This is a genomic window from Streptomyces sp. NPDC026301, from assembly GCF_055567935.1.
Genome location: NZ_JBVHPN010000014.1, coordinates 1 through 56,425, shown reverse-complemented (window position 1 = coordinate 56,425; position 56,425 = coordinate 1). Strand labels below are relative to the sequence as shown.

Below are 56,425 nucleotides of genomic sequence, written 5' to 3'. Positions count from 1 at the left end.
CGCCCTGTCGCCGCAAGTGGTCGCGTACGCCTTCGACCATGGGCGGCGGCCCGCAGACGTACACGTCCACGTCACCGTCGTGGAGGTGCTTCGGCTCCAGCCGCTCGGTCACGTACTCCTTGACGCAGGTGTCGTAGGTGAATCCGGGGATCACCGCTGCGTAGTCGGCAAGGGTCTCCAGGCGGACCAGGTCCCGCTCGGACGAGACGCCGTACACGAGGTGGACGGGGTGCCCTGGCGGCTGCGTGGTCAGCTTCTCCAGCATCGACAGCAGCGGGGCGAGTCCGGTGCCGCCCGCCAACAGCAGCGCGGGACGGGTGAGTTCGCGCAGATAGAAGCTGCCCATCGGGCCGGTGAAGTCGATCCGGTCGCCGAGCTCGGCACGGTCGCGCAGATAGCTCGACATCGCGCCGTCCTCGGTGAGGCGGACGAGGAAGGAGACCAGGCCCTCGGCGGGGCCGTTGCTGAAGGAGTACGACCGGGTGACGTCCGTGCCGGGCACGGCGACGTTGACGTACTGGCCGGGAAGGAAGGCCAGCGCGCCGCGGTCGTCGAGTTCGAGCGTGAAGGCGACGGTGGACTCCGACAGCTTCTCCAGTGCGACCAGGGTCGCGCCGTGCGTGGCGGCCGCCGTCTTCGCGGCGTCGGAGGTGGTGGGGATGCGGAGCACCAGGTCGCTCTGCGGGGTCATCTGGCAGGGCAGTGCGTACCCCTGCGCGGCCTCCTCGTCGGTCAGCGCCTCCTCGATATAGTCGCCGCCGTCGTAACTGCCGCTCTCACAGAGGGACTTGCAGGTGCCGCAGGCGCCGTCGCGGCAGTCGAGGGGGATGTTGATGCGTGCCTTGTACGAGGCGTCGGCGACGGTTTCGTCCGGTCCGCAGGTGACGAACCGGGTGATGCCGTCCTCGAAGCTCAGGGCGACCTGGTAGCTCATGGTGAACTCGATTCGGGGAGGATGGGCGAGTGATCAGATGTGGTAGATGTCGACCACGTGGTGAATGCGGTCGTTCTTCAGAACGACCTTCTTCTTCCTGATCAGTGGGGTCTCGCCCGAGAAGTCGATGGTGTAGAACGACGTCCCGAAGTACGGGTCGATGTTCTGGTAGCGGTAGTACAGCGTGTGCCAGTTGAAGCGGATGTCGATCTCGTCGCCGCGGCGCTCGACGACCTCCACGTTGGCGATGTGGTGGCCGGTGCGCGGCTCGGGGAGGCTGGTGGCGCTGGAGCGGTCCGTGCGGATGCGGAAGACCCGGTCCTCCAGGCCGCCGCGGTTGGCGTAGTAGATCAGCGAGATCTCCGTCCGCGGGTCGCGGGTCAGCTCGTCGTCGTCCGCCCAGGCCGGCATCCAGAACTCCACGTCCGGGTGGTAGCACTCCAGCCACTTCTCGAACTCGCGGTCGTCGAGGTAGCGGGCCTCGCGGTAGAGGAACTGGCGGATGTCCTCAAGGGTGACGGTGGCCGTCTCGGCGATGGTGGTCATGATCTCGCTCCTTACCGGCCGGTCTGCTGGGTCGCGGCGTCCTCGGCGGCCACCGCGGCGCGCATGGTGTCCAGCCAGTACCCGTGCTGGATCGGGTAGAGGGTCTCGTCCTCGGTGCGCGCGCCACTGGCGATCGGATTGATGCCGAGCTTCTTTGCGTCCTCGTCCGGGCCCTCGATCTTGTGCGCCACGCCGCGGCTGAGGTCGTTCCAGGGCGCAGCGCCCGCCAGGTAGGTCTTCTGGCAGGAGCGGAACTCCTCCAGGTCGTCCGGGGTGGCCATGCCGGAGGCGTTGAAGAAGTCCTCGTACTGGCGGATGCGGTTGGCGCGGGCCTCGGCGCTCTCGCCCTTGGGGGCGATGCAGTAGATCGTGACCTCGGTCTTGTCCACGGAGATCGGGCGGAAGTGCCGGATCTGGGAGCTGAACTGGTCCATCAGGTAGACGTTCGGGTACAGGCACAGATTGCGCGAGTACTCGATCATCCAGTTGGCCTTGTCCTCGCCGAACTCGGCGACCAGCTCTTCCCGGCGCTCGTTCAGCGAGCGGTTGGAGGGGTCCTCCCAGCGGGTCCACAGCAGCAGGTGGCCGTGCTCGAAGGAGTAGTAGCCGCCCTTCTGGCGGGCCCAGGTGCCGGCGTCCATGTTCTTGGTGTCGTTGGTGGACTCGCCGGAGGAACGGCGGGCCGTGGTGGCCGCGTAGTTCCAGTGGGTGGCGGAGACGTGGTAGCCGTCGGCGCCGTTCTCCGCCTGGACCTTCCAGTTGCCGTCGTAGGTGTAGGTGGAGGAGCCGCGCAGCACCTCCAGGCCCTCCGGGGACTGGTCCACGATCATGTCGATGATCTTGGTGGCCTCGCCGAGGTGCTCGGTGAGCGGTAGGACGTCCGGGTTGAGGCTGCCGAAGAGGAAGCCGCGGTAGTTCTCGAAGCGGGCGACCTTGGTCAGGTCGTGCGAGCCGTCCTTGTTGAACTGCTCCGGGTAGCCGGCGCCGCGGCCGTCCTTGACCTTCAGCAGCTTGCCGGAGTTGTTGAAGGTCCAGCCGTGGAACGGACAGGTGAAGGTGGTGCGGTTGTCCGTCTTGCGGCGGCAGAGCATCGCGCCGCGGTGGCTGCAGGCGTTGATCAGCGCGTTGAGCTCGCCGTCCTTGCTCCGCGAGAGCACCACGGGCTGGCGGCCGATGTACGTCGTGAAGTAGTCGCCGACCTCGGGGAGCTGCGTCTCGTGGGCGAGGTAGACCCAGTTGCCCTCGAAGATGTGCTTCATCTCCAGCTCGAAGATCTCCTCGTCCGTGAAGATCTTCCGCCGGGCGCGGTACACACCGCGCTCCTCGTCCTCCACCAGGGCGTCGTCCAGGATCGCCCGGGTGCCGACCGACGTCTGCGTCATGGTCCCTCCAAACCTGCGCCCGGCCCCGTCGTCCCGTCGGGGTTCTTACGGCCGCTTTTCAGCACCATGGCAGCGGGATGGCGACGCCACCCCGGGCATTTCCCCAGGGTTAACCCAGGGCCTCATCCATATTCCTTGCATATCAATCAGCGGGAAAAGAGTATTTCTCTCGTCTGAGACCGGCTGCCTACGATGAGCCGCATCCGGCGGCAAGGAAGCCAAGGAGGCCCTCATGGAACTGCGCCACCTGCGCTATTTCGTCGCCGTCGCCGAGACCCGCCACTTCGGCCGGGCCGCGGAGAACCTGCACATGGCACAGCCCCCGCTGTCGCAGGCGATCCGGCAGCTGGAGGCGGATCTCGGGGTCGAGCTCTTCACCCGTACCACCCGCCAGGTGGCCCTGACCGGGGCCGGCGAGGTCTTCCGTACCGACGCGCTGCGCATCCTGCAGTCCGTCGACGAGGCGACCACCCGCGTGCGGCGCTTCGCCAAGGGCGCGGAGGGCATCCTGCGGCTCGGCCTGACCGGGACCGCCTGCTACCGGCAGCTCCCCGCGATCGCCCGGCTGGTCAAGGAGGAGATGCCGGGGGTGGCGCTGGAGATCCAGACCGAGCTGCTGACCCCGGCGCAGGAGCTGGCCCTCAGCGAGAACCGTCTCGACGTGGGCATGCTCCGGCCGCCGGTCCGCCAGGAGGGCATCGTCTGCCGGGAGGTCGCCCGGGAGCCGCTGGTACTGGCGGTCCCCGAGGACCACTGGCTGAGCGAGGCGGAGACCGCCGAGGTCGCCCAGCTGCGCCACGAGAACTTCATCATGTACGCGGTCAACTCCCGCTCCGTCGTCAACGACGCGGTCACCAGGAGCTGCCTCGCGGCGGGCTACTACCCGCACTGCGCACACGATGTCACCGAGACCTCGACCGCGCTGGCGCTCGTCGCCGCCGGTCTGGGCATCGCCCTGCTCCCCGACTCCGTCCGCTCGGTCTCCCGCGACGGCGTCGTCTTCAAGCCCGTCCGGGGCGCGGAGACCGTCGGACTCGCCCTCGCCTGGCGCGAGAACGACGCCTCTCCCCTGCTGGAGACGCTGCTCGGCGTCCTGGAGTCGCACGACGTATTCGTCCCGGACCGCGCCGCCGAGGACCGATAAGACCACCGCAATCGAGGACCGATGAAGATCACCGCCATCGAGGCGATCCCGTTCGCCATCCCCTACAAGAAGCCGCTGAAGTTCGCCAGCGGCGAGGTCCACACGGCCGAACACGTCCTCGTGCGCGTCCACACCGACGACGGCCCGGTGGGCGTCGCCGAGGCACCGCCCCGCCCCTTCACCTACGGCGAGACCCAGGAATCGATCGTCGCCGTCATCGACAAGGTCTTCGCGCCGCAGCTCACGGGCCTCGCCCCGACGGCGCGCGAGGCCGTGCACGCCCGGCTGAACCGTACGGTCGGCAACCCCACCGCCAAGTCGGCCGTGGACATGGCCCTTTGGGACGTCATCGGGCAGTCGCTCGGCATCTCCGTCACCGAACTGCTCGGCGGCTACACCGACCGGATGCGGGTCTCGCACATGGTGGGCTTCGCACCGCCGGAGGAGATGGTCGCCGAGGCGCAGCGGATCCGCGACACGTACGGCATCACTACCTTCAAGGTGAAGGTCGGCCGCCGCCCGTTCCAGCTCGACGTCGAGGCCTGCCGCGCACTGCGCGCGGAACTGGGCGACGAGGTCGAGCTGTACATCGACGGCAACCGCGGCTGGACGGCGTCGGAGTCGGCCCGCGCGCTGCGCGCCATGGACGGCCTGGACCTGACGCTGGCCGAGGAGCTGTGCCCGGCCGACGACGTGCTGGGCCGCCGCCGGCTGGTCACGCACACGGACATCCCGTTCGTCGCCGACGAGAGCGCCACCCGCCCCGGCGAGGTGACCCGCGAGCTGCTGTCCGGTTCGGCGACGGCCATCAGCATCAAGACCGCCCGTACCGGCTTCACGTACTCCCAGCGCGTGCACCACCTCTGCGAGGGGCTGGGCGTCGAGGCGGTGATGGGCAATCAGATCGACGGTCAGATCGGCACGCTGTGCACCGCGGTCTTCGGATCCGCTTACGAGCTGACCGCCCGCCGGGCCGGCGAGCTGTCCAACTTCCTCGACATGAGCGACGACCTGCTCGCCGAGCCGCTGCGGATCGAGGACGGCACGCTGCGCGTCCGCGAGAGCGCCGGCCTCGGCATCGAGTTGGACCCGGAAAAGCTGGCGCGTTACCGCCAGGACACCTGAACGACCAGAGGAGCAGAGCCATGACTGACAGCACTCAGGCCACCGCCGCCGCGTCCGGCGCCTCGGCCACCGAGGCGTTCCGCGCCAAGCAGCGGTCCGAGGCAGCCTCCAGCAAGGAGCGCGTCGACACCCTGGCCACCGAGGTCATCACCGCGGTGCACGACGTCATCCGCCGCCACAAGGTGACGTACGCGGAGTACGACGCGCTGAAGGCGTGGCTGATCGGCGTCGGCCAGGACGGCGAATGGCCGCTCTTCCTCGACGTGTGGATCGAGCACGTCGTCGAGGAGGTCGCGAACGAGAACCGCGAGGGCAGCAAGGGCACCATCGAAGGCCCCTACTACGTCCCCGACTCGCCGCAGCACGAGGCCGAGACGACCCTGCCGATGCGCGCGGACGAGGCCGGCACGCCGCTGCTCTTCCAGGGCCAGGTCACCGACGTCGAGGGCAAGCCGCTGGCCGGCGCGCACGTGGAGATGTGGCACGCCGACGACGACGGCCTGTACTCGCAGTACGCGCCGAACCTGCCGGAGTGGAACCTGCGCGGCACCGTCGTCGCCGACGACCGGGGCAACTTCAGGATCCACACGATCCAGCCCGCGCCGTACCAGATCCCCACCGACGGCTCCTGCGGCAAGCTGATCGCCGCGGCCGGGTGGCACGCCTGGCGCCCCGCGCACCTGCACCTGAAGGTGTCCGCGTCCGGCCACCAACTCATCACCACCCAGCTGTACTTCCAGGGCGGCAGCCATGTCGAGGACGACATCGCCTCGGCCGTGAAGCCCGAGCTGATCCTCGACCCGAAGCCCGCCGCGAGCGGCACGGGCAACGAGGTCACCTACAACTTCGTGATGGACCGGAGCTGAGCACATGCTGTTCGCAGTGAAGATGGACGTGAACCTCCCCACGGACCTGGACCCCGAGCTCAGGGCCGACACGATCGCCCGCGAGAAGGCGTACTCCCAGAAGCTCCAGAAGGCCGGGAAGTGGCCGCACATCTGGCGGTGCGTCGGCCAGTACTCCAACCTCAGCGTCTTCGACGTCGAGTCCAACGACGAGCTGCACGACATCCTCTGGGGCCTGCCGCTCTTCCCGTACATGTCCCTCGAGGTGACGCCGCTGGCCGTACACCCCTCCGACATCAACGCCTGACGGAGCGGTCCATGGACAAGGTCGTGGCCACCGCCGCTGCAGCGGTGGCGGATGTACGGGACGGCGCCTCGTTCGCCGTCGGCGGTTTCGGGCTCAGCGGCGTCCCCGACGTGCTGATCCAGGCGCTGTACGAGACCGGCGCGGGCGGGCTGGGCGTGGTCTCCAACAACTGCGGCGTGGACGGCGGCGGTCTGGGCATCCTGCTCGCCGCCGGCCGGATCGCCCGGGTGACCGGCTCCTATGTCGGCAACAACAAGGAGTTCGCCCGCCAGTACCTCGCCGGGGAACTGGAGTTGGAGCTCACCCCGCAGGGCACGCTCGCCGAGCGGCTGCGGGCCGGCGGCTGCGGCATCCCGGCGTTCTTCACCCCGGCCGGGGTGGGCACGGACGTCGCGGACGGCGGCATGGTGCTGCGGTACGCGCCGGACGGGACAGTGGCCGAGGCGTCGCCGCCCAAGGAGGTACGCGAGTTCGACGGCGTGCCGTACGTGATGGAGCGCGGCATCACCACCGACTTCGCGCTCGTCCGGGCCGCGAAGGGCGACCGGCACGGCAACCTCGTCTTCAACAAGGCGGCGCGCAACTTCAACCCGCTCGCGGCGATGGCCGGCAGGGTCACCGTCGCGGAGGTGGAGGAGCTGGTCGAGCCGGGCGTGCTGGACCCGGACGAGGTGCACCTGCCCGGCGTGTTCGTCCAGCGGGTGGTCGAGCTGACGCCGGCGCAGGCCGCCGACAAGCACGTGGAGAAGAGGACGGTGCGCGCCTGATGGCTTGGACCAGGGAAGAGATGGCCGCCCGGGCCGCGGGCGAGCTGCGCGACGGCGACTATGTGAACCTCGGCATCGGGCTGCCCACGCTGGTGCCCAGCTTCCTGCCCGAGGGCGTGGATGTCGTGCTCCAGTCGGAGAACGGGCTGCTGGGCGTCGGCCCGTACCCGGCCGAGGACGAGGTCGACCCGGACCTGATCAACGCGGGCAAGGAGACCGTCACGGTCCTTCCCGGCGCGGCGTTCTTCGACTCCGCGCTCTCCTTCGGCATGATCCGCGGCGGCCACATCGACACCGCGATCCTCGGCGCCATGCAGGTCTCGGCCCGCGGCGACCTGGCGAACTGGATGATCCCGGGGAAGATGGTCAAGGGCATGGGCGGCGCGATGGACCTGGTGCACGGCGCCCGCCGGGTGGTCGTGGTCATGGACCACACCGCCAAGGACGGCAGCCCGAAGATCGTCGCCGACTGCTCGCTGCCGCTGACCGGCCGGGCCTGCGTCCACCGGATCATCACCGACCTGGGCGTCCTGGACGTCACCGAGGACGGTCTCGTACTGGTGGAGACCGCGCCGGGGGTGACGCCCGAGGAGATCGCCGCACGCACGGCGGCCCCGGTCCGCGTGCCCGCCCCGCTTCCGCAGGAGAGCCCGTGACCAGCACCGATGTTCAGCTGCTCCACCACCGCCTGGACGGCCCCGAGGACGCGCCGCCGCTCGTGCTCGGCCCGTCGCTGGGCACCTCGCTCGCCGTGTGGGAGCCGCAGCTGGCCGAACTCACCCGCACCCACCGCGTGCTCCGCTTCGACCTCCCCGGGCACGGCGGGACGCCCGTCGGCGTGCTGGCGGACCCGACGCCCGGCAGCACGACCGTCGCGGACCTCGCCCAACTCGTCCTGGACCTCGCCGGCCACCACGGCTGGCGCGCCTTCCACTACGCCGGCATCTCGCTCGGCGGCGCGATCGGCGCGCACCTGGCCGTGCACCACGCCGACCGGCTCGCCTCGCTCGCGATGATCTGCTCCTCGGCCCGCTTCGGCGACCCGGCGGGCTGGCGGGAGCGCGCCGCCACGGTGCGCGCGCACGGTACGGCGGCGCTGCTGCAGCCGACGCCGGGCCGTTGGTTCGCCGATCCCGGTACGGCGGCGGGCCCGCGCGGCACGGCGCTGCTCGCCGACCTCGCGGCCGCCGACCGGGCCGGGTACGCGGCCTGCTGCGACGCGCTGTCCGGCTACGACGTGCGGTCCGGGCTGTGGTCCGTCGCGGTCCGGACGCTGGTGATCGCGGGGCGCCAGGACCCGGCGACGCCGCCCGCGCACGCCCGCGAGATCGCCGACGGGGTGCCCGGCGCGGCCCTCGTCGAGGTCGCGGGCGCCGCCCATCTGGCGGGCGTCGAGCGGCCGGACGCGGTGAACGCGGCGCTGCGCGTCCACTTGGACGCGGCGACGCGCGGACGCTGACGCACCGTCACGCCTTGTGCTGACGGTGCGTCACCCCAAGGCGGCCGACCGCGCTCCGTGCTGCTCGCCCCGGGGCAGCGGAAGGCCGCCCGGCGGACCCGCGAGTACCCGCCCCACGCGCTGCCCCGGCAGTTCGACCAGCCGGTGCGCGAGCATGGCCAGCGGCAGCAGCAGCGCGAGGTACGCGGCCATCAGCAGCGGCGTGTCGTGCCGCTGCCACGGCACGGCCAGGTCGCACACCTCCAGGACGAGCGGGTGCAGGAGGTAGAGCGAGTAACTGATCACGCCGCAGAAGGCGAGCCAGCGCGGTACGCGGTGCCGCCGCAGGGCCATCGCCGCGCCGAACGTGAGCAGCGCGAGCCCCGCCGTGACCGCCCAGATCCGCACCGCGGACCGCGGGTCGCCGCCGCCCGTGACCGCGTCCGCGCGGGTGCCGATGTGCAGCGCGGCGGAGAGCACGCAGGCCGCGAGCACGATGCCCGCCGCGGTCAGCCCGGCGGCCCTGCCGAGCTGCCCGCGCTCGACCCGGTACAGCACGGTCCCGGTGAACATCAGGGACAGCAGCGCGAGGCCCTGCCAGGGCGGGATGCGGCCGTTGCAGAGGACCAGGACGATCGCCAGCGCGCCCCCGAGCAGCGCACCGGCCCGGTTCCACGGCGCCCGCCCGCAGGCCACGGCGCACAGCGCGACGGCCGCCCCGAGCGCGGTCGCCGCGATCACCGGTGTGCCGCCCAACCCCCGCGTCAGCGCCGCGACGGGCAGCGCCCCGCCGGCCGCGACGCCGAGCGCGGCCAGGCCCAGGGCCATCGGCGCGGAGCGCCGGTGCAGCCGCACCGCGAAGAGCGCCGCGACCAGGAGGTAGAACACCATCTCGTACGAGAGGGTCCACAGCACATTGATGGCGTTGGGCACCCCGAGCAGGTCCTGCAGCATCGTCCCGTGCGCGACCAGGGCACTCAGCGGGTCGCGCTCCCCCAGCCCCGCCCGCAGCCGCCCGGGCCCCCACAGCACGAGCAGCGCCGTGGCCGCCAGCGCGACGCACAGCAGCGGGTAGAGGCGGCAGATCCGGCCGACCCAGAAGCGGCGCAGCGAGCCGCGCCGCTCCAGGGAGGCCGGGATGATGTAGCCGCTGACCAGGAAGAAGACGATGACGCCGTACGTACCGGGGTTGACGTACCGCTGCACGATGGCGGACAGCTCCGGCAGATAGCGGGGCCCCGCGTGGTGCAGCGCGACCATCAGCGCCCCGATGCCCCGCAGCGCGTCGAGCCACGCCAGCCGCCGGTCCGGGTCCGGCCCCGGTCCCGCGCCCGGCAGGTCGGGCACGTGTGCCGGCCGGGACGGCTGGGAGGACATCAGCCATGCCACATCACTCATCGTCACACCGTACGCACGGTGCGTGTCTGGCGCACGCCGAACTGACGCCGTATCAGTCGGACGGGTCACGGTCGGCCGCCCGGGGCGCTCGCCGCGCGCCGCATACCTCTGCCTAGACTGTGCCGACCAGTGGACCGTTCGCGAGGAGCCAGCCGTATGACCGCCGTTCACCCGCCGGCCCGTGCCGCAGGGCGGCAGCGCGACGCGGCGCGGACCCGGGCGGAGATCCTCAAGGTCGCGACGGAGGAGTTCGCGCGGAGCGGGTACACGGGTGCGCGGGTCGACGAGATCGCCGCCCGCATCCACACCACGAAGCGGATGATCTACTACTACTTCGGCGGCAAGGAGCAGCTGTTCACGGCCGTGCTGGAGCACGCGTACGCGGGCATCAGGCAGCAGGAACAGCAGCTGGACGTCGAGCATCTGGACCCCGCAGCGGCCATCCGCCGGCTGGCCGAGCTCACCTTCGACCACCACGAGGCGCACCCGGACTTCATCCGCCTGGTGAGCATCGAGAACATCCACGAGGCGGAGCACATCACCGCCTCGGAGACGATCGGCCGGCTCAACTCGCCCGCGATCGAGGTGATCGGGCGGATCCTCGACGAGGGCCGCGCGCAGGGCGTGTTCACGGCGGACGTGGACGCGGTCGACCTGCACGCGATGATCAGCGCGTTCTGCTTCTTCCGGGTCTCCAACCGGCACACCTTCGGCGCCCTCTTCGCGCGCGATCTGACGGCGGCGGACCGCCGGGAGCACTACCGCACGATGCTCGGTGACATGGTCCTCGGCTATCTGACCGGCGCCGCGGCGGTCTGAGCCGCGCGGCCGGCGCACGGGCGGCACACGGGCGGGAATTGTTTCCGCGAGATGTCTTGACAGTGACCTGTGGGCGGTTCACGATCGCTGCACCCCCACAACTAACTATCTAGTACGTTAACTCGCCGCCACCCGCCGTCCGCGAAGGTGGCTCTTCCCCACTGGAGCAGGCATGTCCGCTCTCTCCGCCGAGGCCGCGGCCCCACCGCCGGGACGCCCCCGCAAGGCCGCCGTCGCCGCCTGGATCGGCAGCGCGCTGGAGTACTACGACTTCTTCATCTACGGCAGCGCCGCCGCCCTGGTCTTCCCCAAGGTCTTCTTCGACCCGAGCGACCCGGCGACCGCGACGCTGATCTCGCTCGCGACGTTCGGCGTCGCCTACGCGGCCCGCCCCATCGGCGCGCTCTTCCTCGGCCATTTCGGCGACCGGCTCGGCCGCCGCAAGATCATGGTGTTCACCCTGATCCTGATGGGCCTGTCGACCTTCGCGATCGGCTGCCTGCCGACGTACGCGCAGGTCGGGACCGTCGCGCCGGTCCTGCTCGTCCTGATGCGGGTGCTGCAGGGCCTCTCCGCCGCCGGCGAGCAGGCCAGTGCCAATTCGATGACGCTGGAACACGCGCCGGAGCACCGGCGCGGGTACTACACGAGCTTCGCGCTCAACGGCACCCAGGCCGGCCAGATCCTGGCCACCCTGATCTTCATCCCGGTGGCCGCGCTGCCCGAGAAGCAGCTTCTGACCTGGGGCTGGCGACTGCCGTTCCTGATCAGCGTGGCCGTCACGGTCGTCGGCTACCTCATCCGCCGCAAGCTCTCGGAGACCCCGGTCTTCGAGCAGGCGGCGGCCGAGGACGCGGTGGCCAAGCTGCCGCTGGCGGACCTGCTGCGGCACCACTGGGCCGACGTGCTGCGGGTGATCGCGGCGGCCCTGATCGCCACGGTCAGCACGATCTTCACGGTCTGGGCCCTGTCGTACGCCACCAGCGACGCGGTCGGCATGGACAAGACGGCGATGCTCTGGGTCGGCGTGCTGTCCAACGCGGTGGCGCTGGCCGCCATCCCGCTGTGGGCCAAGCTCTCGGACCGCGTCGGCCGCAAGCCGGTCTTCCTCATCGGCTCGCTCGGCTCCGCCGTGCTGATCTTCGTCTACCTGTGGGCGATCTCCACCGGCAGCTATCCGTTGGTCTTCGTCACCGGCATCGTCTTCTTCGGCGTCGTCTACAGCGCGGCCAACGCCATCTGGCCGTCGTTCTACGGCGAGATGTTCCCGACCCGGGTCCGGCTGTCGGGCATGGCGATCGGCACGCAGATCGGCTTCGCGGTGGCGGGCTTCGCCGTGAGCATCGCCGAGCGGATCGCGGGCCCCGGCGGCGACAACTGGCTCGGCGTCGCCACCTTCACCGCCGCGACCTGCGTGATCTGCTCGCTCGCCGTGCTGACGGGCCGGGAGACGCACCGCGTGCCGACCGCGCTGCTGGGCGAGAAGCCGGCCGCGTCCGAGGAGGAGCGCGGAAGCCTGGCCCGGGCGTCCTCCGCCTGACGGCCGCGCGGGCCGCCGCTCGCCAGGGGGCCGCGGGCCGAACTTTCGCCCGCGGTCCCTTGCGGCCATAATTAACTAACTAGTACGTTCATAGCGCACCACCAGGGAGTCGCGTTGTCCACGCCCTCGTATCTCACCGGCCTCATCGGTTCCGGCATCGGCCCCTCGCTGAGCCCGGCCCTGCACGAGCGGGAGGCCGACCGGCACGGCCTGCGGCTGCTCTACCGGACGCTCGACCTCGACACGCTGGGCGTCGACGCGAAGGATGTCGGCGAGCTGATCCGCGCGGCCCGTACCCTCGGCTTCGATGGACTCAACATCACGCACCCCTGCAAGCAGCTGGTGATCGAGCACCTCGACGCGCTCTCGCCCGGCGCCGCCGAGCTGGGCGCGGTCAACACCGTCGTCTTCCGGGGCGGCCGGACGATCGGCCACAACACCGACGTCACCGGCTTCACCCAGTCCTTCGCGCGCGGCCTGCCCGGCGCCGCGACCCGCGAGGTCGTCCAGATCGGCGCGGGCGGCGCCGGCTCCGCCGTCGCGCACGCCATGCTCTCGCTCGGCACCGACCGCCTCACCCTCGTCGACACCGACGCCGTACGGGCCGGGGCGCTCGCCGACGCGCTCAACGCCCGCTTCGGCACCGGCCGCGCCACCACCGCCGCCCCGGACCGGCTGGCCCTCGTACTGCCCGGCGCCGACGGCCTGGTGCACGCCACCCCCACCGGCATGGCAGCGCACCCCGGCCTGCCGCTCCCCGCCGCGCTGCTCCGCGCCGACCTGTGGGTCGCCGAGGTCGTCTACCGGCCGCTGGAGACCGAACTGATCCGAACCGCACGGGAGTTGGGCTGCCGGACGCTGGACGGCGGCGGCATGGCCGTCTTCCAGGCCGCCGACGCCTTCCGGCTCTTCACCGGCCTGGAACCGCACGCCGAAGAGATGCTCGCCGACCTCGCCGACCTGGTCGGCACCGCCGCGGTCTGAGGAGGCCCCTGATGCGCAAGTCCATCGCCACGGTGTCGCTGAGCGGCTCGCTCTCCGAGAAGCTCAGCGCCGTCGCAGCGGCCGGGTTCGAGGGCGTCGAGATCTTCGAGAACGACCTGCTGGCCAGCCCGCTCAGCCCCGAGGAGATCCGGCTGCGCGCCGCGGACCTCGGCCTGTCCATCGACCTCTACCAGCCGTTCCGCGACTTCGAGGCGGTCCCGGACGAGGTCTTCGCGCGCAACATGCGGCGCGCTGAGCGGAAGTTCGCCGTCATGGAGCGGCTCGGCGCCGACACGATGCTGGTGTGCTCCAGCGTCTCGCCGGACGCCGCCGACGACGACGCGCTCGCCGCCCGGCAGCTGCGCGCCCTCGCCGAGCGCGCCGCCGCGCACGGCATCCGCCTCGCGTACGAGGCGCTGGCCTGGGGCCGGCACGTCAACACGTACGACCACTCCTGGCGCATCGTCGAGCAGGCCGATCACCCGGCGCTCGGCGTCTGCCTGGACAGCTTCCACATCCTCTCGCGCGGCTCCGACCCCAAGGGCATCGAGGACATCCCCGGCGAGAAGATCTTCTTCCTGCAGCTGGCCGACGCGCCCAAGCTGGCCATGGACGTCCTGCAGTGGAGCCGGCACTACCGCTGCTTCCCCGGCCAGGGCGGCTTCGACCTCGCCGGAATGCTCGGCCACGTGCTGCGCGCCGGCTACGCGGGCCCGCTCTCGCTGGAGATCTTCAACGACGTCTTCCGGCAGGCGGACGCGGGACGCACCGCGGTCGACGCGATGCGCTCGCTGATCGCCCTGGAGGAGGCCGCCGGGCTCAGCAGCCTGCCGGCGCCGGTCGTCCCGGACGGTGTCGCCTTCGCCGAACTCGCCGCCGCCGACACCGAACCGCTGCGCTCCCTGCTCGGCTCGCTCGGCTTCGTACGGGCGGGCCGGCACACCGGCGGCAAGCCGGTCGAGCTGTGGCAGCAGAACGAGGCGCGAGTACTGCTCAACACCGTGAGCGGCGCCCGCCGCGAGGGCCCCGGCCTGGTCGCGCTCGGCCTGGAGAGCCCGGAGCCCGCCGCCGCGGTGCGCCGCGCCGAGTCGCTGCGGGCGCCGGTCGTGCCCCGCCGCCGCGCGCCCGGGGACGTACCGCTGGACGCGGTGGCCGCGCCGGACGACACCGAGCTGTTCTTCTGCCGTACGGACCGGGCCGACCACCCGAGCTGGACGGCGGACTTCGGCAGCCCGGCGCCGCAGAGCGGCACGGCCGGGATCACCCGCGTCGACCACGTCGCGCTCACCCAGCCCTGGCACCACTTCGACGAGGCGTCCCTCTTCTACGCGAGCGTGCTGGGCCTCCAGCCGAACGAGAGCCTGGACCTCGCCGACCCCTACGGCCTCTTCCGCAGCCGCGCCGTCGCCAACGCCGGCGGCACGCTGCGGATCGCGCTGAACGTCGCTCCTGTACCGGGCGAGCAGGAGATCAGGCCGCAGCACATCGCGCTGGCCACCGACGACCTGCTCGCGACCGCGCGCCGGGTGCGGGAGGCGGGCGCGGCCCTGCTGCCCATCCCGGACAACTACTACGACGACCTCGACGCGCGGTACGGCCTCGCCCCCGAGACCCTGGCGGCCTTCCGCGAGCTGGGCATTCTCTACGAACGGGACGAGAACGGCGGCGAGTTCCTGCACTGCTACACCGTCACCGTCGGCCGGGTCTTCTTCGAGCTGGTGGAGCGGCGCGGCGGCTACCAGGGATACGGCGCGGCCAACGCCACGGTACGGCTGGCGGCGCAGCACACGGCGGACGCGGGCAGCCGACGGTCATGAGACCGCACCGCCGGGGACGTTGTGCACCGCGGCCGCGAACCGCTCGAAATTGCGGACGAAGCGCTCGACGTCCCCGGCGGTGTGCTGTACCGAAAGCGTCCACTGTTCGGTCTTGCCCCAGGGCGGCAGGAAAACGCCGCCGTTGTGCTGGTACAGCCAGTGCAGATGGCCCCAGCGGTCGTCGTAGGCGAGGAAGTCCCGGAAGTCGCGCAGCCGTTCGGTGAAGATCACCGAGCCCTTGGCGCCGTGCGCGGCGACGTATCCGGGGAGGCCATGGCGGGCCATCGCGGCTTCGACGCCGGACACCATCGTGTGCCGCAGCGCGTCGAAGTGGCGGTAGGCCGCGTCGGTCAGTACCTCGGTGAGCACGGCGTGCGTGGCGGCCAGCATCATCGGGTTGCCGTTGAACGTGCCCACCTGCTCGTAGGTGTTGTCGGCGACCTTGGCCATCAGGTCACGCGTGGCGCCCACCGCGCCGCAGGGAATGCCGCCGCCCATGGACTTCGCGAGGCAGATGATGTCCGGGGTGACGCCGAAGAGTTGGGTGGCGCCGCCGGGGGCGACCGCGAAGCCGGTCTTGACCTCGTCGTAGGCGAGGTAGGCGCCGTGCCGGTGCAGGAGCTGCTTCAGCCCGGCGTGGTAGCCGTCCGGCGGGACGATCAGGCCGATGTTCATCATGATGGGCTCGATGATCATCCCGGCGATGTCGTCGCCGTGCTCCGCGAGCACCCGCTCCACGGCGTCGAGGTCGCCGAACGGGACGACGAGGGTCAGGTCCGTGACCGCCGTCGGGTAGGCAGGGCCGTACGGCACCGAGCGCGGGCGGTCGTCCGGGCCGATGTCGCCCTCTCCGCGGGCGTAGATCGACACCTGCACCGAGTCGTGGTGGCCGTGGTAACTCCCCTCCACCTTGAGGATCTTGCGGCGGCCGGTCGCGGCCCGCATCAGATGCACCGCGTCCATGGTCGCTTCCGTACCGGAGTTGGTGAAGCGCCACTGGGGCAGGCCGAAGCGGTCGGCGAGCAGCCGGGTCACCGGGATCAGGTCGCGGGTGGGCTGCGCGAAGTGGGTACCGTGCTGCACCCGCTCGGTGACCGCGGCGACGATCGCCGGGTGGGCGTGGCCCGCGAGGCCGACGCCGAAGCCGCCGTGCAGGTCGACGTAGTCGGTGCCGTCCACGTCGCGGACGTGGGCGCCGTGCCCGTCCTCGATCCAGACGGCGACGGGCGGACCGTCCTGCCAGGCGGAGGCGACCCCGCCGGCGAGCGACTCCCGGGCCTCCTCGCGGAGCCGCGCCGAGGCGGTGGTGCGGTCCATGAGGAGCTTCTCCTGCTCCTCGATCAGGCGGTCGAGCTGCTTCATCGGGATGTCCTCCTCGGCGAGCGGCCGTTTCGCAGCGATTCGTCTGCGCAGCGATTCGTAGAGAAGTTACGGTAGGTTTTCTACGGAGGCAATGGGGCCTACGAGTGCCGACGGAGGGGGCAGCAGCACGATGCCGGGAGTCACCAAGAAGGCGCGGCGCAGCCGTCGTTCGCCGGCGGAGACGCGGGCCCTGATGCTGGAGGCGGGCGTGGAGCTGGTCCGCCGGCGCGCCGCCGACACCTCCGACCAGGCGCTCGCTGGGCCGCTGGCGCACATCAGGCTCACCGAGGTGGCCCGGCTCGCCACCGAGATCGCCGCGGGCCGACAGCCGGGCGTGGGTCGCGCGCAGCCGATCACCACCGGCGCGATCTACCCCCTGTGGCCCACCCAGGCCGACTACCAGACGGACCTGATGTTCCACCTGCTCGGTCCGGACGCGTATCCGGAGGACCGGGACGCGGTGGCCGAACTGCTGGCGCTGGCGGACACCACGGCGCCGGTCGAGGCCATCCTCACCACGGTCGCCGCCGGCTACCTCGAACGCGCCCGCGCCAACCCCCTCACCTACGTCTACCTGACCTTCTACGTACTGGGCGAACACCCCGAGGTCCGCGCGGCGGCCCAGGGCGGCTACCGCCAACTCGGCATCGGCTACGCCGCCGCGCTGGAACGCCTGCTGGCCCGCGAGGGCCGCCGCATGGCCCCCGGCCGCACCGTCACCGACTTCACCGTCTCCCTGCTCGCCGTCCTGGAGGGCTTCTGCCTGCGCGCCCGGGTCGACCCCACCCCGCTGCCCGAGCTGCTCGGCGCCACCGTCGTCGCCCTCTGGCACTCCTTCACGGAGCCTGACGCGACACTCTCATGAGTTCAACAGCCTTGTTTTATAAGGCCGTTCACAGGTTCCTCCTAGGTACCTTCAGTACCTTACGGAACATGACAGAAGAGAGCACACCTCGTTTCAGCCGCCGCCGGTTACTGGCCGCGGGCGGCGCCGGTATCGCCGCCGCGGGACTCGGCGGGGCCGCGCTGGCCGGCACCGCGGCGGCCGATGAGCCGGTCGCCACCGACTGCCTGCGCCTCACCAAGGAGTCCATCGAGGGGCCGTACTACCTCGACTACGACAAGTACCGCTCCGACGTCACCGAAGGAAAACCGGGCGTTCCGCTGACCCTGCGCATCCGTGTCGTCGACGCGGAACACTGCCGGCCGCTGTCCCGGGTCGCCGTCGACATCTGGCACTGCGACGCGCTGGGCGTCTACTCCAGCTACGAGAAGGCGTCCTCCGGAGGCGGCGGCACGCCGCCCACCGGCGCGCCGACCGCCACCCCCACCGGCCCGCCGCCCGGCGGTGGCGGCGGACACGCGGAGCCGGACAGCGACACCACCTACCTGCGCGGTTTCCAGCTGACCGACCGGGCGGGCTGGGTCACCTTCCGGACCGTCTTCCCCGGCTGGTACCGCGGCCGGGCCGTGCACATCCACACCAAGGTGCACGTCGACGGCACCTTCTCGCACGGTGAATACGAGGGCGGCACCGACTGCCACACCGGCCAGCTCTACTTCCCCGAGCGGGCGATCGAGGCCGTCGCGCGGGAGAACCCGTACGCCACCAACACCACCGAGCGCACCACCAACGCCGAGGACATGCTGTACTCCGGGGACACCGCGGCGGACGGGATGCTCGCGCTGCGGTACGACGCGCAGCGGGTGGGGCGCGGGGTGCACGCGGCGATCACCCTCGGCGTCGACCCCGACGCCGTCAACGACGGCCAGAACGGCGGCTTCCCGGCCCCGACATCCTCCCCGGCCGCCTAGGCGTGCCCTAGGCCACGCCCGGCGTGTCCCCCTGGCTCGGGCCCTCCTCCGGTACCTCCACCGCCGAGGAGCGGCGGTTCCAGGCCCGGGGGGCGCGCCAGTGGTAGCGGAGGGCGAGCAGGCGGACGGCGAAGGCGACGAGGGAGGCGGCCGCGCTGGTGCCGGGGTTGAGGGACTGGAAGCGGATGCAGAGCGCGACGATGGCGGAGCCGACGATGGCCGGCACGGCGTAGAGGTCGCGGTCCCAGCGGACCAGCGAGGGGACCTCGTTGGCGATGATGTCGCGGAGCACGCCGCCGCCGACGGCCGTGGCGAGGCCGAGGGTGGCGGAGGCGGTGAGGCCGAGCCCGTACTCGTACGCCTTGGTGGTGCCGGCGACGCAGAAGAGGCCGAGCCCGGCCGCGTCGAAGACGTTCACCCCCGTCTGGATCCGCTGGACCTGCGGGTGGAGGAAGAAGACGAGGACGGCCGCGACCAGCGGGGTGAGGAAGTACCCGAGGTCGGTGAAGGCGGCCGGCGGCACGGCGCCGATGATCAGGTCACGGAACAGCCCGCCGCCGAGCGCGGTCACCTCGGCGAGCACGGCGATGCCGAAGATGTCGAAGTTCTTGCGCACGGCGAGCAGCGCGCCGGAGATCGCGAAGACGAAGATGCCGATCAGGTCGAGCGTGTGCTGGACGGAGGGCGTGAACAGTTGCTGGAGCACACGGCATTCTTACGCGCGGACGGCGGCGGGCCGTATGACGTCTCGCACTCCGGTCCCGCCGCGCGCCCGCGGTTCAGCTGATCTGGCGGCGGACCAGCTCGTGGAAGAGGCCGCCGGTGTCGGCGAGCAGGTCGGCGGGGGTGCCCTGCTGGGCGACCCGGCCCTCGGACATGACGATCACCCGGTCGGCGTCCATGATCGTGGAGAGCCGGTGGGCGATGACGACGCGGGTGGCGTTGAGCGTGCGGGTGGACTCGGTGACCACCCGCTGGGTCTCGTTGTCCAGCGCGCTGGTGGCCTCGTCGAAGAAGAGGATGCGCGGCCGCCGGATCAGCGCCTGGGCGATCATCAGGCGCTGCCGCTGACCGCCGGAGATCGAGCCGCCGCCGTCGGAGAGCATCGTGTGCATGCCCATCGGCATCCGCTTGATGTCCTCGGCCAGGCCCGCCATCCCGGCCGCCGCCCACGCCTCCTCCTGCGTGAACATCTCGGCGCCGCAGATGCAGTCGAGGATGGAGCCGTTGAAGGGCTGGGCGTTCTGCAGCACCACGCCGCACTGGCGGCGCACGGCGGCCTGGTCCAGGGCCGCCAGGTCCTGGCCGTCGTAGAGGACGCTGCCCGAGACCGGGCGGTCGAAGCCGATGAGCAGGCGCAGCAGGGTGGACTTGCCGCAGCCGCTCGCGCCGACGACGGCGACGAACTCGCCGGGCCGCACCTCGAAGGACACGTCGTCCAGGACCAGCGGCCCGTCGTCGGAGTAGCGGAAGGACAGGCCGCGGGCCTCGATGCCGCCACTGAGGGTGCCGGGCTGGGTCGAGCCGCCGCGTACTTCGGGCCGCTCGTCGAGGACCGGCTTGATCTGCTCGAACATCGGCAGCACGGCGAACGCCTGGAGGCACGCGCCGGTCAGCTGGGTCACCGAGGACAGCATCATCGTGACGGCGGTGTTGAAGGTGAGGAACGCGCCGGCCGACAGCGCGCCGCGGGCCGGGCCCGCGAGCAGCATGAACATCACGAGGGTGCACAGCGGCAGGTAGACCGCGTTGAGCACGGTGGTGAGGTTCTTGATCCGGCCGACCTTCTGCTGCAGCTCCCGGCTGCGCGCGAACTCCCCGGCCCACGCCCCGTACGCGAAGCTCTCGGCGGCGGCGACGCGCAGCTTCGGCAGCCCGCGCAGGGTCTGGAACGCCTGGTTGTTGAGCTTGTTGGTCAGCTCGATCAGTTCGCGCTGGGAGCGCAGCTGCCACAGGCCCAGGAGCAGGAAGACCGCGGCGATGGAGAGCAGCATGGCGATCGCGACGACGGCCAGCTTCGGGCTGTAGACCAGCAGCAGGACGAGGTTCATCGTGCCGACCGTGCCGGCCTGCACGGCGACCGAGCCGATGCCGGACAGGATGCGGCGGATGCCGCTGATGCCCATCGCGGCGCTGGCCAGCTCGCCGGTGGACCGCCCGCTGAAGAACTTGGTGGGCAGCCGCAGCAGCCGGTCCCAGACGGCCGGCTGGAGGGTGGATTCGATGCGTCCTTCGACGCGCAGGATGGAGGTGTTCTCCAGCAGCATGAAGACGGCGGAGACCAGGCTGGTGACGATCAGCGCGACGGCCGTCTGGACGATGAGGCCGCGCTCGGCGTTGGGGACGTAATCGCCCAGCACCTTGCCGGTGGCGATCGGGACGAGCGCGCCGAGTACCACGGCGACCAGCCCGCCAATGGCAAGGTTCCGCAGGTCCAGGCGGGTGCCGCGCATGCTGAAGCGGATCAGCCGCAGCGGGCCCATCGGGCGGTCGGGCAGCGGCGGGTAGAGCATGACGGCGCGCGGTTCCAGCGCCGCCGCCTGCTCCTGGTCGAGCCGGGTGCGGGTGCCGTCGGCCGCGACCGCGTCGTACCGGCCCCGGCGCCACAGCAGCGCCACGGGCTCGCCGGTCTCGCTCCGGTGGCCGACGAGCGGGCCGCTGTTCTCGCGCCACCACCGGCCGTCGAGCTTGACGACGCGGGTGCGGATGCGGGAGCTGACGGCGATCCGCTCGACGGGGCTGAGCCGGTCGTCCGCCGTGCCGCCCTCCTTGGGCGAGGTCAGGGTGATCCTGGCGGCGTCGGCGACCTTGCGGCAGACGGCGAGGGTGGCGTCGTCGGTGGCTCCGGCGTGCCCGCCGCCGCGGCCCGAGGAGCCGATGGAGGACAGCAGGGTCTGGTCGGCCTGGGAGCGGGCGGCCTCGCCGGCCTTGATGCCGGCCGCCGTGCGGTCCTCGTGGGCGCGCTCCAGCCGCTCGATCCAGCGGTCCAGCGCGGACAGCAGCCGGTACTGCTGGTCGACCATGCGCTGCCACATCGTGCCGTCGATGAGCAGATCGGCGGCCGCCTCGGCGCTGTAGTGCGCGCCGTACTGGAGGCTGCCGGGGTCGACCGGCATCCAGAGGATGTTCTCGTCGGCCGCGCCGTCGGTCCCGTCGCTCTCGCCCGCCTCGTACTCGCCGTCCAGCGGCGCTTCGAAGAGCACGCGCTGGCTGCGGCCGACACCGCGCGCGAAGGCGTCCTCCAGCGGGCTGAGCGCGCCGTCGTACCCGAATTCCCCCGTGTCCCAGGACTGGCCGACGTACCGGCCGTACGCGTCGTACTCCGCGTAGCCCCCGTGCTCGGGCCGGAACAGCTCGCGCAGCTGGATACGGCGGACCGCGCAGCCCTGCAGCGGCCGGGCGACGAGGGTGTGCTGCGGCCCCTCGACGGGGCCGAGCAGGAGGGTGCCGGGGGCCAGGCGGCCGAGGAAGTACCAGTGGCCCTGCTGCGCCGCGTCGACCGCGAAGAGGTCCATGGCCCCGCCGGTGACCAGCCACAGCACGTGCGGCCCTTCGAGCGGCAGGCTGCGCAGGCCCGTGCAGTCGACTTCGGTGCCGAGCCCACCGAGGGCGCCGAGGACGGTGTCGTCGGCGGCCGTCCCGGTGGCCGCGGGGTGCGGGGTTGTCACCTCAGGACTCCTTGACCAGCTCTGCGTACGCGCCCTGGGCGGCGACCAGGTCCTCGTGCCGCCCGCGCTCGACGACCGTGCCGTGGTCCAGGACCACGATCTCGTCGCTGTCGCGCACCGTGCTGAGGCGGTGTGCGATGACGACGCAGGCGCAGCCCAGGCGCCGCAGGTTGTCCATGATGATCTGTTCGGTCTCCGCGTCGAGCGCGCTGGTGACCTCGTCCAGTACGAGGATGGAGGGGCGCCGGACCAGGGCCCGGGCGATCTCCAGGCGCTGCCGCTGGCCGCCGGAGAAGTTCCGGCCGTCCTGCTCGACGCGACTGTGGATGCCGCCGGGGCGGCGGGCCACCATGTCGTACGCGGCGGCGTTCTTGAGCGCCTCGATGACGGCCTCGTCGGGGATCGAGGGGTCCCACAGCGCGACGTTGTCGCGGACGGTGCCTTCGAAGAGGAAGACGTCCTGGTCGACGAAGGAGACCGAGGAGGCGAGCGCGCCGCGGGAGATGTCCTCCAGCCGCTGCCCGTCGATGTGGATGGTGCCCTCCCACGGGCTGTACAGGCCGGAGATCAGCCGGGAGACGGTGGACTTGCCGCTGCCGGAGCCGCCGACGAGGGCGACCTGCTGCCCGGGCCCGACGGTCAGCGAGAAGGCGCTGAGCAGCGGCTTGTCCAGTGGGCTGTAGCCGAAGGTGATGTTCGTCAGCTCCACATGGCCCTTGAGGCGGCGCGTGCTCGCGACGGGCTCGGGGCGGGTGTAGAGGGAGTCGACGGGGAAGGACTCGACGTCCTTCAGCCGGGCGACGTCGGCGGCGAAGTCCTGGATGCGGGCCGCCATGCCGTTGAGCCGGGTGATGGGCGCCGTGAAGTTGGTGACCAGCGCCTGGAAGGCGACAAGGAGACCTACCGACATATGGCCTTCGACCGCGCGCAGCCCGCCGATGAGCAGGATGGCGGCGCTGTTGAGGGCGGCGAGGGTGGGCGCGACGACGGCGAGCCAGGCGCTGGGCACGCCGAGCCGCTGCTGACCGTCCAGGGTGGTCGCGTGCTGTCCGGCCCAGCGGCGGAAGTAGCCGTTCTCTCCGCCGGTGGCCTTCATCGTCTCGATGAGCTGCAGGCCGCTGTACGAGGTGTTGGTCAGCCGGGCGGTGTCGGCGCGCAGCTTCTGGGTGCCCGTGGCGCGCAGCCGTACGACGATGCGCATCGCGGCGACGTTGAGCAGCGCGACGGCCACGCCGATGAGGGTGAGCTGCGGATCGTACGACCACAGCAGGAACGCGTAGAGGATGACGACGACCGCGTCCACGCCGGCCGCCGCGAGGTCGCGGGCCAGGGTCTCGGCGACGGTGTCGTTGGACTGCAGCCGCTGGACGAGGTCGGCGGGGTTGCGCTGGGCGAAGAAGGTGACCGGCAGCCGGAGCAGATGGCGCAGGAAGCGGGCGCTGCTCAGGGTGGAGGAGATGATCCGGCCGCGCAGCAGGTTCGCCTGTTGCAGGGCGGTGAGCGCCGCGGTGAGCACGAGGGTGGTGCCCATCGACGCGAAGAGCACGCCGAGCAGCGACGTCTGGTCGCCGATCAGGAACATGTCGATGTACGTACGGCTCAGCGCGGGCACCGTCGCGCCGACCACGACCAGCAGGAAGCTGGCGAGGACGGCGGCGAGCATGGTGCCGGAGGTGCCGCGCAGCCGGGGCGGCAGGGCGCCGAGGACGCCGGGCTTGCGGCCGCCCTTGCGGAACTCCTCGCCGGGCTCGAAGGTCAGCACGACGCCGGTGAAGCTGGTGTCGAAGTCCTCGGCGGGCACGAAGCGGCGGCCCCGGTCGGGGTCGTTGATGAACGCGCCCTTGCGGCCGAAGCGGCGGCCCATGCCGTCGAAGACGACGTAGTGGTTGAACTCCCAGAAGAGGATGGCCGGGGCGCGGACCTCGGCGAGCGCGGCCGGCTCCATCTGCATGCCCTTGGCCTTCAGGCCGTAGGCGCGGGCCGCCTTGAGGAGGTTGGAGGCGCGGGAGCCGTCGCGGGAGACGCCGCAGGCGATGCGCAGCTCCTCCAGCGGCACGTGCCGGCCGTAGTGGCCGAGGACCATGGCGAGCGACGCGGCGCCGCACTCCACGGCCTCCATCTGGAGGACGGTGGGCGTACGGATCGTCTTGCCGGCGCCCTTGGCGGGTCCGGTCCCGCTCCGGTTGGAGCGGCGCCGGTCGGGCTTGGTGTTCGGGCGGTGCCGGCCGCGGCCGCCGGGCGGCAGCGGCGGCGGTGCCGGGGCTTCGGGCTGCGCGGTCACGGGAGGAGCCAATCGATCGGACGCTGCGCGGTGAGGTGGACCGCACCGGTGACGGGCGTCATGGAGCCGATCGCGTTCGGCGGGCCGTCGGCGGTGGACCACTTGTAGCCGGACTTGGTGTCCTTGGTGCGCTCCAGCTCGACGAGGACCGCGATCGGCTGGCCGTCCGCGGTGAACTGCTCGCCGAGCTCGCGGTCGCCGAGGAAGCCGGCGATCTGGCGGCTGCTCTGCGGCGCCCGGCCGACGGCCTTGACCTTGCCGCGCAGCACTCCGTACTGCTGCGTGGGCACGGACTGGACGGTGAGGTCGACGGCGGCGCCGACGGGGACGGTGGCGGCGCTGCGGCTGGGTACGTACACCATCGCCACCAGCGGTTCGTGCGCGCTGCTGACGCGCTCGACGCTCGCGACGTCGGCGCCGACGGTGACCACCGAGCCGATCTTGCCGACCAGGCTGGTGACGCGGCCCGGCGCCACCGCGCGGACGGCGCGGTCGCCCTGTGCGGTGCGTACCTTCATGACCGGCGCTCCGGCCTTGAGCTGCTGGCCCTCCCTGGCGAAGACCTGGGTGACCTGGCCGGCGACCGGGCTCTGCAGGACGTAGCTGCCCTGGGGGTGGGTGAGGATGCCGGGCGAGGTCAGCTTGGAGGACACGGACCCGGTGAGCGCCCAGAAACAGGCGACGGCCATCACGACGACGGTGACGGCGAGGACGAGGCCGCCCTGCGGCCGGGCGTAGCGCACGGGCAGGTCGAGCTCTTCAGGCGACTGGAGCTTGGCCAGCGCCTTTTGCCGGAACTGCACGGAACTTTTCCCTCGACTGCTTTTGTCTCATTCGGCGCCGACGCATACACCAAAGGGCAGCGCGGGCAAAAAGGCGACCCAATGGGACACGCGCGACATGGCGCACCAATGATCCATGAAAATACCCGCTGTTCGGGCATACCAAGGCATGACCGTAACACAGGCGGAAAAGCCCGCACTTGACGGGCGAAGGCGGCGGCCGGTGGCATCCGTGAGCCCCGGAACAAATGCTCCGGGGCTCACGGCAAACCTATGGGTACGGACATGTACCGATAGGTCGAGTCACACCTGCGGCAGTGAAGCCGACGGCAGTGGCAGGACTCAGAGGCCCGCGACGACGCCGTTCACGTTGACGCCGGTGGCGCCCTGAACGGTGCCGGTGACGGTGCCGAGCACGTTGCCGACGGTGCCGCCGGTCACGCCGTCGACGGTGCCGACGACCTGGTTGGCGACCGGACCGACGACGCCGAGGCCACCGGCGATGTTGTCCAGCTCGGCGTCGGCGATCTCAGCGGTCTCGACCTGGGGGGTGAAGTCCATGGTGTGCGCTTCCCTTCAATTACTGTGGGTCATACTCGAATAACACGGAAGTCGGCGGCAGAACATAACCCGGCGGCCATATCGGTCATTTACCGAATGGAAACCGGGGAGGCATTCGCACAACTCCCGCGCCGAAATGATCCAAGCACGCCAACTGGTAGCCGGGCCAACTCGCTTGCGGCGGCCGGTCGGCACATTTCACCGGCACCGGACGATCACGTGCAGTTTTGTGCACGCCTTGGTGACGACTCCTTCACAAGAACGATTGCCCGCGCTCCGGCGGCCGCGTCCGCACGCCGGACCCATCCGGACATACCCGCGCCAAGCCCCGGACGCCCGCGCGCGGCCGCGTACGGAAGGGCACACACTGTGCCGCCGGTGCGCGGGCGATGTGCAGATTCCTTGAAACCCGCCTGCGCGGCGCAACCTCACGCGTGCAGGGGCGTCCGTGTATGCCGCTCAGGTCACCGAGACCCCGCCGGGCAGCGCCGCGCGCCAGCCCCGCAGCGTCTCCAGGACCCGCTCCAGCTCGCCGACGATCCGGTCCAGCTCGCCGGCGGTCCGCGCGTCGCAGGAGTACGGCAGCCGGCCCTCGGCCTCGATCACGCCCACCTCGACCACCGGCGACGTCCGCCCGGACGCACCTTCTTCACACATGATGCGGAAGTGGAACTGCGGGAAGCCCCGCTCCGGCTGCGCCGAGAGATTCCAGCCGACCGGTTCCGCCAGATGCATGATCCCGTCGTGGCCACCGGCCTCGGCGGCCGTGTGCACGCGCCGGCACCACACCGGGCACACCACGGGCCGTACGGCCAATGTCACGGGATCCAGCATGTCGTCCGTCATATGCACATTATCCGGCCGGTATGCCGAACCCGCCCTTGAACGACGCGCGGGAGTGCCCGCTTCCGCTTCCCCGTCGGCGCGCGGGCACGTCGGCGCGCGGGACACCGCTTCCGCGCGTCCCGCGTGCGGTCAGCCGGAGGCCCGTACGAGCAGTTCCGGCGTGAGCCGCACCGTACGGCTCGGGCTCGCGGCCGGGCCCGCTCCCCCGCCCAGTACTCGGTCGCCCGACCGCTCGGCGAGCAACCTGGCGGCCTCCGCCGCCAGTTCGGTGACCGGCTGGCGGACCGTGGTCAGCGCCGGGTCGGCCAGGCCCGCGAAGGGCACGTCGTCGAAGCCGGTGACGGCGACCTCGGCGGGCACGTCGGCGCCCAGCTGGCGCAGCCGCTGGAGCGCGCCGACCGCGATGAGGTCGTTGGCGCAGACGATCGCGTCCGGGCGGGACGGCCAGATGCGGTCGACCGCGGCCCGCCCCCACGCCACGGAGAAGTCGCCCAGCTCGACCCGGCCGGGGGCCTGCGGATCCAGGGCCGCCGCGCCCGCCTCGTACGCGGCGCGCCGCTCGGCCGCCGTCGAGGTCGTGCCGGCCGCGCCCACGAACCACGGCCGGCGGCGGCCCGCCGCCGCCAGGTGATCCAGTACGAGTGCCATGCCGGCCGCGTTGTCCACCGCGACCGAGTCGGCGACGCCCGGTCCGCAGGCACGGTCCAGCAGCACCACCGGCACCCGCCGCGCGGCGTCCGCGACCGCCTCCCGGCTGAGCCGCGCGTCGACCGGTATCAGCACCAGCGCGTCCACCTGCCGGTCCAGGAACTCCGCGATCCGGGCCGCCTCGGTCGCCGGGTCGTCGTCGCAATCCGCGAGCAGCACGGCCCGCCCCGCGGCGTGCAACGCGTGCTCCAGCTCGCGCACGAGCGCGGGGAAGAAGGGGTTGGTGATCTGCGGCAGGACCAGGCCGACGGTGCCGGTGGCGCGGCGGCGCAGCGCGCGGGCGACGTGGTTGGGGCGGTACCCCAGCCGGGTGGCCGCCTCCCGTACCGTACGGGCGGTCTCGGCGCCGACCGGGCGGGTGCCGGCGAGCACGCGGGAGACGGTGGCGACGGAGCAGCCCGAGGCACGGGCGACGTCCTTCAAGGTGACTTCGGCCACGGTCGCGCCCTTCGCTCGGCTCGGCTGCGCCCCTGCAGCGGCGTACGCTGCGGCAACGGCGGGCAAACGTTATCACCGGGCAGCCGCCGGACTCTGTGGGATGAATCATTGACAAGTACCCCGGTATGCGGGTGAACTCTTCGCGGCCTTTCGGAGAACGATTTCCCATCGCTCTCCCGAAGGCGTCACCGCACCACCGTTCAACAGGGCAAAGGGGCTCGACCGTTGGCCAGAAAGATCATCCTCGACTGCGACCCGGGGCACGACGACGCGATCGCCATGCTCCTGGCCCACGGCAACCCCGACATCGAGCTCGTCGCCGTGACGACCGTGGTCGGCAACCAGACGCTGGAGAAGGTCACCCGCAACGCGCTCTCCGTGGCGCGGATCGCGGGCATCACCGACGTGCCCTTCGCCGCCGGCTGCCCGCGTCCCCTCGTACGGAACATCGAGACCGCCGGTGACATCCACGGCGAGACCGGTCTGGACGGCCCCGTGCTGCCGGACCCGACGTGCGTCCTGGACGAGCGGCACGCCGTCGACCTGATCATCGACACCGTGATGTCCCACGAGCCGGGCGAGATCACCATCGTCCCGACCGCGGGCCTGACCAACATCGCGCTGGCCGCGCGCAAGGAGCCGCGCATCGTCGAGCGGGTCCGCGAGGTCGTCCTGATGGGCGGCGGCTACCACGAGGGCAACTGGAGCGCGGTCGCCGAGTTCAACATCGTCATCGACCCCGAGGCCGCGCACATCGTCTTCAACGCGGGCTGGCAGGTCACCATGGTCGGCCTGGACCTCACCCACCAGGCGCTCGCGACGCCCGAGGTGGCCGAGCGGATCGCCGCGCTGGGCACCAAGCCCGCCAAGTTCGTCGAGGAGCTGCTGGAGTTCTTCGGCACCACCTACCGCGACCACCAGGGCTTCGAGTCGCCGCCGGTGCACGACCCGTGCGCCGTCGCGTACGTGATCGACCCGGACGTGATGACGGTGCGCCGCGCCCCGGTGGACATCGAGCTGACCGGCACCCTGACCAAGGGCATGACCGTGACGGACTTCCGCGCGCCCGCGCCGGCCGACTGCCGCACCCAGGTCGCGGTGCAGCTGGACCACGGCCGCTTCTGGGACCTCGTCGTCGACGCGCTGGAGCGGATCGGCGACCCCGAGCTGATCGGCGAGAACCCGCAGAAGCCCGGAGACGTACTGGCATGAGCGCATCCACCACGACGGGGCAGCCCCCGGGCGGCCTGACGGAGAGACCCGGCATACGGGTCGGGGTCCTGGTCACCGCGCTGCTGGTGGCGTGCTTCGCCTTCCAGCTCAACGCGAGCATGCTGAGCCCCGCGCTGAAGAGCATCGAGGACAGCCTCCACGCCACCTCGGCGGAGATCGGCCTCACCCAGACCGCGTTCTTCACCTCGGCGGCCCTCTTCTCGCTCTTCCTGCCGCGGCTCGGCGACGTCATCGGCCGCCGCAAGGTGCTGGCCGGGATGATGGCCCTGATGGTCATCGGCTGCATCGTCGCGGCGCTCGCGACGAGCGTGCCGGTGCTCTTCGCCGGCCGGGTCCTCCAGGGCGTGAGCGGCCCGACCGTACCGCTGTGCCTGATCATGCTGCGGGTCGAGGTCACCGAGCCGAAGAAGTACGGCACCCTGCTCGGTGTGATCACCGCGGTCAACGGCGGCATCGCGGGCGTGGACTCGCTCGCGGGCGGCTACCTCGCCGACCACTACGGCTTCGGCGCCGTCTTCTGGGCGATGGCCGTGGTCGCGGCGCTCGCCGCGGTCCTGGTCGCCACCCTGACCCGGGAGTCCACCGCGCCCGTGAAGAGCCGGATGGACTGGCCCGGCGTGGTCCTGCTCGTCGTCTCGGTCGGCGCGCTGCTGACCGCGTTCAACGAGGCGGGCAAGCTGGCCGCCGCGAACTGGCCGCTGATCGGCGTGCTCGTCGTGATCGCCGCGCTCGCCTTCGCGCTGTTCTGGCGCACGGAGGGCCGCAGCGGCCACCCGCTGGTCGCCACCCACCACCTCAAGCAGCGCTCGACCTGGGCCCTGCTGCTGACCACGGTCCTCACCATGACCGGCGTCTTCGCCGTCATGAACGGGCTGATCCCGGCGTTCGCGCAGGACGCGCACGCGGGCCTGGGCATGTCGGCCGAGGCGTCGGCCTGGTGGACGCTGACGCCGTACGCGCTCGCCGGGCTCGCCATGGGCCCGGTCGCCGGGCGGCTCGCCGCGACGTTCGGGTACGGCCGCGTCCTGCGGTTCGGCCTGATCGGCTCGGTCGTGACCGTCGTCCTGATGATCCTCACCCTCGGCAGCCACTCGCGGCCGCTGCTGCTGGTGATGTCGCTGCTGGTCGGCATCACGTACGCGGGCGTGGCGAACATCGTCCTCAACGGGCTCGGCATCGTACTGTCCCCGCGCGAGAACCCGGGCTTCCTGCCGGGTCTGAACGCGGGCGCGTTCAACCTGGGCGCGGGGCTGAGCTTCGCGGTGCTGTACGCGGTGAAGACCGCGGCTGTTCCGGCCGACCCGTCGTCGCCGTCGGACTACACCGCGGGGATGATCGCGGGCATGGTCATCATCGCTGCGGCGATCGGGACGTCGTTCCTGATCCCCAAGCCGGTGTCCGCCGAGGCGGACGGCTGATCGACGGTCCGGGTGCGTGACGGTTGTTGCCTCACGCACCCGCCGTCGTGGCTGGGCGCGCCCACGCGGCGGAGCCGCACATCGACACGCCCCGCGCCCCTACGGGCGCAAGTATGCGCCCAGGCGTTCGATGGCTGCGGGGTTGCGGGGGCTTTCGACCAGGTCCGCGTAGTCCAGCGTGACGATCTTCTTGTGCTTGATCGCCGACACTCCCGCCAGCGGTTTGTAGTGGAGCAGGAAGTCCTTCTTGCGCGCGGCCGTGGTGTCGCCGTAGTCGCAGATCACGATGACGTCGGGGTCGCGCTCGACGACGGTCTCCCAGCCCACCGTCGTCCAGGAGTCCGCGAGGTCGTGGGTGATGCTGCGGCCGCCCGCCTTGGCGATGATGTCGTCGGGCGCCGCGTACCGCCCCGCCGTGAACGGCTTGTCCTGGCCGCTGTCGTACAGGAACACGTTCGGCCGGTCCGCGCCCTTGGGCGCCTTTCGCCGCACCTCGGCGACCCGGTCCTTGAAGTCCGCGATCAGCTTCCGCGCCCGGTCCTCGACGCCGAAGAGCTTTCCCAGCTGGGTGAGGTCGGTGTACAGCGCCTCCAGCGGCGGCATGACGCCACGTGCCGAGCCGCGTCCGTTGTGGCAGGACTCGGTGAGGAGGTACGAGTCGATGCCGAGCTCGTGCAGGGCGGCCGGGGTGAGGCCGCCCTCGCCGAAGCCGTAGTTCCAGCCCGCGAAGACCAGGTCGGCGCGCGCGTCGACGGCCAGCTCCTTGGTGATCTGGTGCTTCGACAGCCACTTCGTCTTCTTGTAGCCGTCCTTCCAGGGCACGTCGTGCAGGTCGCCCTTGTCGTCCGGCATGACGAACCCCGCCATCCGGTCCTCCAGGCCCAGCGCGAACATGATCTCGGTGATGCCGACGTCGTTGGTGACCACGCGTTCGGGCACCTTGTCGAAGGTCAGCTTCTTGCCGCAGTTCTCGATGGTCACGGCCGGCTGCCCGGCGGCCTTGCCGTCGGCGGCCGGGTCCGCGACGCGCGCGCCGCATCCGGTGAGGGCGAGCGCGAGACAGAGGGCGGCCGCGGTGCGGGGGCGAATCACGGACATGCGATCTCCTGATCGGTCAGGTCGAAGAGCAGCTGGACGGCGCCGGTCACCGGGTGCGTGACGCGGTGCGCCCGTACGCCGAACACCTCGGCCAGCAGGCGGGGTTGCAGTACGTCGTGCGGCGGGCCCGAGGCGACGACGCGGCCGCCGTCGAGCACGTACAGCACGTCGCAGTGGCTCGCGGCGAGGTTCAGGTCGTGCAGCGCGGCGAGCACCGTGAGGCCGCTGCGGCGCACCAGGGACAGCACCTCCAACTGGTGGGCGATGTCCAGGTGGTTGGTCGGCTCGTCGAGGACGAGGACGCGGGGCTGCTGGGCGAGGGCGCGGGCGATCAGGACGCGCTGCTTCTCGCCGCCGGAGAGCGCGCGGAAGCCGCGTCCGGCGAGGTGGGCCGCGCCGACCCGGCCCAGCGCCTCGGCGCAGAGGGCGGCGTCGGCGGCGGAGGCGCGGCCGGTGAAGAGGGTGCCGCCGCGCTGGTGCGGCAGCCGGCCCATCGCCACCACCTCGGCGGCGGTGAAGTCGAATTCGGCGGCGGACTCCTGGGGCAGCGCGGCCAGTCGGCGGGCGGCAGCGCGCGCGTCCATCGCGTGCAGGTCGTCGCCGTCCAGCCGTACCGTGCCCACCGCGGGCCGCAGGGCCCGGTACACGCACCGCAGCAGCGTGGACTTGCCGCTGCCGTTCGGCCCGACCACCCCCACGACCTGCCCGCTGTCGGCCCGCAACGTCATGTCCTCGACGATCCGAGCTCCTGCCAGCTCGACCGTCAGCCCGTCCACGTCTAGGCGCATCAGCGACCGCCTCCGAACGCGTAGCCGCCGCGCCGCATCAGCAGCAGGAAGCACGGCACGCCGAGCACGGCGGTGATCACGCCGACCGGGAGCTCCGCGGGCGCGAGCAGCAGTCGCGAGACGACGTCCGCCCAGACCAGCAGCACGGCACCGGCGAGCGGCGCGAGGAGCAGCACCCGGCGGTGGTCGGCGCCGACGAGCATCCGTACGACGTGCGGCACCATCAGCCCGACGAAGCCGATCGCGCCCGAGACGGCGACGACCGAGGCGGTGACGGCGGCGGTGACGACGAACAGTTCGGTCCGCAGCCGGCCCGGACGCACGCCGAGCGCCGCGGCGGTCTCGTCCCCCATCGCCAGCGCGTTCAGACGCCCCGCCCGCGCGCCGAGGTACAGCACCCCTGCCAGCACGGTGACCGCGGCGAGCGGCACCGAGCCCCAGGTCGCCCCGCCCAGGCTGCCGAGCAGCCACATCATCGCGGACCTGGCCGCCTCGCCGCGCTCGGCCCGGAAGACCATGAGCGTGGTGACGGCGGAGAAGCCGTAGGAGAGGGCGGTTCCGGCCAGCACCAGGCGCAGCGGCGTCAGCCCGTACGCGGTGCGCGCCGCGGCGTAGACGAGCGCCATCGCCGCGAGCGCCGAGACGAACGCGGACACCGACAGTGCCCACACGCCCAGCGCGGCGAACGCGCCGAGCAGCAGTACCGCGTTGGCGCCGACCGCGGCGCCGGAGGAGACGCCCAGCACGAAGGGGTCGGCGAGGGCGTTGCGCACCATGGCCTGCACGGCCACGCCGACCGAGGCGAGTCCGGCGCCGACCACGGCCGCGAGGACGGCGCGCGGCAGCCGTATCTCCCAGACGATGGCGTACGCGCCGGCCTCGTCGGCCCGTATCGTCCCGCCGGTCAGCCCGGCCCCCAGGAAGTGCAGCGTCTCGCCCCACGGCACCCCGGCCGCGCCCAGCCCGACCCCGCACACGAGGGAAACGAGCAGGAGCAGGGCGAGCACGGCGGCGGAGGCGGGGACCGGCAGGCGGGTGGCCTCGGGCGGTCCGGCCGCGGCGGGTGCCGGGGCGGTGGTCATGGCGGGCACGGGCGGGCGTCCTTCGCCTCGGGCCGCGTCCGTACGCACAGGGGGCGGCGCACCCGGCGCCGGGCGGGCGTCCGTGCGTCATCCCTCTCGCAGTCCGCGGCGAGCAGTCGGGAGATGTGCCACCCCGCGGGTCATCGGACTCACGCGAGCACTCCGCCCGGACCCCTACGACAGGCCCGTACCGCACACTCGCGCACACCGTTGCGGGTCAGCGCCGGACTCTCACCGGACTTCCCCCACGGGACACGATCGGCAGCCTAACAGCGGGCCCGGACCACCCGCATACGTGTGCGGGGGCCCGGGCCGACCGGTCACTTCATCGGCGTCAACGCTCCCCCGTGGTAGCGCACGCCCGGGTTCCACAGGAGGAAGGAGTGGATGCCGTCGTCCGCCGCGGCGCGGATCTGGGCGGCCACTTCGGCGTCGCCGTAGGAGACGCCGAGGGAGAAGTCCTGGATCCAGGGGACGATCTGGGCGTCGGTGTGGCGGGTCTTCTTCACGAAGTCGGCGAGGGACTTCTTGGTGATGGGGTACGGGTGGGAGTTCGGGTCGGAGACGCCGTACTCGCCGGCGGCCCAGTGCGAGGGGTAGATCATCGGCGCGATGTAGTCGCACTGCTTCGCGAGCTTGCCGATGTCCTGGGCGATCTCCTTCGGGCGGGTGACCGCGATGCCGAAGACGGAGACGCCGAGGAAGGCGCCGTGTTCGCGGGCCACCGCACGGGTCCGCGCGACCAGGTCCGCGATCGAGTCCTCCGGCGTGGTCTTCCCGAGGCCGGGGAAGGACATGCCGCTGAGCTTGCCGTCCGGGCGGCGGATGTAGTCGTAGAGGATGTCGTCGAAGCCGAGCTTCGCGGCCTCGGCGGCGAGGTCGAGGTGGTACTGGCGGACGTCGCGGTTCGCGAAGTTGGTGAAGGAGAGGGAGCCGTACTTGGAGCCCGCGCCGTACGGGCCGCCGTCGGGAGTGCGGACGACGCGGTCGCGGTGGCCGTCCTTCCAGGAGGCGGAGGCCAGGATCGGGTCGCGGAAGGCGACGATGCGGCCGACGACCGCGCCGCCGGCCGCGTGGATCTCCTTGATGGCCTTCTTCGCGTCGTAGTAGCCCTTGGCCGCGCCGGTCTTCTTCGCGAGCGGCACCTGTGAGTCGTAGCCGATCTCGCCCAGCTCGTCCTTGATGTCGAGCTGGACGGCGTTCAGCTTGCCCTCCTTGAGCAGCTTCAGCACCGGCTCGCGCAGCTGGTCCGAGGCCCACCCCTGGCCGCTGACGTGCACCGCGCGCAGCATCGGCCGTCGTACTGTCACCACCGCGTCCTCCCGGGCGGTGTTCCCGGCCGCGTCGGTGGCGACGGCGGTGGCCTTCGCGGGCGGCCGCGGGAGCGTGACGGCGAAGCGGCCGTCCTTGCCAAGGTCCGCCTTCCTGCCCGCGACCGTCACGGCGGTGGCGCCCTGCGCGCGGCCCTTGACCGTGACCGGGCCGCGCAGGCTGCGGCCCTCGGGGTCGGCCACCGCGAGGCGCGGCGGCGTGGTGTCGACGGTCAGTTCGCGGGTGAGCTCGGAGCCGCCGCCGAGCATCGAGCCCTCAGTGGCCACCTTCAGCTCGTGCGTGCCGTCGCGGAGGCCGTCCAGACCCACCGTCAGCTGCCGTCCGGCGCCCCGCACCGGTATTCGCCTGCCGTCCACGGTGACCTCGGCGCCGCGCAGCCGCTCCCCCGCCGGCGCGGTCACCGCCACCCCGCCCTTGTGCAGCGCCGCGGCGTTCACCACGCCGCCCGCCGGCAGTCCGGCCAGCCGGAAGGCGGGCGCGCGGTACTGCCGTACGAGGAGCACGCCTCCGACGACCAGGGCCATGGCCAGGACACCGGCCAGAAGAATGACGAGCGCTCTGCGCGGGGAACGAGTACGGGAGGAGTCAGTGGAAGCAGAGGAAGCAGAGGAATCCGAAGGATTCAAGAAAAGTGTCTTCCAGTTGAGCCGCATTGGCACGCCCTTTCCGGGAGGTCTCGTGCATCTCCGTCGCTCGCGTCCGGTCCCTCTCCGCCGGCCCGGCCTCGTCGTCCTGTCCCTGCTGGCGCTGGCCGCGTCGGCCGTCTCCTGCGCCGAGTCCCGCGGCGGCGCGCCACCGCCGGAACCCTCGGCTCCGAAAACCATCAGTGGTCGGCAGGATTCCCCCTCGGCCCGGCCCGAACACCCGTCACGGTCCAAGTCCCCGGCCTCGGTGCACGCCAACGAGCTCGGTGCGGTGCCGGTCCTGATGTACCACCAGATCGTGGACGAGCCGAAAGGCGTGTACGACCGCAGGCCCGCGGACTTCCGCGCCGAGCTGGAGCGGCTGGCCAAGGAGGGCTATGTGCCGGTGACCGCGGGCGCGTACAGCACGGGGAAGATCGACATACCGGCCGGGCGCCACCCGGTCGTGCTCACCTTCGACGACTCCACCGACAGCCAGTTCGCGCTCGGGGACGACGGCCGGCCCGTCGCGGACTGCGCGGTGGGCATCCTGCGCGACGTGGCGCGGCGGCATCCGGGGTTCACCCCCGCCGCCACCCTCTTCGTGAACGGCGGCGCGTTCCCCGCGACGGGTACGAAGAAGGCGCTGCGCTGGCTGCACGGGCACGGCTTCGAGGTCGGCAACCACACCCGGGACCACGCCAACCTCCGCGACATCTCCGCGGGCGAGGCGCAGCAGCAGATAGCCGGCGGCCAGCAGGTCGTCACCAAGAGCGTGCCGGACGCGAAGGTGACCTCGCTGGCGCTGCCGTTCGGCGTCCAGCCCAACCCGGCAGGGCTGGACATCAAGGGCGCGGCGGACGGGGTGCGGTACGCGTACGACGGTGCGTATCTCGTCGGCGCGGGCCCGGCCCCCTCGCCGTACGCCACCGCCTTCGACCCGGTCGGCATACCGCGCATCCGCTCGGCGGGCGCGCACGGCCAGGACGCCCAATTCGGCTCCGCGCACTGGCTGGACGAGCTGCGCGACGGGGCGGTCGCGCGGTACACCTCGGACGGCGATCCGGACCGCGTCTCCTACCCGAAGTCGGGCTCGGCCCGGCCGGCGAAGGCGTTCCGGGAGCGGGCGAAGCCGTACTGATCCACCCTTGGGCGCATAGCAGCGAGCCGGGGCGCGCACGATGTCGTGCGCGCCCCGGCTCTCGTTCCGGCACCCGGCGCTTTCCCGTTCCGGCGCCCGGCACTTTCCGCCGGCAGCCCCCTAGGCCTCGCTCGCGGTCACCAGGGGGAACGGCTCCCGGCTCACCCGCTGCGCGTCGTCCAGCGGCCTGCGGGCCTGCGCGCTCCGCGGCGCGATGACGTGGAAGGCCGTGCCCAGCGCCCGGGCCCGCCGGAAGACCCGGACCAGCGCGGGCACCCCGCAGCAGGCGCACACCGTGGAGCAGGCCCCGAGGTCGACCAGCAGGCTCGCGGCGCCCCGGTTGAGGAGGATGAGCATCTCCTCGCGGGCCTGGGTGACGCGGGCGCAGTCGAACTCCGGCGGGCGGAGCACCACGGCACCGCCGCCCGACTGACTGCACCAGGGGCTCCGGGGAGGACTGGACATCGCTTCTCCTGAACGGCCGGGCCGGCGCGCCGCACCGGCGGGGAATTCATGTGCCCGTCACGTGGTCCGCAGCATTGATGTGCCGTCCGGATATCCGGTCACTCGGGCTCGGGGAAATTCCACGGTAGGGCGGCGGGCCGATGCTCCGCCACCGCAGGGCCCGCCGCCGCACGGCATTCGCTGCGTATTCGCCCCGCGGGTTTTCTTCCCGGCGGCCGGTGTGTTCAGTCCTTCAGCTGAGGCAATACCTTTGTGCGATAGAAGTCGAAGAAACCGCGCTGGTCCTGGCCGATCTGGTTCACGTAGACGGTGTCGAATCCGGCGTCGGTGTACTCCTGCACCGCCGCGACATGTGCTTCCACGTCGTCGCCGCAGGTCACGGCGGACGCCACCTGATCGCGCGTGACGAGGGTCGTCGCCTGCTCGAAATGGCGCGGGGTCGGCAGTACCTGTCCCAGTTCGCCCGGCAGTTGTTCCGTCGCCCACAGCCGGTGCGCGGTGCGCACGGCTTCCTCGCGATCGGTTCCGTAACAGACCTTCAGGCCGCCGTGCACCGGCTTGCCTCCGCCGCCGCCCCGCCGGAACCGCTCGATCGCGTCCGCTTCCGGCGCGATGGTGATGAATCCGTCGCCGATCCGCGCGGCCAGTTCCGTGGCGGTCGGCCCGAAGCCGGAGACATCGATCTGCACCGGCTCCTCGGGAACGGTGTACAGCCGCGCGTTCTGCACGGTGTAGTGCTTTCCGTGGTGGCTCACTTCCTTTCCCTCGAAGAGCGAGCGCATCACCTGTATCGCTTCTTCCAGCATTTCCAGCCGGACCGAGGTCTGCGGCCATTCGCCGCCCACAACTTGCTCGTTGAGCGCTTCGCCGCTGCCCACGCCGAGCCGGAAACGGCCGTTCAGGAGTACCGCGCTGGTGGCCGCCGCCTGTGCGGTGATCACCGGGTGCAGCCGCTTGGTCGGGCAGGTCACGGCGGTCTCGACGGGCAGCGACGTGGCCTCGGCGAGCGCCCCGATCACCGACCAGACGAAGGGCGCCTGCCCTTGTTCGTCATTCCACGGATGGAAATGGTCGGAGATCCACAGGGAAGTGAATCCGGCCTGTTCCGCCATGCGTGCCTGTTCCACCAGTGCGCGCGGGTCGTGCTCCTCGCAGGAGAGGAAATAGCCGTATTCCGTCATCACAAGCTCCTCAGGTCCAAGGCCGCCGCGCGATGCCGGCGGCGGCCAGCGCCCCGACGGCCGCCGCCGCGACCAGGGCGCGGGCGTGCTCGGTGGCCCACAGCTGGCAGGAGCGCCCGTGCGACGCGTCGTCGAAGGAGCCGTGGGCCCCGTGGTCCCGGCCGTCCATGCCGTCGACCGGCTTCCAGAGGTTGTCCGGCGCCGGCGGCTCGGCATCCTGATCGGTCTGCTGCGAGTCGAAGCCCGTTCGCGCCAGATAGCGGTCCAGCAGCCCGGGGACGAGCCGGTTGGCGAGCACCGTCGCCGTGGTCGAGCCGCCCACGCAGTACTGCTTGCGCCGAGGGTGGTCGGCGGCGTACACGATGCCGCGCGCGGCCACCTCCGGCTGGTAGATGGGCGGTACCGGCTGCGGCCGCCGCGGCAGCCGGGAGAGCACCCAGGAGAACTGCGGGGTGTTGAGGGCCGGCAGCTGGACGACGGTGATCCGTACGTTGCTCTTGTCGTGCATCAGTTCCGTGCGCACCGAGGAGGTGAACCCCAGGATCGCGTGCTTGGCACCGCAGTAGGCGGACTGCAGCGGGATGGACCGCTCGCCCAGCGCGGAGCCGGCCTGCACGATCGTGCCCGCGTCGCGCGGCACCATCCGGGCCAGCGCCGCCTGCGTACCGTGCACGAAGCCGAGGTACGTCACCTCCGTCACCCGTTTGAACTCCGCCGGGCGCACCTCGGTGAAGGGCGCGAAGACCCCGGCGAACGCGCAGTTGACCCAGACGTCGATGGGCCCGAACTCCGCCTCGACCGCGTCGGCGGCGGCCTCGACCTGGGCCGGGTCGGCGACGTCGGTGGGCAGTGCCAGGGCCCGGCCGCCGGCCGCCGCGACCTCACCGGCGGCCGCGTCGAGCCCGGCCTGCCCGCGGGCCACCAGCCCGATGTTCGCGCCCCGGCGGGCGAATTCCCGGACGACGGCGCGGCCGACGCCCGCGCTCGCTCCGGTGACGACGACGGTCTCGCTCATCGGCGGTCTCCTCGGACGGTGCCGGAGGCCGGCCGGTCAGCCGGCCGGGCCGGACTCCTCGGGGGTGTGCGGCGGCGGTACGGGGTCGGGCGCGGGGCCGGGCGCCGGGCCCGGCGTCGGGGGTGCCGGATTGGGCGGTACCGGATCCGGCTCGGGTCCCGGGCTCGGCGCGGGCGGCACCGGGTCGGGCCCTGGCGCGGGTACAGGACCGGGCCCCGGCCCCGGTTCGGGACCGGGCGATCCCGGGCCGGGGCCCGGCGTCGGCGGCACCGGGTCGGGGTGCGGGGTGCCGGGGCGTCCCGGCGGCTGCGGCGTGGTCACGGGTCCTCCAGGGAGGGGTGCGTGGTGCGGGCGGCCGACGCCTGGACGGGGGCGGGGGCAGAACGCCTGCCCGCCGACCCGCCGGCGCCTCACGGGTGCCCGCCGGAGTCCGTGCCTAACGCCCGGCCGGCGGTCCGTCCGGGCGGATACGGGCTCTCAGTGGGTCACGGGCGTGGACCAGCGCAGCACCGCGCCGAGGCCGCCCGGGGGCACCGGGTCGCTGTGGTGCAGCAGTACGGCCTGCGCGCCGTTGGCCACGGCGGACCGCAGCAGGGCGTCGTCGGCGCGGGCCGGCGCGGGGTTCACCTCACCGAGGTACTGCATCTCCGTGCCGCGCACGGCCAGCTGGTCGGGGCCGGGGCCGACCCAGACCTCGCGGCCCGCGTCGCCGCCGTCGGGGCTGATGAGCAGCGTGTCGATGCGGTGCTCGCGGGCCGCCTCGACCAGGGAGGGCACGCCGGAGGTCACGGAGGACTCGCCGTCGCTGCGGCCCGAACCGGCCTGGAAGCGCTGCACGGCGTCCATGACGTGGTCCTGTTCGAGCCCGGCGCGTACCTGGGCGATGTCCCGGTCCAGCCGGGTGCTGTCGGCGCCGGAGGCCCGGCCGCCGTGGTCGCTCTCGTACGCGACGCCGCGCAGCTGATCGGGGAGCCGGTCGCGCACCGCGCGGCGTTCGCGCGCGTCGCCGACCAGCAGGAGGAGGTCGGCGCCGGCGTGCTCGAACGCCTGGCCCGCGGCCTCGGCGATCTCCCCGGCGTTCTGCTCCCAGGTGTTCTCGACCTTGAGCTGGAAGTGCCGCTCGGACCAGTCGCTGGAGGTCGTCCGGTGCACCGGGTAATCGGCTCCGCTGACCTGGCCCGCGCTGTCGTGCACCGTGTCGCTGCGCAGCTCGAAGTCGGCACCGGTCCGGTCCACGTACACCACGAGGCAGACGGGGTTCTCGCCCAGCGCGTCCAGCAGGGGGGCCAGCCGGGGCACCGGTGACCAGGTCGCGCCCCGCATCGTGGGCGGCCCGGCGAGCGGGGTGTCCAGGACGACCTCGCCGCCGGTGGCGAAGACGGCGCGGCCCGCGTGGGCCAGCGATTCGCCCGGCCTGCGGAGTGTGCTCAGGGCGTCGTGCACGGCGCGGCAGGTGGCGGCGTCGGCGCCCTGGCCGGACAGCTGGTCGGCCGCGTTCTGCGCCGACAGCTCCTGCTGCTTGGCCGCGTCCTCCGTGCCGTGCGAGACATCGGCGTAGACGGACGCCCAGGGTCCCGGTCGTTCGATGAGCGGTTGCAGGAGCGAGAGTCGCATGGCGCTTCCTCCTCGGAATGGGGCGATCACCAGGTACGGGGCCTCGAAGGAGGGCTTCGCAGGCCGTGGTATTCCGCTCTTGTGGGGCGTCGTCGCCGCGGTGGCTGATGAGGTGGTTCCATCACTCTTCGGGGTGCCCTCTTTGCCACTATTCATGCAGTTCGCCGTCGCTGCACCTCGCCGGTCCGACGGGCCTCTCCAAGGCCGCCACGGCCCCGGAATCACAGGGATTTCGCGGCTCGCCCTTCTGGGCCAGCCGAGGTTTCTCCGCCTCGGATAACGGTTACCTGGCGAGCCGAGACACATGCCCCCAGGCGCCCTCGTCGGCGACTCCAGCGCGGCGCGGAGCGGGAAGGAGCCTTCGGAGATGGCGGACAAGAAGCAGGAGCAACGGGAGCGGTACTACGCGCACGACTCGAGTGACGGGCCACTGACCACCGACCAGGGCGTGCCGGTCGACCACACCGATGACTCCCTCCAGGCGGGCGAACGCGGGCCCACGCTGATGGAGGACTTCCACTTCCGCGAGAAGATCACGCGCTTCGACCACGAGCGGATCCCGGAGCGCGTGGTGCACGCGCGCGGCTCGGGCGCGTACGGCTACTTCCAGCCGTACCGGTCCTGCGCGGAGTTCACCCGGGCCGCGTTCCTGCAGGACCCGGACGTCAAGACGCCGGTGTTCGTCCGCTTCTCCACCGTCCAGGGGCCGCGCGGCTCGGCCGACACGGTGCGGGACGTGCGCGGGTTCGCGACGAAGTTCTACACCTCCGAGGGCAACTACGACCTGGTCGGCAACAACTTCCCGGTCTTCTTCATCCAGGACGGCATCAAGTTCCCCGACTTCGTGCACGCGGTGAAGATGGAGCCGCACAACGAGATGCCCACCGGCGCTTCGGCCCACGACACGCTGTGGGACTTCGTCTCGCTGCAGCCCGAGACGCTGCACACGATCATGTGGCTGATGTCGGACCGCGCGATCCCGCGCAGCTATCGCATGATGCAGGGCTTCGGCGTGCACACCTTCCGCTTCGTGAACGCCCAGGGCAAGGGCACGTTCGTGAAGTTCCACTGGAAGCCCAAGCTCGGCGTGCACTCGCTGGTGTGGGACGAGGCGCAGGAGGCACAGGGCCGCGACCCCGACTTCAACCGCCGCGACCTGTGGGACTGCATCGAGGCCGGCGACTACCCGGAGTACGAACTGGGCGTGCAGCTGGTGCCGGAGGAGGACGAGCACAACTTCGACTTCGACCTGCTCGACGCCACGAAGATCATTCCCGAGGAGCAGGTGCCGGTCCGGCCGATCGGGCGGATGGTGCTCAACCGCAACCCCGACAATTTCTTCGCCGAGACCGAGCAGGTCGCCTTCCACACGGCCAACGTCGTCCCCGGTATCGACTTCACCAACGACCCGCTGCTCCAGGCCCGTAACTTCTCCTACCTGGACACCCAGCTGCTCCGGCTGGGCGGGCCGAACTTCGCGCAGATCCCGGTCAACCTGCCCGTGGCGCCGGTGCGCACCAACCAGCGCGACGGCTTCCACCAGAGCAAGATCCACCGCGGCACCACGAGCTACACCAAGAACTCCCTGGCCGGCGGCTGTCCCGCGGTGGCCGGTGCCGACGAGACGGCCTTCCGGCACCTGACCGAGGCGGTCTCCGGGCACAAGATCCGCAAGCGCAGCGACAGCTTCCAGAACCACTACAGCCAGGCCGCGATGTTCTGGCAGTCCATGACCGAGTGGGAGAAGCAGCACATCGTCGAGGCGTACCGCTTCGAGCTGGGCAAGGTGAACGCGAAGGAGATCCGCCAGCGGGTCGTCGAGCAGCTCGCGCGGGTCGACCACACCCTGGCCGTCTCGGTCGCCGAGGGCATCGGCGTGGCCCCGCCGGAGCGCCAGGAGACCCCCGACGTGACGCCCTCCCCCGCGCTGAGCTTCGAAAGTCTCAAGGGCGACGGCTCGATCGCCACCCGCCAGATCGCCGTCCTCGTCTCGGACGGCGTGGACGCCGACCAGGTCGACACGATCCGCTCCGCGCTCTCGGCGCAGGGCGCAAACGTCGAGGTCCTCGCGCCGCACGACGGCGAGTTCACCGGCTCCGACGGCGTCACCCACCCCGTCGACCGGGCGCTGCCCACCGTCGCCTCGGTCCTCTACGACGCGGTCGTGCTGCCCGGTGACCCCTCGTCCGTGCCCCGCACGGCCCAGGACCCGGCGGTGCTGAAGTTCGTACGGGACTCCTACCGGCACGGCAAGGCGATCGCCGCGCTGGGCACCGGCATCGACGTGCTGAAACTGCTGGAGCCGGCCCGGCTGCGGACCGCCGACGAACACGAACACACCGTCTCCGACGAGGGCGTCGTCACGCACCACCCGGTCGGCCCCGCGAGCGAGCAGTTCGCCCAGGCCTTCATCGAGGCGGTGGGCGCGCACCGGCACTGGAACCGGCCGCCGCTGCGCCGCTGACGCACCGCTTTATCGCCGGCCACCGGCGCCCGCGCGCGCGTCAGCGTCGCGCGCGGCGCCGGTGGCTGGTGTCGCACCAGGGGTAACGCTTGCTGCGCCGGCACCTGCACAGGGCCACGCAGAAGCGGTCGGAGGAGACGACCGTGCCGTCCTCCAGCCGCACCTCGACCGGGCCCTCGATCAGCAGCGGCCCGTCCTTCTGGAGGGTGATGCGGCGTACGGCACGGGGCCCGGCCGGTTCGGACACTTCTTTTTCAGACGCTTCTTTTTCAGACGCTGCGCTCGGCACGGATGACCACCAGCTCTTCCTTCTCCTCGTCGGGTGCCACCAGGCCCTGGCCGTGCAGCCAGCCCTGCCGCGACCGCAGGACCGGTCCGAAGGGCACATAGCGGTGCTCCACCACCACGGCGTCCAGCCCCGCCTCCCGCAGCAGCCGCAGCGTGGGCCCGGTACCGCTGAGCGCCGAGTGCACGAGCAGCAGGGCGCCGCCGGGCGCCAGCAGCCGCGGCGCTTCCCGGCAGATCCGGTCCAGCACCAGCCGCCCGTCGTGCCCGGCGTCCCAGGCCCGCGCGCTGCCGCGCCGGGGCAGCACCGCCTCGGGTGCCGGGACGTAGGGCGGGTTCGTCAGGATCAGGTCGAAGCGCCGCCCGGCCACGGGACCGAAGAGGCTGCCGCGCAGTACGCGTACCGGCAGCCGCGCCAGCCGGGCGTTGAGCCGGGCCGCGAGGACCGCGCGCCAGGAGATGTCGACGGCGGTGACCTCGCCGCCGCGCCGGGCCGCCGCGAGCGCCAGCGCGCCGGTGCCGGTACCGATGTCCAGCACCCGCGCGCCCGGCACCAGCGGCTCGTGCTCCAGCACTTCGGCGAGCAGCGCCGTGTCGTCCTGTGGGGGGTAGACCCCCGGAAGCGTTATCAGAGGCACAAAGCAGAAGTACCCGGATAAATCGCTTTCAGTGGCCGGTGCACGGGAGGGTTACGGTACGTGCGCGAGGTCCGGCCCGAGCGCCACCCGCAGTGACGACTCCCCCGCCCGCCAGGCCGCCAGCAGCCGTGCGCCGAAGCGGTCCTCCAGGAAGCCGGTGGCGTCGATGCCGAAGGCGACGTCCCGCTCCAGGTGCGGCTCGGCCGCCAGCAGCCCGTCCACGACCTCGTGCCGTACGACCTGTTCGTGCACCGCGTCGGCCTCGACGTGCTCGGTGTAGAAGAACTCGGCGGCCGGCCCCGCGCCCGCGCGCCGCATCGCCGCGGCCAGCCGGCGGGAGGCGGGCGAGGAGGTCACCTCGACCGCGGCGAAGTGCCCGACGAGCGCTCCGCGCAGCGCCCGGTGCAGCCCGAAGAGGGACATCAGGTTGACCAGGGCCAGCATCTCCGCGCTGCCCGCGTCGAGGTAGCGCCCGTACGTGGTGTCCAGGCCGAGGTCCGTCATCAGGTCCGCGAAGAGCTGTGCGTGCACCCGCTCGGGGCGCCCGCCGCCGAACTCGTCGAACTCCACCGCGGCCATCCCCGCCTTGGCCCGCCCCCACAGCCGCGGCAGCACCCAGGCGTGCGGATCGGCCTCCTTGAGGTGGTACAGGCTGCGCTGGGCGGCGTACTCGCGCAGCTGAGCGCGGGTGCCGGAGCGTTCCAGCAGGTGCGGGACGCCGTCCCCGCCGACCGGCTCGACCAGCAGCTCGTCCAGCGCCCCGGCCGCGTCCTCGTGCCGCGTGGCGTCGGCCCGCAGCGCGTCGAGGAAGCGCCGCTCCAGTACGGCGCGCAGGCGCAGCAGGTCGGGGTCCCACTCCAGCGCGGGATCCACGCCGGCGAAGCCGCGGTAGTGCAGTTCGTACGCCACGTACAGGGCCAGCTGCAGGTCGTCGCCGTACGGGTCGGCGGTGGCGGCCGCGGCCGCGTCGTCCGCGGCCGGCGGGCCGCCGCCGCGCAGCGCGGTGATCACGGCCGCGGAGACGGGACCCCGGTCCCGGGGCAGCTCGGGACCGGTCGGCTCGTCGCTCATCGCTGTTCTTCACCCCTGACGTCGTCGGTGACTCGCACGGCCACCGGGTGCCCGTCACGCCTGCGGTGTCACGCCTGCGGTGTCACCTCGACGCGCACCAGGCGGCAGCACCGCTGCAGGATGCGGGAGACGTGCATCTGCGAGATGCCGACCTCCTCGGCGATCTGGCTCTGCGTCATGTCGCGGAAGAACCGCAGGTAGAGGATGGCGCGGTCGCGCGGCGGCAGGGCCCGCAGCACCGGCGCCGCGCACATCCGCTCCTCGACCAGCTCCAGCTCCGGATCCTCGTCACCCAGGAAGTCGGCGAGGTGGAAGGAGTGGCCCGCGTCCGTGCTCATGGGGCACTCCAGCGACAGCGCCGTGTACGCCCCCTGCGCCTCCAGGCCCAGCACCACGTCCTCCTCGGACAGGCCGGTGTGCTCGGCCAGGTCGCCGATGGTGAGGGAGCCGGAGCCGTTGCGGAATTCCAGCTGCTCGCGTGCCTGGTGGACGGTGGCCCGCAGCTCCTGCGTGCGGCGCGGCACGTGTACGGCCCACAGGTCGTCCCGGAAGTGCCGTCGCAGCTCACCGAGGATCGTCGGGATCGCGTACGCGGGAAAGGGCGTGCCCGAGGTCGGGTCGAACCGGTCGACGGCCTTGAGCAGGCCGACCGCGGCGACCTGCCGCAGGTCCTCCTCGGTCTCGCCGCGCCCGCTGTAGCGGCGGGCGAGGCGGTTGGCCATCGGCAGCCAGCCGCAGACGATCTCCTCGCGGAGCCGCTTCCTGACCGGCCCGTCCTCCAGCTCGGCCAGCCGGGCGAAGGCGGCGTCGGTGTCCGGAGCATCCTGATGGCGGCGGAGCGCGGTGGTGGCGGCCATGGCCCTTCCCTTCCGTCGGGATTCCGGCACCGGCAGAATCACCGGGAACGGCGGCTTTTGCCGCGCGTTACCGGCTGCCGGGCAGTTGTTGCTTTCCGGCTGAAACACTTGTTTCCGAAACCACCGGCCGGGTACCCGGACATACGAGCACCGCCCGGCGGCGAATCCTCGGCTCACTGCCCACATTTTCTCACTTCGCCGCCCGGCGCACCGTGGGCGCTGCTTTCCGCGGCCGCTCACGGGGGCGGTGCGGCGGAAGCGCCCTGGCAGCACCGTGCGCACACGCCGATGCGGCCCGGAAATCCACGCTCGTCCGAATGTGTGACACGTGTCGTTTCCGGTATTCGCGGGTACCCGGCCGACATGACCAGCTATGAGTCCCTGGCGGCTCCCAACCGCGACCTGCTCGTCGGCATCGGTCCGTTCGTCGTGGGCCTCGTCGTCGTGCTCCTGCTCATCGGTGCCGTGGCCCTCGGCCTGCGGCGCAAGCGGTCGCGGCCGGCCTCCGCCGAAGAACAGCCGAAGACACCCACGGATCCCCGCGGATACGAAACGGGAATGCGCACGGGCGATGAGGTCACGCAGGACGGTCACCGCCGCACTCCGTACGAGTTCGACGGCACGCGCGGTACTCGCCCGGACGAGGAAGGCAAAAAGCCGGGGAAATGGCAGGAGGGCCACAGCGGCTCCTTCGGTAACGGCTGAGGCCCCGGGCGCGCGGCGCCGGGCCGCCGCCCGCCCGTGAAGCGGCCGAGCGCGGAGAACGCGACCGGCCGCGCTTGGCCATGCCCCCGTCCAGCACCTTTCCGTCCGCTCCGCCGAACGGCTGAACAAACCGGCCGGGCGGCGGCGTCGCGGCCCCTTTCCGGATTGTCTCCGAACCGTACCGGTTAGCCATGCAAGGAAGTCATGAGCGGCGGCCGGGCCACGGGCCCCGGAGGGAGTTCGGTGCAGGTGTTCCGACGGCGCGGGGCCCGGCTGGAGGAGCGGGCCGAGGGGGCGGCCGTCACCGCGTTCACCGCCCTCGACCAGCGGCTTCCCCTCGCCGAGGGGGCCAAGGCACTGCTCCGCAAGGCATTCCCCGACCACTGGTCCTTCCTGCTCGGGGAAATCGCGCTCTACAGTTTCGTCGTGCTGGTGATCACCGGCACCTATCTGACACTGTTCTTCGACCCGAGCATGGCGGAGACCGTCTATCACGGCCGGCACATTCCGCTGGACGGCACGCGGATGTCGCACGCGTACGCCTCCACCCTTGACATCAGTTTCGAGGTGCGCGGCGGGCTGCTCATCCGGCAGATTCATCACTGGTCGTCCCTGGTGTTCCTGGCCGCGATCGGCATCCATCTGCTCCGGGTCTTTTTCACCGGGGCCTTCCGGCGGCCGCGCGAGCTGAACTGGATGGTCGGCGTCACGCTTTTCATGCTGGCGATGCTGGAAGGCTTCGCCGGTTACTCCCTGCCGGACGATTCACTGTCCGGCACGGGGCTGCGCACCGCCAATGCCATCGTGACCTCCATTCCCCTCGTCGGCACCTATCTCAATTTCTTCCTCTGGCAGGGCGCGTATCCGGGGACGGCCATCATTCCGCGCCTGTACGTGCTGCACATCCTGCTCATCCCGGGAATCATCATCGCGCTGATCAGCCTGCACCTGTTGCTCGTGGTGACCCTGAAACACACGCACTGGAACAAGCCCGGCCACACCAACAGGAACGTCGTCGGACAGCCGATGGTCCCGCACTTCACCGTGAAGACCACCGGCTTCCTGCTGATGATTTTCGGCGTACTTGCCTGCCTCGGCGCACTGGCCCAGATCAATCCGGTCTGGGATTACGGCCCGTACCGCCCGGATCAGGTGTCCACCGGCGTCCAGCCCGACTGGTACGTGGGATTCCTGGAGGGCGGCCTGCGGCTCATGCCGCCTTTCGAGACGAACCTGTGGGGCCACACGGTCATGTGGAACGTCTTCATTCCCACGCTCGTGCTTCCAGGCCTGCTGTTCGTCTCGCTGTACCTCTATCCCTACTTCGAGCGCTGGGTGACCGGGGACCGCGCCGAGCACCATCTGTGCGACCGGCCGCGGAACCGGCCCACCCGTACCGGGCTCGGCGTGGCCGCGGTCGTCTTCTACGCCGTGCTGCTGCTGGCGGGCGGCAACGACGTCACCGCCTACAGCTTCCGGATCTCGGTCAACGCGCTCACGTGGGTGCTGCGGATCGCCCTCGTCCTCGGGCCGGTCGCCGCCTTCTGGCTCACCAAGCGGCTCTGCCTCGCCCTGCAGGCGGCGGACCGCGAGCTGCTGACCAAGGGCGAGGAGACCGGCGAGGTGACCCAGAGCGTCTACGGCGCGCTGGGCGAAGGGCACACCGGCATCTCCGCCGAGCGGAAGTACGTCATCCTCGTCCGCGACGTACCCGAGCCGCTGCCCCGCCCGGCGGCCGGGCTCACCTCGCGCGGCCGGCGGCTGCGGATCGCGCTGAGCGGCTGGTACTACCGCGATCACGTACCGCTCCCGGCCAGTCCCGAGCAGCGGCTGGAGATCAGCGAGCGCACCGCGAGCCCGGACCGGGAGGCCGCGGAGGCGCCGGACTCCTCCCGGTAGCGCCGGCGTCGGCCGGCTACCGGTCGTTGAACTCGAAGACCATCCCGAAGGCGCCCGCCACCAGCACGCCGAAGCCGATCAGGAAGAGCCACAGCCCGAAGACGATGCCCAGTCCGGCGACCGCCGCGCCCAGCGCGGTCAGCGGCGGGTAGCCGCTCTTGGGCGGGAAGAAGTCCAGCCGGCCGGCCCGGTGCATGACCTCCCCCTGCCGCTCGTCCTCCGGCCGGGGCCCCCTGCGCCGGTGGTTCGTCGCGCAGAAGAAGGACACCACCGCGGCCATCAGGCAGGAGACGGTCAGCGCCGCCACGCCCGCCGGCTCCAGGGAGGTCAGCGCGTAGACGACGTCCACGACGAAGAAGAACCCCGCCGCCCCGCCGAAAAGGTATGCCTCGGCTTTCATCGGCTCTGCTCTCCGTGCGTGTCGGGGGTCGGCTCCACCGTCCCGCGCTCCCCGCCCGGCAGCCGGTACGCCTCGGGATGGTGCAGGTCGAAGGCGGGCGAGTCGGAGCGGACGCGGGGCAGCGCGTGGAAGTTGTGCCGGGGCGGCGGGCAGGAGGTGGCCCATTCCAGCGACCGGCCCCAGCCCCAGGGGTCGTCCACGCCGACCTTCGCCGCGTACTTGGTGGTCTTCCAGACGTTGTAGAGGAACGGCAGCGTGGACAGGCCGAGGAGGAAGGCGCCGACGGAGGAGACGGTGTTGAGGACGGTGAAGCCGTCGGCCGCGAGGTAGTCGGCGTACCGCCGGGGCATGCCTTCCGAGCCCAGCCAGTGCTGGACGAGGAAGGTGGTCTGGAAGCCGACGAAGAGCGTCCAGAAGTGGATCTTCCCCAGCCGTTCGTCGAGCATCCGGCCGGTCAGCTTCGGCCACCAGAAGTAGAAGCCGCCGAACATCGCGAAGACCACCGTCCCGAACAGGACGTAGTGCAGGTGGGCGACGATGAAGTAGGTGTCGGTGACGTGGAAGTCCAGCGGCGGGGAGGCGATCAGGACCCCGCTCAGCCCGCCGAGCAGGAAGGTCACCAGGAAGCCGGCGGCCCACAGCATCGGCGTCTCGAACGACAGCGAGCCCCGCCACATCGTGCCGATCCAGTTGAAGAACTTCACACCGGTGGGCGCGGCGATCAGGAAGGACATCAGCGAGAAGAACGGCAGCAGCACCATGCCGGTGGCGAACATGTGGTGTGCCCAGACGGTCGCCGAGAGCATCGTGATGGCGATGGTCGCGCCGACCATGCCGACATAGCCGAAGATCGGTTTACGGCTGAAGACCGGCACGATCTCGGTGATCACGCCGAAGAACGGCAGCGCCACGATGTAGACCTCGGGGTGCCCGAAGAACCAGAACAGGTGCTGCCAGAGGATCGAGCCGCCGTACGCCGCGTCGAAGACGTGCGCCCCGAATTTGCGGTCCGCGAGCAGCGCGAAGAGCGCGGCGGTCAGGACCGGGAAGGCCAGCAGGGCGAGGATCGAGGTGAAGAGGACGTTCCAGGTGAAGATCGGCATCCGGAACATCGTCATGCCGGGCGCGCGCAGGGTCATGATGGTCGCGATGAAGTTCACCGAGCCCAGCGTCGTGCTGAGCCCGGACAGGATCAGGCCCATCGCCCACAGGTCACCGCCCTCCCCCGGCGTCCGGACGGCGCCGTTGAGCGGTGCGTACGCGAACCAGCCGAAGGACGCCGCGCCCTGCGGGGTGAGGAAGCCGGAGACGACCATCAGGCCGCCGAAGAGGAACAGCCAGTAGGTCAGCGCGTTCAGCCGGGGGAAGGCGACGTCCGGCGCGCCGATCTGCAGTGGCATGACGGCGTTGGCGAAGCCGGCGAACATCGGCGTCGCGAAGAGCAGCATCATGATCGTGCCGTGGATGGTGAACAGCTGGTTGTACTGCTCGGCCGTGACCAGCTGCAGTCCGGGGCGGGCCAGTTCGGTCCGCATCAGCATGGCCAGCAACCCCGCGAACAGGAAGAACGCGAAGGCGGTCACGAGGTAGAGGTTGCCGATCACCTTGTGGTCGGTGGTGGTCAGCCAGCCGCGGATCCGGCTGCCGGTCTCGATCCGGCGCCTCGCGGCGGCTGCCGCGCGCGCCTGCCGCTCAACGTGGACCACCGATAGCCTCCGTCCGACCGGTCCGACATCCGCCAGCCTGACATCACCGGCGGCGTTTGCCGCGGTCCGCAGCGCCCCGCGGCCGGCCGCCACCCGTAAGGAGCACCCACGGTTCGGCTCACGGTCAGGTCATCGGCACCTCTTGGTCACGTAATGATCGCGAGGCGGGGTTTCGCTGCGTGCGCAGACGCCGCAAGAATTACTTCGCGCACCATGCGTCTCTCGTGCCCCCCACCTGACGAAGAGGTCACCCGCCCATGTCGCATCTGGACCGCCGCCGCTTCCTGCAACTCGCCGGAGGCACCGCGGCCTTCACCGCGCTGTCGGGCAGCATCGCCCGCGCCGCCGCGATCCCGGCACAGCACCGCTCCGGCACCATCGACGACGTCGAGCACATCGTCGTACTGATGCAGGAGAACCGGTCCTTCGACCACTACTTCGGCTCGCTGCGCGGCGTGCGCGGCTTCGGCGACCCGCGCCCGGTGAACCTGGCGAGCGGCAAGTCGGTCTGGCACCAGCCGGACGGCACGAAGGAGGTGCTGCCGTTCCGGCCGGACGCCGACGACCTGGGCCTGCAGTTCATCCAGGACCTCAACCACGACTGGGCGGGCAGCCACAAGGCGTGGAACAACGGCAAGTACGACCAGTGGATACCCGCCAAGTCGGCGACGACCATGGCGTATCTGACGCGCGAGGACATCCCGTTCCACTACGCGCTCGCCGACACCTTCACCATCTGCGACGCGTACCACTGCTCACTGATCGGCTCCACCGACCCCAACCGCTACTACCTGTGGTCCGGGTACACCGGCAACGACGGCAGCGGCGGCGGCCCGGTCCTCGGCAACGAGGAGGCCGGATACAGCTGGACCACCTACCCCGAGCGGCTGGAGAAGGCCGGCGTCTCCTGGAAGATCTACCAGGACATCGGCGACGGGCTCGACGCGAACGGCAAGTGGGGCTGGATCGACGACGCGTACCGGGGCACGTACGGCGACAACTCGCTGCTGTACTTCAACCAGTACCGCAACGCCAAGCCCGGCGACCCGCTGTACGACAAGGCCCGCACCGGCACGAACGTCAAGAAGGGCGACGGCCTCTTCGATCAGCTCAAGGCCGACGTCAAGGGCGGGAAGCTGCCCAAGATCTCCTGGATCGTGGCCCCCGAGGCGTTCACCGAGCACCCCAACTGGCCCGCGAATTACGGCGCCTGGTACGTCTCCCAGGTCCTGGACGCGCTCACCTCCGACCCCGAGGTGTGGAGCAAGACCGCGCTGTTCCTGACCTACGACGAGAACGACGGCTTCTTCGACCACGTCGTGCCGCCGTACCCGCCGTCCTCCGACTCCCAGGGCCGCTCCACCGTGGACGTCGGCCCGGACCTCTACAAGGGCGGCAAGGGGTACGCGGCGGGCCCGTACGGCCTGGGCCAGCGGGTGCCGATGCTGGTCCTCTCGCCCTGGAGCAAGGGCGGCTACGTCTGCTCCGAGACCTTCGACCACACCTCCGTGATCCGCTTCATGGAGCGCCGTTTCGGCGTCCACGAGCCGAACATCTCGCCCTGGCGCCGGTCCGTCTGCGGCGACCTGACCTCGGCCTTCGACTTCGCGCAGCCGGACACCCGGCCGGCCGACCTGCCGGACACCGAGGGCTACCGCCCGCCGGACGGTGACCGGCACCCCGACTACGTCCCCAAGCCTCCGGCCAACCCCTCCCTCCCCCGCCAGGAGAAGGGCTCCCGCCCGGCCCGCGCCCTGCCCTACGCCCCGCACGCCGACGGCTCGGCCGACGCCGCGGCCGGGAAGTACACGCTTACCCTCAGCGGCGGCGACAAGACGGGCGCGGCCTTCTACGTGACCGCGGGGAACCGCGGCGACGGCCCCTGGACGTACACCGCGGCGGCCGGCAAGCCGGTCACCGACACCTGGAACACCGCCTACTCCAAGGGCGTCTACGACCTCTCGGTCTTCGGCCCGAACGGCTTCCTGCGCGTCTTCAAGGGGCCCGGCAAGGCAGCGGGCCCGGAGGTGACGGCCCGCCACGACGCCACCACCGGCAATGTGAAGCTCAGCTTCACCAACACCGCCCGCTCCGACGTGGACCTCACCCTGGCCAACGCCTACGGCGGTCCCGACGAGACCTTCAAGGTCCGGGCCGGCGCCACCGTCACCCACACCGTCGACCTGCGCCCGAGCAAGCGCTGGTACGACCTGACGGTGACCTCCGAGGCCGATGCGACGTTCCTGCGCCGCTTCGCCGGCCATGTCGAGACCGGCGAGGCGGGCGTGAGCGACCCGGCGATCCTCACGGCCTGACGGGCACGTCCGGCACCGGACCGGGACACTCTTGCGTCGGTTCGGTAACGGTGGGGGAATTGTCTTGGTTCGGCTGTGCAAAAGTTGCTTAAAGTAACAATGAGATGGCCCTGGCTGATGCCGATCGCCGGGGCCGTCCGTACGCGAGGGGACTGACGAACGGGAGCGGGGGCGCGTGGTGACAGCGGGGCGGGTCGTGAAGGGGCGCAGGCACCCTGCCACCGTGGCCCTGGGCGCCCTCCCCTATGCGGTGATGGCCGTGGTCACGCTGGCCGACCTCACGGCCGGGCCGGCCGCCGGCTTCCTGCCGCTGGTCTCGCTCGGCCCGGCCTTCGCCGGGCTGACCGGCGGCCGGCGGCGCACGGCGCTGATCGGCGTCCTCTCCTTCGTGCTGCGCCTCGTCCTCGGGGTGTACGACGGGCTCTTCTCCGGGCGCCGGGGCTACACCGCCCTGCTCTCGGTCGCCGGGGTCACGGTCGCCGGCGTGGTGGCCGCGGTGATGCGGCAGCGCCGGGAGGCCGAGCTGGCGAACGTACGGTCCATCGCCGAGGTCGCGCAGCGCGTTCTGCTGCGTGCCGTGCCGCGCCGCGCGGGCCGGCTGAGCATGGCGGTCTCGTACACCTCCGCGGTCGCCGATGCACGGATCGGCGGGGACCTGTACGAGGTGGTGGCCTCGCCGTACGGCGTGCGGACGCTCATCGGGGACGTGCAGGGCAAGGGCCTGGAGGCGGTGGAGACGGCCGCGGTGGTCGTCGGCGCCTTCCGGGAGGCCGCGTACGACGAACCGGACCTGGCCGCCGTCGGCGCCCGGCTCGAACGCGCCCTGGAACGGCATCTGCCGGACGAGAAGTTCGTGACCGCGGTGCTCGCCGAGACCGGCGCGGGGACGATGACGCTGCTGAACTACGGCCACCCCGCGCCGCTGGTGGTCCGCCCGGACGGCGGGGTGGCCTACCTGGAGCCGCCGGGCCGCGCCCTGCCGCTGGGCCTCACCGCGCACGGGGAGGAGGGGCCGGAGCCGTACGACGTCGGGTTCGCGCCCGGCGACCAGGTGCTCTTCTACACGGACGGGGTCACCGAGGCGCGGGACGGCGGCGGTCGGTTCTATCCGCTGGACGAGCGCGCCGCGCTGCTCAAGGAACCGGACCCGCAGGCCGCCGTGGACGCCATCCGCGCGGACCTGGTGGCCCACACCGGCGGCCCGCTGCACGACGACGCCGCGATGCTCCTGGTGCGGTACCGCACGAGCTGACCCGGCCGCGCGCACGGTGACCCGGCATCAGAATTGCGTAAAGATTGCCGGGATCCGGCAATGACGTTTTCGGTGAGCAGCTGAAAACATGGCGTTGACCAGGAAAGAATGCGCAACGGGGGAGGTATTCCGATGGCCTGGTTTCTCGGTCTCGGCATCGCAGGCATCGTGGTGCTGGCCCTCTCGCTCGTCCTCGACGGGGTGCTGGAAGGGCTCTTCGGCGGCCTCGGCGTGCTCGACGGCCTCTTCGACGGGCTGCTGTCGCTGCCGGTGATCGCCGGATTCGTCTCGATGCTCGGCTTCGGAGGCGCGCTCGTACTGGGCACCACCGGCCTCGGGGCCGGCCCGGCCGCCGCGGCCGGCACCCTCGCCGGCCTCGCCGCCGGCTGGCTGACCTGGCGCGCCTGCCGGGCGCTGATGCGCGATCAGACCGTGGCGACCCCACGCGGGGACGACCTCGTCGGGACCGCGGGCTCGGTCGTCACCGCCATCCCGGCCGACGGCTACGGCGAGGTACTGCTGCGGCTCGCGGGCCAGCCGGTGAAGCTCGCGGCCCGCGGCGACGCGCCCATCGAGCGCGGCGCCGAGATCTGGGTCGCGGCCGCGCTGTCACCGACGTCGGTGGAGGTCCGCGCCGTCGAGCGCTGACCCCTGCGCACCGGACATCCACTCCCGCGTACTTCTCACCCACTGCGTACTTCTCACCAACCGAACCGATCTGCCGTCCGTCCTACGGGGGCAGGGGGGAATTCACCATGAGTCCAGTCCTCACGGCGGTGGCAGGCATCGTCGTCCTCGTCGCACTCCTCGCGCTGGTCGTCATCACGCGCTACAAAGTCGCCGGGCCCAGCGAGGCGTTCATCGTCACCGGCCGGCGCGGCAAGCAGTCCACCGACCCGGAGACCGGCCGGGTCTTCACCGACAACAGCGGCCAGAAGGTCGTGGTCGGCGGCGGCGTCTTCGTCGTGCCGTTCGTGCAGCAGAAGTTCACCCTCGACCTGTCCAGCCGGCACATCCCGGTCGCGGTGCGCGGCGCGGTGACCCTGCGCGGCGTGAAGGGCAACCTCGAAGGCGTCGCGATCGTCAAGGTCGGCGGCACCGAGGACTGCATCCGGGCCGCGGCCCAGCGGTTCCTGCAGCAGCAGGACGAGATCGTCGGCTTCACGCAGGAGGTGCTCTCGGGCGCGCTGCGGGCCATCGTGGGCCGGATGTCCGTGGAGGACGTCATCCGGGACCGGGCCGCGTTCGCCGGGCAGGTCGCCGAGGAGGCCGAGGCCAGCCTGTCCGGGCAGGGCCTGGTGCTGGACGCCTTCCAGATCCACGACATCACCACCGAGGGCTCGTACCTGGAGGACCTCGGCCGCCCCGAGGCCGCCCGCGCCAAGCAGGAGGCCGACATCGCGGAGGCGGTGGCCCGGCGCGCGGCCGAGCAGGCCCGGCTGAAGGCCGAGGAGGAGATCGCGGTCGCGCAGCGGACGTTCGCGCTGCGGCAGGCGGAGATCAAGGCAGAGACGGACGAGGCAGCGGCGCGGGCCGACGCGGCCGGACCGCTCGCCGAGGCGGCGCGCCGCCAGGAGGTCCTCGCCGAGCAGGAGAAGGTCGCGCAGCGGCAGGCCGCGCTGACCGACCGCGAGCTGGACACCAAGGTGCGCAAGCCCGCCGACGCCGCCCGCTACCAGGCCGAGCAGGAGGCCGAGGCGCGCCGGATCGCCTCGGTCAAGGAGGCCGAGGCGGCCGCCGAGCGGGCCCGGCTCACCGGTGAGGGCGAGAAGGCACAGCGTGCGGCGCTCGCCGACGCGGTACGCCTGGAAGGCGAGGCGGAGGCCGCCGCGATCGGCGCGAAGGGCGCGGCGGAGGCCGAGGCCATGCAGAAGAAGGCGGACGCGTTCGCGCAGTACGGTGACGCGGCGGTGCTGCAAATGCTCGTGGAGGTGCTGCCGGAGGTGGTCGGCAAGGCGTCCGAGCCGCTGGCCGCCGTGGACAAGATGACCGTGATCTCCACGGACGGCGCCGGCCGGCTCCCCCGGGCGGTCGCCGACAACGTGGCACAGGGCGTCGAACTGCTCGGCTCCACGACCGGGATCGACCTCCCGGCGCTCCTCAAGGGGATCACCGAAGGCCGGGGCGCCCCGGTGCCGGCGCCGGCCAACGGCAGTACGGCCGCCGCCAACGGAAAGATCGACATCACCGAGTAGACCGGCGTCGGCGAGCAGACCGGCAAGAGCGAGTAGACCGGCATCTGCGTAAGACCTACGGCCGATAGGCCACGCACCTCCCGCCTCCTAGGATCGAACCATCGAACGGGAGGCATTTTCATGGCAGTTGAGCTGAACCAC

49 protein-coding genes (1 of these 49 cut by a window edge) are annotated in these 56,425 nt (G+C 71.6%); 23 read left to right on the top strand and 26 right to left on the bottom strand.

Going from position 1 to position 56,425, the window contains the following annotated elements:
* The 3 genes in view from benC to benA are tightly spaced (at most 33 nt apart) and all read right to left on the bottom strand, a layout consistent with a single transcriptional unit that may run on beyond the window.
* Positions 1-934, bottom strand: partial view of a benzoate 1,2-dioxygenase electron transfer component BenC gene (gene benC, locus ACZ4MH_RS24280; RefSeq protein ID WP_351600126.1) — the 5' portion only. The gene continues 74 nt to the left of window position 1, outside the view; the window shows 934 of its 1,008 coding nt (coding positions 1-934); its start codon is at positions 932-934; its stop codon lies beyond the left edge, outside the window.
* 33 nt (positions 935-967) lie between these two features.
* Positions 968-1,480, bottom strand: a complete 513-nt coding sequence (gene benB, locus ACZ4MH_RS24275) for a benzoate 1,2-dioxygenase small subunit (protein ID WP_351600128.1) — start codon at positions 1,478-1,480, stop codon at positions 968-970.
* Positions 1,481-1,491: 11 nt separating this feature from the next.
* Positions 1,492-2,862 (bottom strand): benzoate 1,2-dioxygenase large subunit, encoded by a 1,371-nt coding sequence (gene benA, locus ACZ4MH_RS24270; protein ID WP_351600130.1) that lies wholly within the window; start codon positions 2,860-2,862, stop codon positions 1,492-1,494.
* Between the two features lie 232 nt (positions 2,863-3,094).
* On the opposite strand from benA, the gene ACZ4MH_RS24265 reads away from it, so the two are divergent.
* Genes ACZ4MH_RS24265 through ACZ4MH_RS24235 form a run of 7 tightly spaced genes read left to right on the top strand, consistent with a single transcriptional unit; the run spans position 3,095 to position 8,509 of the window.
* Positions 3,095-4,006 (top strand): LysR substrate-binding domain-containing protein, encoded by a 912-nt coding sequence (locus ACZ4MH_RS24265; RefSeq protein ID WP_351600132.1) that lies wholly within the window; start codon positions 3,095-3,097, stop codon positions 4,004-4,006.
* 21 nt (positions 4,007-4,027) lie between these two features.
* Positions 4,028-5,131, top strand: a complete 1,104-nt coding sequence (locus tag ACZ4MH_RS24260) for a mandelate racemase/muconate lactonizing enzyme family protein (protein ID WP_351600134.1) — start codon at positions 4,028-4,030, stop codon at positions 5,129-5,131.
* A 20-nt stretch (positions 5,132-5,151) separates the two neighbouring features.
* Positions 5,152-5,997 carry a catechol 1,2-dioxygenase gene (gene catA, locus ACZ4MH_RS24255; RefSeq protein ID WP_351600137.1) on the top strand — a complete coding sequence of 282 codons (846 nt, stop codon included), beginning with the start codon at positions 5,152-5,154 and terminating at the stop codon, positions 5,995-5,997.
* 4 nt (positions 5,998-6,001) lie between these two features.
* Positions 6,002-6,283 (top strand): muconolactone Delta-isomerase, encoded by a 282-nt coding sequence (catC, locus tag ACZ4MH_RS24250; RefSeq protein WP_351600139.1) that lies wholly within the window; start codon positions 6,002-6,004, stop codon positions 6,281-6,283.
* 11 nt (positions 6,284-6,294) lie between these two features.
* Positions 6,295-7,050: a CoA transferase subunit A gene (locus ACZ4MH_RS24245; RefSeq protein ID WP_351600141.1), complete on the top strand. Its 756-nt coding sequence runs from the start codon at positions 6,295-6,297 to the stop codon at positions 7,048-7,050.
* Positions 7,050-7,706 (top strand): CoA transferase subunit B, encoded by a 657-nt coding sequence (locus tag ACZ4MH_RS24240; RefSeq protein ID WP_351600143.1) that lies wholly within the window; start codon positions 7,050-7,052, stop codon positions 7,704-7,706. The genes ACZ4MH_RS24245 and ACZ4MH_RS24240 overlap by 1 nt, the downstream gene beginning before the upstream one ends.
* Positions 7,703-8,509 carry an alpha/beta fold hydrolase gene (locus ACZ4MH_RS24235; protein ID WP_467754678.1) on the top strand — a complete coding sequence of 269 codons (807 nt, stop codon included), beginning with the start codon at positions 7,703-7,705 and terminating at the stop codon, positions 8,507-8,509. Before ACZ4MH_RS24240 ends, ACZ4MH_RS24235 begins: the two co-directional genes overlap by 4 nt.
* Positions 8,510-8,539: 30 nt before the next feature.
* On the opposite strand, the gene ACZ4MH_RS24230 is transcribed toward ACZ4MH_RS24235, so the two are convergent.
* Entirely contained in the window at positions 8,540-9,886 is a 1,347-nt protein-coding gene (locus ACZ4MH_RS24230; RefSeq protein WP_467754677.1) for an acyltransferase family protein, read from the bottom strand.
* A gap of 156 nt (positions 9,887-10,042) precedes the next feature.
* Here ACZ4MH_RS24230 and ACZ4MH_RS24225 point away from each other — a divergent pair, with 156 nt between their 5' ends.
* The 4 genes from ACZ4MH_RS24225 to ACZ4MH_RS24210 all read left to right on the top strand — a co-directional run bounded on the left by ACZ4MH_RS24225 (position 10,043) and on the right by ACZ4MH_RS24210 (position 15,046).
* Entirely contained in the window at positions 10,043-10,705 is a 663-nt protein-coding gene (locus ACZ4MH_RS24225; RefSeq protein ID WP_351601905.1) for a TetR/AcrR family transcriptional regulator, read from the top strand.
* Positions 10,706-10,877: 172 nt separating this feature from the next.
* Positions 10,878-12,245, top strand: a complete 1,368-nt coding sequence (locus ACZ4MH_RS24220) for an MFS transporter (protein ID WP_351601908.1) — start codon at positions 10,878-10,880, stop codon at positions 12,243-12,245.
* 114 nt (positions 12,246-12,359) lie between these two features.
* A complete protein-coding gene (locus tag ACZ4MH_RS24215; protein ID WP_351601911.1) occupies positions 12,360-13,229 on the top strand; it encodes a shikimate dehydrogenase in 870 nt (289 codons plus the stop codon).
* Between the two features lie 11 nt (positions 13,230-13,240).
* Entirely contained in the window at positions 13,241-15,046 is a 1,806-nt protein-coding gene (locus ACZ4MH_RS24210) for a bifunctional sugar phosphate isomerase/epimerase/4-hydroxyphenylpyruvate dioxygenase family protein (RefSeq protein ID WP_467754676.1), read from the top strand.
* Here the strand turns inward: ACZ4MH_RS24210 and ACZ4MH_RS24205 are convergent.
* A complete protein-coding gene (locus tag ACZ4MH_RS24205) occupies positions 15,041-16,408 on the bottom strand; it encodes an aspartate aminotransferase family protein (RefSeq protein ID WP_351600518.1) in 1,368 nt (455 codons plus the stop codon). The two genes, ACZ4MH_RS24210 and ACZ4MH_RS24205, sit on opposite strands and share 6 nt — an antisense overlap.
* Before the next feature lie 130 nt (positions 16,409-16,538).
* On the opposite strand from ACZ4MH_RS24205, the gene ACZ4MH_RS24200 reads away from it, so the two are divergent.
* Both ACZ4MH_RS24200 and ACZ4MH_RS24195 read left to right on the top strand, forming a co-directional pair.
* A complete protein-coding gene (locus tag ACZ4MH_RS24200; protein WP_351600520.1) occupies positions 16,539-17,273 on the top strand; it encodes a hypothetical protein in 735 nt (244 codons plus the stop codon).
* A gap of 68 nt (positions 17,274-17,341) precedes the next feature.
* A complete protein-coding gene (locus ACZ4MH_RS24195) occupies positions 17,342-18,223 on the top strand; it encodes an intradiol ring-cleavage dioxygenase (RefSeq protein WP_351600522.1) in 882 nt (293 codons plus the stop codon).
* Positions 18,224-18,230: 7 nt separating this feature from the next.
* Here ACZ4MH_RS24195 and ACZ4MH_RS24190 read toward each other — a convergent pair whose 3' ends face one another.
* The 7 genes from ACZ4MH_RS24190 to ACZ4MH_RS24160 form a co-directional block, all read right to left on the bottom strand.
* Positions 18,231-18,929, bottom strand: coding sequence for a trimeric intracellular cation channel family protein (locus tag ACZ4MH_RS24190; RefSeq protein ID WP_351600524.1), 699 nt, complete (start codon positions 18,927-18,929; stop codon positions 18,231-18,233).
* Positions 18,930-19,002: 73 nt separating this feature from the next.
* Entirely contained in the window at positions 19,003-21,891 is a 2,889-nt protein-coding gene (locus tag ACZ4MH_RS24185) for an NHLP bacteriocin export ABC transporter permease/ATPase subunit (protein WP_351600526.1), read from the bottom strand.
* A gap of 1 nt (position 21,892) precedes the next feature.
* The gene (locus ACZ4MH_RS24180; RefSeq protein WP_351600528.1) at positions 21,893-24,172 is read right to left on the bottom strand and encodes an NHLP family bacteriocin export ABC transporter peptidase/permease/ATPase subunit; all 2,280 of its coding nucleotides are present in this window, start codon (positions 24,170-24,172) and stop codon (positions 21,893-21,895) included.
* Positions 24,169-24,975 carry an HlyD family efflux transporter periplasmic adaptor subunit gene (locus tag ACZ4MH_RS24175; RefSeq protein ID WP_351600530.1) on the bottom strand — a complete coding sequence of 269 codons (807 nt, stop codon included), beginning with the start codon at positions 24,973-24,975 and terminating at the stop codon, positions 24,169-24,171. The genes ACZ4MH_RS24180 and ACZ4MH_RS24175 overlap by 4 nt, the downstream gene beginning before the upstream one ends.
* 321 nt (positions 24,976-25,296) lie before the next feature.
* On the bottom strand, positions 25,297-25,515 hold the full coding sequence (locus ACZ4MH_RS24170) for a type A2 lantipeptide (RefSeq protein WP_351600532.1): 219 nt from the start codon (positions 25,513-25,515) through the stop codon (positions 25,297-25,299).
* A gap of 459 nt (positions 25,516-25,974) precedes the next feature.
* Positions 25,975-26,361 carry a DUF6907 domain-containing protein gene (locus ACZ4MH_RS24165; RefSeq protein ID WP_351600534.1) on the bottom strand — a complete coding sequence of 129 codons (387 nt, stop codon included), beginning with the start codon at positions 26,359-26,361 and terminating at the stop codon, positions 25,975-25,977.
* 129 nt (positions 26,362-26,490) lie between these two features.
* Entirely contained in the window at positions 26,491-27,507 is a 1,017-nt protein-coding gene (locus ACZ4MH_RS24160; protein WP_467754675.1) for a LacI family DNA-binding transcriptional regulator, read from the bottom strand.
* 225 nt (positions 27,508-27,732) lie between these two features.
* On the opposite strand from ACZ4MH_RS24160, the gene uriH reads away from it, so the two are divergent.
* Both uriH and uriT read left to right on the top strand, forming a co-directional pair.
* Positions 27,733-28,719: a uridine-preferring nucleoside hydrolase UriH gene (uriH, locus tag ACZ4MH_RS24155; protein WP_351596931.1), complete on the top strand. Its 987-nt coding sequence runs from the start codon at positions 27,733-27,735 to the stop codon at positions 28,717-28,719.
* Positions 28,716-30,158, top strand: a complete 1,443-nt coding sequence (uriT, locus tag ACZ4MH_RS24150; RefSeq protein WP_351596934.1) for a uridine transporter UriT — start codon at positions 28,716-28,718, stop codon at positions 30,156-30,158. Before uriH ends, uriT begins: the two co-directional genes overlap by 4 nt.
* A gap of 99 nt (positions 30,159-30,257) precedes the next feature.
* On the opposite strand, the gene ACZ4MH_RS24145 is transcribed toward uriT, so the two are convergent.
* The 4 genes from ACZ4MH_RS24145 to ACZ4MH_RS24130 form a co-directional block, all read right to left on the bottom strand.
* Entirely contained in the window at positions 30,258-31,256 is a 999-nt protein-coding gene (locus ACZ4MH_RS24145) for an ABC transporter substrate-binding protein (RefSeq protein ID WP_351596937.1), read from the bottom strand.
* Complete coding sequence (locus ACZ4MH_RS24140) at positions 31,247-32,044, bottom strand: ABC transporter ATP-binding protein (protein ID WP_351596940.1); 798 nt, start codon at positions 32,042-32,044, stop codon at positions 31,247-31,249. The genes ACZ4MH_RS24145 and ACZ4MH_RS24140 overlap by 10 nt, the downstream gene beginning before the upstream one ends.
* Positions 32,044-33,126: a FecCD family ABC transporter permease gene (locus tag ACZ4MH_RS24135; RefSeq protein WP_351596998.1), complete on the bottom strand. Its 1,083-nt coding sequence runs from the start codon at positions 33,124-33,126 to the stop codon at positions 32,044-32,046. Before ACZ4MH_RS24135 ends, ACZ4MH_RS24140 begins: the two co-directional genes overlap by 1 nt.
* A 320-nt stretch (positions 33,127-33,446) precedes the next feature.
* The gene (locus tag ACZ4MH_RS24130; protein WP_351596942.1) at positions 33,447-34,982 is read right to left on the bottom strand and encodes a putative glycoside hydrolase; all 1,536 of its coding nucleotides are present in this window, start codon (positions 34,980-34,982) and stop codon (positions 33,447-33,449) included.
* Positions 34,983-35,136: 154 nt separating this feature from the next.
* On the opposite strand from ACZ4MH_RS24130, the gene ACZ4MH_RS24125 reads away from it, so the two are divergent.
* Entirely contained in the window at positions 35,137-36,222 is a 1,086-nt protein-coding gene (locus tag ACZ4MH_RS24125) for a polysaccharide deacetylase family protein (protein WP_351596944.1), read from the top strand.
* A gap of 120 nt (positions 36,223-36,342) precedes the next feature.
* On the opposite strand, the gene ACZ4MH_RS24120 is transcribed toward ACZ4MH_RS24125, so the two are convergent.
* From ACZ4MH_RS24120 to ACZ4MH_RS24105, 4 genes are all read right to left on the bottom strand, one after another.
* The gene (locus ACZ4MH_RS24120) at positions 36,343-36,687 is read right to left on the bottom strand and encodes an STAS domain-containing protein (protein WP_351596946.1); all 345 of its coding nucleotides are present in this window, start codon (positions 36,685-36,687) and stop codon (positions 36,343-36,345) included.
* A gap of 224 nt (positions 36,688-36,911) precedes the next feature.
* Positions 36,912-37,868, bottom strand: coding sequence for a TIGR03557 family F420-dependent LLM class oxidoreductase (locus ACZ4MH_RS24115; RefSeq protein WP_351596949.1), 957 nt, complete (start codon positions 37,866-37,868; stop codon positions 36,912-36,914).
* A 10-nt stretch (positions 37,869-37,878) separates the two neighbouring features.
* Positions 37,879-38,883, bottom strand: a complete 1,005-nt coding sequence (locus ACZ4MH_RS24110) for an SDR family oxidoreductase (RefSeq protein ID WP_351596952.1) — start codon at positions 38,881-38,883, stop codon at positions 37,879-37,881.
* Between the two features lie 477 nt (positions 38,884-39,360).
* Positions 39,361-40,497, bottom strand: coding sequence for a baeRF2 domain-containing protein (locus ACZ4MH_RS24105; protein ID WP_351596955.1), 1,137 nt, complete (start codon positions 40,495-40,497; stop codon positions 39,361-39,363).
* A 367-nt stretch (positions 40,498-40,864) separates the two neighbouring features.
* On the opposite strand from ACZ4MH_RS24105, the gene ACZ4MH_RS24100 reads away from it, so the two are divergent.
* Complete coding sequence (locus ACZ4MH_RS24100) at positions 40,865-42,961, top strand: catalase (protein ID WP_351596958.1); 2,097 nt, start codon at positions 40,865-40,867, stop codon at positions 42,959-42,961.
* Between the two features lie 40 nt (positions 42,962-43,001).
* Here ACZ4MH_RS24100 and ACZ4MH_RS24095 read toward each other — a convergent pair whose 3' ends face one another.
* From ACZ4MH_RS24095 to ACZ4MH_RS24080, 4 genes are all read right to left on the bottom strand, one after another.
* A complete protein-coding gene (locus tag ACZ4MH_RS24095) occupies positions 43,002-43,208 on the bottom strand; it encodes a CDGSH iron-sulfur domain-containing protein (protein WP_351596961.1) in 207 nt (68 codons plus the stop codon).
* Between the two features lie 22 nt (positions 43,209-43,230).
* Positions 43,231-43,884 carry a HemK2/MTQ2 family protein methyltransferase gene (locus ACZ4MH_RS24090; protein ID WP_351596963.1) on the bottom strand — a complete coding sequence of 218 codons (654 nt, stop codon included), beginning with the start codon at positions 43,882-43,884 and terminating at the stop codon, positions 43,231-43,233.
* A 51-nt stretch (positions 43,885-43,935) separates the two neighbouring features.
* Entirely contained in the window at positions 43,936-44,955 is a 1,020-nt protein-coding gene (locus ACZ4MH_RS24085) for an iron-containing redox enzyme family protein (RefSeq protein WP_351596966.1), read from the bottom strand.
* Between the two features lie 68 nt (positions 44,956-45,023).
* Complete coding sequence (locus tag ACZ4MH_RS24080; RefSeq protein ID WP_351596969.1) at positions 45,024-45,812, bottom strand: SigB/SigF/SigG family RNA polymerase sigma factor; 789 nt, start codon at positions 45,810-45,812, stop codon at positions 45,024-45,026.
* A gap of 363 nt (positions 45,813-46,175) precedes the next feature.
* On the opposite strand from ACZ4MH_RS24080, the gene ACZ4MH_RS24075 reads away from it, so the two are divergent.
* Together ACZ4MH_RS24075 and qcrB are read left to right on the top strand one after the other, a co-directional pair.
* Positions 46,176-46,517, top strand: a complete 342-nt coding sequence (locus tag ACZ4MH_RS24075) for a DUF6479 family protein (protein ID WP_351596972.1) — start codon at positions 46,176-46,178, stop codon at positions 46,515-46,517.
* 204 nt (positions 46,518-46,721) lie between these two features.
* Positions 46,722-48,416 (top strand): cytochrome bc1 complex cytochrome b subunit, encoded by a 1,695-nt coding sequence (qcrB, locus tag ACZ4MH_RS24070; RefSeq protein ID WP_467754674.1) that lies wholly within the window; start codon positions 46,722-46,724, stop codon positions 48,414-48,416.
* A gap of 16 nt (positions 48,417-48,432) precedes the next feature.
* On the opposite strand, the gene ctaF is transcribed toward qcrB, so the two are convergent.
* Positions 48,433-48,816 carry an aa3-type cytochrome oxidase subunit IV gene (gene ctaF / locus ACZ4MH_RS24065; RefSeq protein ID WP_351596978.1) on the bottom strand — a complete coding sequence of 128 codons (384 nt, stop codon included), beginning with the start codon at positions 48,814-48,816 and terminating at the stop codon, positions 48,433-48,435.
* The gene (gene ctaD, locus ACZ4MH_RS24060; RefSeq protein ID WP_467754673.1) at positions 48,813-50,522 is read right to left on the bottom strand and encodes an aa3-type cytochrome oxidase subunit I; all 1,710 of its coding nucleotides are present in this window, start codon (positions 50,520-50,522) and stop codon (positions 48,813-48,815) included. The genes ctaF and ctaD overlap by 4 nt, the downstream gene beginning before the upstream one ends.
* A gap of 257 nt (positions 50,523-50,779) precedes the next feature.
* Between ctaD and ACZ4MH_RS24055 the strand changes: the two genes are divergently transcribed.
* From ACZ4MH_RS24055 to ACZ4MH_RS24040, 4 genes are all read left to right on the top strand, one after another.
* Positions 50,780-52,837: a phosphocholine-specific phospholipase C gene (locus tag ACZ4MH_RS24055; RefSeq protein WP_351596981.1), complete on the top strand. Its 2,058-nt coding sequence runs from the start codon at positions 50,780-50,782 to the stop codon at positions 52,835-52,837.
* Between the two features lie 253 nt (positions 52,838-53,090).
* Positions 53,091-54,089 (top strand): PP2C family protein-serine/threonine phosphatase, encoded by a 999-nt coding sequence (locus ACZ4MH_RS24050; protein WP_351597004.1) that lies wholly within the window; start codon positions 53,091-53,093, stop codon positions 54,087-54,089.
* 132 nt (positions 54,090-54,221) lie between these two features.
* Positions 54,222-54,737 (top strand): hypothetical protein, encoded by a 516-nt coding sequence (locus ACZ4MH_RS24045; RefSeq protein WP_351596984.1) that lies wholly within the window; start codon positions 54,222-54,224, stop codon positions 54,735-54,737.
* Positions 54,738-54,844: 107 nt separating this feature from the next.
* Positions 54,845-56,284: a flotillin family protein gene (locus tag ACZ4MH_RS24040; RefSeq protein ID WP_351596987.1), complete on the top strand. Its 1,440-nt coding sequence runs from the start codon at positions 54,845-54,847 to the stop codon at positions 56,282-56,284.
* Positions 56,285-56,425: the final 141 nt, after the last annotated feature.

What these genes read in the sequence shown, in the direction of transcription:
- ACZ4MH_RS24080 (WP_351596969.1), bottom strand. Translation starts at nt 45,812, where the DNA reads ATGGCCGCCACCACCGCGCTCCGCCGCCATCAGGATGCTCCGGACACC.
- ACZ4MH_RS24105 (WP_351596955.1), bottom strand. Translation starts at nt 40,497, where the DNA reads ATGCGACTCTCGCTCCTGCAACCGCTCATCGAACGACCGGGACCCTGG.
- ACZ4MH_RS24260 (WP_351600134.1), top strand. Translation starts at nt 4,028, where the DNA reads ATGAAGATCACCGCCATCGAGGCGATCCCGTTCGCCATCCCCTACAAG.
- ACZ4MH_RS24240 (WP_351600143.1), top strand. Translation starts at nt 7,050, where the DNA reads ATGGCTTGGACCAGGGAAGAGATGGCCGCCCGGGCCGCGGGCGAGCTG.
- ACZ4MH_RS24230 (WP_467754677.1), bottom strand. Translation starts at nt 9,886, where the DNA reads ATGAGTGATGTGGCATGGCTGATGTCCTCCCAGCCGTCCCGGCCGGCA.
- ACZ4MH_RS24055 (WP_351596981.1), top strand. Translation starts at nt 50,780, where the DNA reads ATGTCGCATCTGGACCGCCGCCGCTTCCTGCAACTCGCCGGAGGCACC.
- ACZ4MH_RS24210 (WP_467754676.1), top strand. Translation starts at nt 13,241, where the DNA reads ATGCGCAAGTCCATCGCCACGGTGTCGCTGAGCGGCTCGCTCTCCGAG.
- ACZ4MH_RS24140 (WP_351596940.1), bottom strand. Translation starts at nt 32,044, where the DNA reads ATGCGCCTAGACGTGGACGGGCTGACGGTCGAGCTGGCAGGAGCTCGG.
- ACZ4MH_RS24050 (WP_351597004.1), top strand. Translation starts at nt 53,091, where the DNA reads ATGGCCGTGGTCACGCTGGCCGACCTCACGGCCGGGCCGGCCGCCGGC.
- ACZ4MH_RS24145 (WP_351596937.1), bottom strand. Translation starts at nt 31,256, where the DNA reads ATGTCCGTGATTCGCCCCCGCACCGCGGCCGCCCTCTGTCTCGCGCTC.
- ACZ4MH_RS24115 (WP_351596949.1), bottom strand. Translation starts at nt 37,868, where the DNA reads ATGACGGAATACGGCTATTTCCTCTCCTGCGAGGAGCACGACCCGCGC.
- ACZ4MH_RS24265 (WP_351600132.1), top strand. Translation starts at nt 3,095, where the DNA reads ATGGAACTGCGCCACCTGCGCTATTTCGTCGCCGTCGCCGAGACCCGC.
- ACZ4MH_RS24245 (WP_351600141.1), top strand. Translation starts at nt 6,295, where the DNA reads ATGGACAAGGTCGTGGCCACCGCCGCTGCAGCGGTGGCGGATGTACGG.
- ACZ4MH_RS24085 (WP_351596966.1), bottom strand. Translation starts at nt 44,955, where the DNA reads ATGAGCGACGAGCCGACCGGTCCCGAGCTGCCCCGGGACCGGGGTCCC.
- ACZ4MH_RS24165 (WP_351600534.1), bottom strand. Translation starts at nt 26,361, where the DNA reads ATGACGGACGACATGCTGGATCCCGTGACATTGGCCGTACGGCCCGTG.
- ACZ4MH_RS24045 (WP_351596984.1), top strand. Translation starts at nt 54,222, where the DNA reads ATGGCCTGGTTTCTCGGTCTCGGCATCGCAGGCATCGTGGTGCTGGCC.
- ACZ4MH_RS24170 (WP_351600532.1), bottom strand. Translation starts at nt 25,515, where the DNA reads ATGGACTTCACCCCCCAGGTCGAGACCGCTGAGATCGCCGACGCCGAG.
- catA (WP_351600137.1), top strand. Translation starts at nt 5,152, where the DNA reads ATGACTGACAGCACTCAGGCCACCGCCGCCGCGTCCGGCGCCTCGGCC.
- ACZ4MH_RS24075 (WP_351596972.1), top strand. Translation starts at nt 46,176, where the DNA reads ATGACCAGCTATGAGTCCCTGGCGGCTCCCAACCGCGACCTGCTCGTC.
- qcrB (WP_467754674.1), top strand. Translation starts at nt 46,722, where the DNA reads ATGAGCGGCGGCCGGGCCACGGGCCCCGGAGGGAGTTCGGTGCAGGTG.
- ACZ4MH_RS24200 (WP_351600520.1), top strand. Translation starts at nt 16,539, where the DNA reads ATGCCGGGAGTCACCAAGAAGGCGCGGCGCAGCCGTCGTTCGCCGGCG.
- ctaF (WP_351596978.1), bottom strand. Translation starts at nt 48,816, where the DNA reads ATGAAAGCCGAGGCATACCTTTTCGGCGGGGCGGCGGGGTTCTTCTTC.
- ACZ4MH_RS24195 (WP_351600522.1), top strand. Translation starts at nt 17,342, where the DNA reads ATGACAGAAGAGAGCACACCTCGTTTCAGCCGCCGCCGGTTACTGGCC.
- uriT (WP_351596934.1), top strand. Translation starts at nt 28,716, where the DNA reads ATGAGCGCATCCACCACGACGGGGCAGCCCCCGGGCGGCCTGACGGAG.
- benB (WP_351600128.1), bottom strand. Translation starts at nt 1,480, where the DNA reads ATGACCACCATCGCCGAGACGGCCACCGTCACCCTTGAGGACATCCGC.
- ACZ4MH_RS24205 (WP_351600518.1), bottom strand. Translation starts at nt 16,408, where the DNA reads ATGAAGCAGCTCGACCGCCTGATCGAGGAGCAGGAGAAGCTCCTCATG.
- ACZ4MH_RS24100 (WP_351596958.1), top strand. Translation starts at nt 40,865, where the DNA reads ATGGCGGACAAGAAGCAGGAGCAACGGGAGCGGTACTACGCGCACGAC.
- benA (WP_351600130.1), bottom strand. Translation starts at nt 2,862, where the DNA reads ATGACGCAGACGTCGGTCGGCACCCGGGCGATCCTGGACGACGCCCTG.
- catC (WP_351600139.1), top strand. Translation starts at nt 6,002, where the DNA reads ATGCTGTTCGCAGTGAAGATGGACGTGAACCTCCCCACGGACCTGGAC.
- ACZ4MH_RS24225 (WP_351601905.1), top strand. Translation starts at nt 10,043, where the DNA reads ATGACCGCCGTTCACCCGCCGGCCCGTGCCGCAGGGCGGCAGCGCGAC.
- ACZ4MH_RS24040 (WP_351596987.1), top strand. Translation starts at nt 54,845, where the DNA reads ATGAGTCCAGTCCTCACGGCGGTGGCAGGCATCGTCGTCCTCGTCGCA.
- ACZ4MH_RS24130 (WP_351596942.1), bottom strand. Translation starts at nt 34,982, where the DNA reads ATGGCCCTGGTCGTCGGAGGCGTGCTCCTCGTACGGCAGTACCGCGCG.
- ACZ4MH_RS24135 (WP_351596998.1), bottom strand. Translation starts at nt 33,126, where the DNA reads ATGACCACCGCCCCGGCACCCGCCGCGGCCGGACCGCCCGAGGCCACC.
- ACZ4MH_RS24120 (WP_351596946.1), bottom strand. Translation starts at nt 36,687, where the DNA reads ATGTCCAGTCCTCCCCGGAGCCCCTGGTGCAGTCAGTCGGGCGGCGGT.
- ACZ4MH_RS24220 (WP_351601908.1), top strand. Translation starts at nt 10,878, where the DNA reads ATGTCCGCTCTCTCCGCCGAGGCCGCGGCCCCACCGCCGGGACGCCCC.
- ACZ4MH_RS24110 (WP_351596952.1), bottom strand. Translation starts at nt 38,883, where the DNA reads ATGAGCGAGACCGTCGTCGTCACCGGAGCGAGCGCGGGCGTCGGCCGC.